At 61.6% G+C, this 57,671-nt stretch carries 50 protein-coding genes and 1 pseudogene (1 of these 51 running past the window's edge); 25 read left to right on the top strand and 26 right to left on the bottom strand.

Translation table 11 applies throughout. The features are described from left to right. Positions 1–226, top strand: partial view of a phosphoserine transaminase gene (gene serC / locus JMA46_RS08900; protein WP_207344986.1) — the 3' portion only. It extends 902 nt beyond the left edge of the window; the window shows 226 of its 1,128 coding nt (coding positions 903–1,128); its start codon lies beyond the left edge, outside the window; the stop codon is at positions 224–226. A gap of 75 nt (positions 227–301) precedes the next feature. On the opposite strand, the gene JMA46_RS08895 is transcribed toward serC, so the two are convergent. Further along, complete coding sequence (locus JMA46_RS08895; RefSeq protein WP_207344985.1) at positions 302–823, bottom strand: DUF3027 domain-containing protein; 522 nt, start codon at positions 821–823, stop codon at positions 302–304. Between the two features lie 11 nt (positions 824–834). After that, positions 835–1,215 carry a cold shock domain-containing protein gene (locus JMA46_RS08890; RefSeq protein WP_207344984.1) on the bottom strand — a complete coding sequence of 127 codons (381 nt, stop codon included), beginning with the start codon at positions 1,213–1,215 and terminating at the stop codon, positions 835–837. 200 nt (positions 1,216–1,415) lie between these two features. Here JMA46_RS08890 and JMA46_RS08885 point away from each other — a divergent pair, with 200 nt between their 5' ends. From JMA46_RS08885 to JMA46_RS08870, 4 genes are read left to right on the top strand one after another with little or no spacing between them, the layout of a single operon-like run. Continuing rightward, positions 1,416–1,655 carry a hypothetical protein gene (locus JMA46_RS08885; protein WP_207344983.1) on the top strand — a complete coding sequence of 80 codons (240 nt, stop codon included), beginning with the start codon at positions 1,416–1,418 and terminating at the stop codon, positions 1,653–1,655. Positions 1,656–1,672: 17 nt separating this feature from the next. Then, entirely contained in the window at positions 1,673–3,496 is a 1,824-nt protein-coding gene (locus JMA46_RS08880) for a helicase-associated domain-containing protein (protein WP_207344982.1), read from the top strand. Beyond that, positions 3,489–5,162, top strand: coding sequence for a DNA repair helicase XPB (locus tag JMA46_RS08875; protein WP_207344981.1), 1,674 nt, complete (start codon positions 3,489–3,491; stop codon positions 5,160–5,162). Before JMA46_RS08880 ends, JMA46_RS08875 begins: the two co-directional genes overlap by 8 nt. Then, on the top strand, positions 5,119–6,030 hold the full coding sequence (locus JMA46_RS08870; RefSeq protein ID WP_207344980.1) for a class I SAM-dependent methyltransferase: 912 nt from the start codon (positions 5,119–5,121) through the stop codon (positions 6,028–6,030). The genes JMA46_RS08875 and JMA46_RS08870 overlap by 44 nt, the downstream gene beginning before the upstream one ends. Positions 6,031–6,037: 7 nt before the next feature. Here JMA46_RS08870 and JMA46_RS08865 read toward each other — a convergent pair whose 3' ends face one another. Beyond that, complete coding sequence (locus JMA46_RS08865; RefSeq protein WP_207344979.1) at positions 6,038–7,516, bottom strand: sulfatase-like hydrolase/transferase; 1,479 nt, start codon at positions 7,514–7,516, stop codon at positions 6,038–6,040. A gap of 126 nt (positions 7,517–7,642) precedes the next feature. Next, entirely contained in the window at positions 7,643–8,554 is a 912-nt protein-coding gene (locus tag JMA46_RS08860) for a TIM barrel protein (protein WP_207344978.1), read from the bottom strand. Between the two features lie 166 nt (positions 8,555–8,720). On the opposite strand from JMA46_RS08860, the gene JMA46_RS08855 reads away from it, so the two are divergent. Next, positions 8,721–10,184 carry a sulfatase-like hydrolase/transferase gene (locus JMA46_RS08855; RefSeq protein ID WP_207344977.1) on the top strand — a complete coding sequence of 488 codons (1,464 nt, stop codon included), beginning with the start codon at positions 8,721–8,723 and terminating at the stop codon, positions 10,182–10,184. A gap of 12 nt (positions 10,185–10,196) precedes the next feature. Here the strand turns inward: JMA46_RS08855 and JMA46_RS08850 are convergent, their stop codons facing one another. Together JMA46_RS08850 and JMA46_RS08845 are read right to left on the bottom strand one after the other, a co-directional pair. Continuing rightward, positions 10,197–11,933 carry an alpha-L-fucosidase gene (locus tag JMA46_RS08850; RefSeq protein WP_207344976.1) on the bottom strand — a complete coding sequence of 579 codons (1,737 nt, stop codon included), beginning with the start codon at positions 11,931–11,933 and terminating at the stop codon, positions 10,197–10,199. Between the two features lie 195 nt (positions 11,934–12,128). Beyond that, on the bottom strand, positions 12,129–15,320 hold the full coding sequence (locus JMA46_RS08845; RefSeq protein WP_207344975.1) for a chondroitinase family polysaccharide lyase: 3,192 nt from the start codon (positions 15,318–15,320) through the stop codon (positions 12,129–12,131). A 277-nt stretch (positions 15,321–15,597) separates the two neighbouring features. Between JMA46_RS08845 and JMA46_RS08840 the strand changes: the two genes are divergently transcribed. Then, on the top strand, positions 15,598–17,973 hold the full coding sequence (locus JMA46_RS08840; RefSeq protein ID WP_207344974.1) for a polysaccharide lyase 8 family protein: 2,376 nt from the start codon (positions 15,598–15,600) through the stop codon (positions 17,971–17,973). Between the two features lie 41 nt (positions 17,974–18,014). Here the strand turns inward: JMA46_RS08840 and JMA46_RS08835 are convergent, their stop codons facing one another. Genes JMA46_RS08835 through JMA46_RS08825 form a run of 3 tightly spaced genes read right to left on the bottom strand, consistent with a single transcriptional unit; the run spans position 18,015 to position 22,091 of the window. Next, complete coding sequence (locus tag JMA46_RS08835; protein ID WP_207344973.1) at positions 18,015–19,934, bottom strand: DUF2264 domain-containing protein; 1,920 nt, start codon at positions 19,932–19,934, stop codon at positions 18,015–18,017. Further along, complete coding sequence (locus JMA46_RS08830; RefSeq protein ID WP_207344972.1) at positions 19,931–20,944, bottom strand: Gfo/Idh/MocA family oxidoreductase; 1,014 nt, start codon at positions 20,942–20,944, stop codon at positions 19,931–19,933. The genes JMA46_RS08835 and JMA46_RS08830 overlap by 4 nt, the downstream gene beginning before the upstream one ends. Before the next feature lie 7 nt (positions 20,945–20,951). Next, positions 20,952–22,091, bottom strand: a complete 1,140-nt coding sequence (locus tag JMA46_RS08825) for a substrate-binding domain-containing protein (RefSeq protein ID WP_207344971.1) — start codon at positions 22,089–22,091, stop codon at positions 20,952–20,954. A 311-nt stretch (positions 22,092–22,402) separates the two neighbouring features. On the opposite strand from JMA46_RS08825, the gene JMA46_RS08820 reads away from it, so the two are divergent. The 8 genes from JMA46_RS08820 to JMA46_RS08785 all read left to right on the top strand — a co-directional run bounded on the left by JMA46_RS08820 (position 22,403) and on the right by JMA46_RS08785 (position 31,123). After that, complete coding sequence (locus JMA46_RS08820; RefSeq protein WP_207344970.1) at positions 22,403–23,716, top strand: ABC transporter substrate-binding protein; 1,314 nt, start codon at positions 22,403–22,405, stop codon at positions 23,714–23,716. Then, positions 23,716–24,681, top strand: a complete 966-nt coding sequence (locus JMA46_RS08815) for a sugar ABC transporter permease (protein ID WP_247647179.1) — start codon at positions 23,716–23,718, stop codon at positions 24,679–24,681. Before JMA46_RS08820 ends, JMA46_RS08815 begins: the two co-directional genes overlap by 1 nt. 9 nt (positions 24,682–24,690) lie before the next feature. After that, positions 24,691–25,614, top strand: coding sequence for a carbohydrate ABC transporter permease (locus JMA46_RS08810; RefSeq protein WP_207344969.1), 924 nt, complete (start codon positions 24,691–24,693; stop codon positions 25,612–25,614). A 7-nt stretch (positions 25,615–25,621) separates the two neighbouring features. Beyond that, on the top strand, positions 25,622–27,064 hold the full coding sequence (locus tag JMA46_RS08805) for a sulfatase (RefSeq protein WP_207344968.1): 1,443 nt from the start codon (positions 25,622–25,624) through the stop codon (positions 27,062–27,064). Then, entirely contained in the window at positions 27,061–28,383 is a 1,323-nt protein-coding gene (locus tag JMA46_RS08800) for a sulfatase-like hydrolase/transferase (protein WP_207344967.1), read from the top strand. The genes JMA46_RS08805 and JMA46_RS08800 overlap by 4 nt, the downstream gene beginning before the upstream one ends. Before the next feature lie 87 nt (positions 28,384–28,470). Continuing rightward, positions 28,471–29,181 carry a response regulator transcription factor gene (locus JMA46_RS08795; protein WP_303388276.1) on the top strand — a complete coding sequence of 237 codons (711 nt, stop codon included), beginning with the start codon at positions 28,471–28,473 and terminating at the stop codon, positions 29,179–29,181. Between the two features lie 5 nt (positions 29,182–29,186). Then, entirely contained in the window at positions 29,187–30,719 is a 1,533-nt protein-coding gene (locus JMA46_RS08790) for a HAMP domain-containing sensor histidine kinase (RefSeq protein ID WP_207344965.1), read from the top strand. Between the two features lie 110 nt (positions 30,720–30,829). Then, the gene (locus JMA46_RS08785) at positions 30,830–31,123 is read left to right on the top strand and encodes a WXG100 family type VII secretion target (RefSeq protein ID WP_207344964.1); all 294 of its coding nucleotides are present in this window, start codon (positions 30,830–30,832) and stop codon (positions 31,121–31,123) included. 13 nt (positions 31,124–31,136) lie between these two features. Here JMA46_RS08785 and JMA46_RS08780 read toward each other — a convergent pair whose 3' ends face one another. Continuing rightward, positions 31,137–32,108: a ribonuclease HI family protein gene (locus JMA46_RS08780; RefSeq protein ID WP_207344963.1), complete on the bottom strand. Its 972-nt coding sequence runs from the start codon at positions 32,106–32,108 to the stop codon at positions 31,137–31,139. A 244-nt stretch (positions 32,109–32,352) separates the two neighbouring features. Then, positions 32,353–33,987 carry a chaperonin GroEL gene (gene groL / locus JMA46_RS08775; protein ID WP_207344962.1) on the bottom strand — a complete coding sequence of 545 codons (1,635 nt, stop codon included), beginning with the start codon at positions 33,985–33,987 and terminating at the stop codon, positions 32,353–32,355. A gap of 414 nt (positions 33,988–34,401) precedes the next feature. Between groL and JMA46_RS17180 the strand changes: the two genes are divergently transcribed. Next, positions 34,402–34,944, top strand: coding sequence for a TM2 domain-containing protein (locus JMA46_RS17180; RefSeq protein ID WP_247647178.1), 543 nt, complete (start codon positions 34,402–34,404; stop codon positions 34,942–34,944). 101 nt (positions 34,945–35,045) lie between these two features. Here JMA46_RS17180 and JMA46_RS17445 read toward each other — a convergent pair whose 3' ends face one another. The 3 genes from JMA46_RS17445 to JMA46_RS08760 form a co-directional block, all read right to left on the bottom strand. Continuing rightward, on the bottom strand, positions 35,046–35,177 hold the full coding sequence (locus JMA46_RS17445; protein WP_282099576.1) for a hypothetical protein: 132 nt from the start codon (positions 35,175–35,177) through the stop codon (positions 35,046–35,048). A 75-nt stretch (positions 35,178–35,252) separates the two neighbouring features. Further along, positions 35,253–35,651 carry a hypothetical protein gene (locus tag JMA46_RS08765; RefSeq protein ID WP_207344961.1) on the bottom strand — a complete coding sequence of 133 codons (399 nt, stop codon included), beginning with the start codon at positions 35,649–35,651 and terminating at the stop codon, positions 35,253–35,255. Positions 35,652–35,693: 42 nt separating this feature from the next. Continuing rightward, positions 35,694–36,002, bottom strand: a complete 309-nt coding sequence (locus JMA46_RS08760; protein WP_207344960.1) for a DUF3263 domain-containing protein — start codon at positions 36,000–36,002, stop codon at positions 35,694–35,696. Positions 36,003–36,294: 292 nt separating this feature from the next. Here JMA46_RS08760 and JMA46_RS08755 point away from each other — a divergent pair, with 292 nt between their 5' ends. Both JMA46_RS08755 and JMA46_RS08750 read left to right on the top strand, forming a co-directional pair. After that, positions 36,295–36,951 (top strand): uracil-DNA glycosylase, encoded by a 657-nt coding sequence (locus tag JMA46_RS08755; RefSeq protein WP_247647184.1) that lies wholly within the window; start codon positions 36,295–36,297, stop codon positions 36,949–36,951. A 110-nt stretch (positions 36,952–37,061) separates the two neighbouring features. Next, positions 37,062–37,883, top strand: a complete 822-nt coding sequence (locus JMA46_RS08750) for a siderophore-interacting protein (RefSeq protein ID WP_348770102.1) — start codon at positions 37,062–37,064, stop codon at positions 37,881–37,883. 54 nt (positions 37,884–37,937) lie between these two features. Here the strand turns inward: JMA46_RS08750 and JMA46_RS08745 are convergent, their stop codons facing one another. Continuing rightward, positions 37,938–39,635 carry a threonine/serine exporter family protein gene (locus tag JMA46_RS08745; protein WP_207344957.1) on the bottom strand — a complete coding sequence of 566 codons (1,698 nt, stop codon included), beginning with the start codon at positions 39,633–39,635 and terminating at the stop codon, positions 37,938–37,940. A 69-nt stretch (positions 39,636–39,704) separates the two neighbouring features. Then, the gene (locus tag JMA46_RS08740) at positions 39,705–40,778 is read right to left on the bottom strand and encodes a peptidoglycan bridge formation glycyltransferase FemA/FemB family protein (protein ID WP_207344956.1); all 1,074 of its coding nucleotides are present in this window, start codon (positions 40,776–40,778) and stop codon (positions 39,705–39,707) included. Between the two features lie 149 nt (positions 40,779–40,927). Between JMA46_RS08740 and JMA46_RS08735 the strand changes: the two genes are divergently transcribed. Then, positions 40,928–42,418, top strand: a complete 1,491-nt coding sequence (locus tag JMA46_RS08735; RefSeq protein ID WP_348770099.1) for an FtsX-like permease family protein — start codon at positions 40,928–40,930, stop codon at positions 42,416–42,418. 3 nt (positions 42,419–42,421) lie between these two features. After that, on the top strand, positions 42,422–43,108 hold the full coding sequence (locus tag JMA46_RS08730) for an ABC transporter ATP-binding protein (RefSeq protein WP_207344955.1): 687 nt from the start codon (positions 42,422–42,424) through the stop codon (positions 43,106–43,108). Between the two features lie 134 nt (positions 43,109–43,242). Here JMA46_RS08730 and JMA46_RS08725 read toward each other — a convergent pair whose 3' ends face one another. The 9 genes from JMA46_RS08725 to bcp form a co-directional block, all read right to left on the bottom strand. Further along, entirely contained in the window at positions 43,243–44,904 is a 1,662-nt protein-coding gene (locus JMA46_RS08725; protein ID WP_207344954.1) for an MDR family MFS transporter, read from the bottom strand. Next, positions 44,901–45,530: a TetR/AcrR family transcriptional regulator gene (locus JMA46_RS08720; RefSeq protein ID WP_207344953.1), complete on the bottom strand. Its 630-nt coding sequence runs from the start codon at positions 45,528–45,530 to the stop codon at positions 44,901–44,903. Before JMA46_RS08720 ends, JMA46_RS08725 begins: the two co-directional genes overlap by 4 nt. 101 nt (positions 45,531–45,631) lie before the next feature. Further along, positions 45,632–46,483: an enoyl-CoA hydratase-related protein gene (locus JMA46_RS08715; RefSeq protein ID WP_207344952.1), complete on the bottom strand. Its 852-nt coding sequence runs from the start codon at positions 46,481–46,483 to the stop codon at positions 45,632–45,634. Further along, entirely contained in the window at positions 46,476–47,792 is a 1,317-nt protein-coding gene (locus tag JMA46_RS08710) for a CaiB/BaiF CoA-transferase family protein (protein ID WP_207345000.1), read from the bottom strand. Before JMA46_RS08710 ends, JMA46_RS08715 begins: the two co-directional genes overlap by 8 nt. Further along, the gene (locus JMA46_RS08705; RefSeq protein ID WP_207344951.1) at positions 47,785–49,320 is read right to left on the bottom strand and encodes an aldehyde dehydrogenase family protein; all 1,536 of its coding nucleotides are present in this window, start codon (positions 49,318–49,320) and stop codon (positions 47,785–47,787) included. The genes JMA46_RS08710 and JMA46_RS08705 overlap by 8 nt, the downstream gene beginning before the upstream one ends. A gap of 37 nt (positions 49,321–49,357) precedes the next feature. Then, positions 49,358–50,107, bottom strand: coding sequence for a response regulator transcription factor (locus JMA46_RS08700; protein ID WP_348770098.1), 750 nt, complete (start codon positions 50,105–50,107; stop codon positions 49,358–49,360). Next, complete coding sequence (locus JMA46_RS08695; RefSeq protein WP_207344950.1) at positions 50,104–50,379, bottom strand: hypothetical protein; 276 nt, start codon at positions 50,377–50,379, stop codon at positions 50,104–50,106. Before JMA46_RS08695 ends, JMA46_RS08700 begins: the two co-directional genes overlap by 4 nt. A 44-nt stretch (positions 50,380–50,423) precedes the next feature. After that, a complete protein-coding gene (locus tag JMA46_RS08690; protein ID WP_207344949.1) occupies positions 50,424–50,996 on the bottom strand; it encodes a hypothetical protein in 573 nt (190 codons plus the stop codon). Between the two features lie 474 nt (positions 50,997–51,470). After that, positions 51,471–51,938, bottom strand: coding sequence for a thioredoxin-dependent thiol peroxidase (gene bcp, locus JMA46_RS08685; protein WP_207344948.1), 468 nt, complete (start codon positions 51,936–51,938; stop codon positions 51,471–51,473). A gap of 290 nt (positions 51,939–52,228) precedes the next feature. Between bcp and uraD the strand changes: the two genes are divergently transcribed. From uraD to JMA46_RS08665, 4 genes are all read left to right on the top strand, one after another. Further along, positions 52,229–52,726, top strand: a complete 498-nt coding sequence (uraD, locus tag JMA46_RS08680) for a 2-oxo-4-hydroxy-4-carboxy-5-ureidoimidazoline decarboxylase (protein WP_207344947.1) — start codon at positions 52,229–52,231, stop codon at positions 52,724–52,726. Continuing rightward, the gene (gene uraH, locus JMA46_RS08675) at positions 52,723–53,064 is read left to right on the top strand and encodes a hydroxyisourate hydrolase (protein WP_207344946.1); all 342 of its coding nucleotides are present in this window, start codon (positions 52,723–52,725) and stop codon (positions 53,062–53,064) included. Before uraD ends, uraH begins: the two co-directional genes overlap by 4 nt. A 3-nt stretch (positions 53,065–53,067) precedes the next feature. Further along, on the top strand, positions 53,068–53,979 hold the full coding sequence (pucL, locus tag JMA46_RS08670) for a factor-independent urate hydroxylase (RefSeq protein WP_207344945.1): 912 nt from the start codon (positions 53,068–53,070) through the stop codon (positions 53,977–53,979). Between the two features lie 141 nt (positions 53,980–54,120). Next, positions 54,121–55,626, top strand: coding sequence for a nucleobase:cation symporter-2 family protein (locus JMA46_RS08665; RefSeq protein WP_207344944.1), 1,506 nt, complete (start codon positions 54,121–54,123; stop codon positions 55,624–55,626). A gap of 383 nt (positions 55,627–56,009) precedes the next feature. On the opposite strand, the gene JMA46_RS08660 is transcribed toward JMA46_RS08665, so the two are convergent. Further along, a complete protein-coding gene (locus JMA46_RS08660; RefSeq protein ID WP_207344943.1) occupies positions 56,010–56,804 on the bottom strand; it encodes an SDR family oxidoreductase in 795 nt (264 codons plus the stop codon). 437 nt (positions 56,805–57,241) lie between these two features. Here JMA46_RS08660 and JMA46_RS08655 point away from each other — a divergent pair. Continuing rightward, a pseudogene (locus tag JMA46_RS08655) lies at positions 57,242–57,671 on the top strand (pyruvate dehydrogenase (acetyl-transferring), homodimeric type); the annotation flags it as partial.

Raw genomic sequence — 57,671 nt, 5'->3', positions numbered from 1 at the left:
GGTGAAGCCCGAGGACCGTTCAAACGTCATTGTCACGATCGACTTTGACGAGTCCGTTGACGCTGGCGTCATTGCCAAAGTCCTGCGTGCCAACGGCATCGTGGACACCGAGCCGTACCGCAAGCTGGGCCGCAATCAATTGCGCATTGCCACGTTCGTGGCCATCGAGCCGGACGACATCACCGCGCTGACCAAGTGCATCGACTACGTGATCGAAAACCTCTAAGCACCATAGGTACCTATATAAGGAGTGGGCCCCGCCGGAATCCGTCGGGGCCCACTTTTTATAGATGTCTTTTATTTATGCTCGTCCGCTGTCGCCGTCATCCTGGTCATCAGTTTCGACAGGGCGTGCCTCGTCAACCTCGTCCGCACCAGCTTCGGCTTCAACCTCAGCGGAACTGGCCGCTGCGGCAACACGCTGAGGCTCTTCGTGTTCCGTGTCTTCGGGCCGCACGCGCTCAGACCAGGGCACCCAGGCCGGGGCCAGCACGGAGTCGTTTGTGGGCAGCATCCCCACCTCATTGACGGTGGCACCCTTGTCCCGTGCCACTCGGGAGAGCGTGGCGAACCACACCCAGCCCTGATATCCGGGCTTCTTTGACTCAAACAGGTGGCTCACACATCGGATGCCCTCACTACGGGCACCGAGATGCTCCCCGATGTCATCCGGACCTGCAATCTCCTGCACAGCGGTGCGGGCAGTGGCCACGTCTGCAGCCAGAAAGGCATCTGGCTTTCCCAGTCGCCAAAGCGGAACGCCGGGGCGCGGCGTTTCGCTGGGAGAGGAGGGTGCGGCGAGTTCGTCGGGAAGTTCGGTCATGATGGGCACCGTTATGCGTCGAAGTTGTCGGCAACCTTGCGCAGCGCTGCGGCAATCTTGCTCGCGTCGCCGTCAGGATACTTGCCGTTGGTCAGGGATCCAATGGAGCTTTCCAGCAAGGAAACCACGTCCTGCACAATCGGGGCCAGGTCACGAGCGGGCATCCGCTTCGCCTTGGCAACGGAAGCGCTGCGATCAAGGATTTTTGCAGCCATGGCTTGGGCGCCCTTGCGTCCATCGGCGACACCAAATTCCATGCGCATGCCGGGCTTGATGTCGCCCGCGTTCGCAGGCAGGGCGTTTGCGCGCAGGAAAACTTCACGGCCGTCGTCGGCAGCGATGATGCCGAAGCCTTTTTCGTTGTCGTACCACTTCACTTTGCCGATAGGCACTTGCTTTACCCCTTAAGAATCATGTTGCGGCGAGCCGTGTCCTGTGCCGATGCGAAACATGTTCGCTCAGGACGGGGCCGTGAAATGAACGGCCGGTGCCTTTAGTCACGGATTGTGCAGCCCTACTCGCTTCTAGGTTACCGTGTTGGGCAAACTGCTGCGGCTTTGTGCCAAACCTGTCCGCTGTTAGCGTTATGTTCATGAGCCAACTTTTTTCTGCACCGCAAACCGTGAACCGTGGATGGCAGATCTTCAACTACACAGCGATGGCCTTGGCCCTTGCTGCGCTTGTCGCCCTGATCGTGGTGTTGCTGAGTAAATGGGCCGGCGGCACCCCGTGGCCCGGCTTCAACTGGATCGCCATGATCGCCCTTCCCGCAGCATTTTTGATGATGGGCGCCAGCATCCTGCGGTCGGTGGCCATCCGACGCCGGCTCTGAGTCTTCCCACTGCGACCATGGGCACATTGGCCGCCTTTGCTGCAGAACTGGCTGCCCGTTCCGACACGGGGCTACTGCGGCTGCTGCTCCTGCGCCCTGATGCCATGACCCCTCCCGTGCCCGACTTCGCCGCCCTGGCCGCGCGGCTTTCCATGCGGGCGAGCATCGAGCTGGCCCTGGACAGGCTCAACGTCCCGCAACTGCAGACCTTGTCCGCGCTTCATACCGGCACCCAATCCGCCCTCCATGACCCATTCCTGACCGGGCTGCATGAGTTGGCTCTTGTTCTTGAGGGCTCTCCCAAGCAAAAGCAGTTGGAGCACGACGCCGGCACCCACCACTTCCTTCCCCTCGCCTCCGTTGCACCGGCCTTGGGCAGCAAGTTCGCTGCAGAGGTGCCGCTGCGTGTCCTGCCTCCACCTTCAGAATCCGTCCCGGTCCCGGCCAGAATGAGGGACAACGCCTCAGCAGGGGCCATCGATTCGCTCCTGCGCGGCATGGCCATACTGCTCGATGTAGTCTCAACCACTGGTGTTGACTCGTTGCGCGGCGGAGCCGTAGGACTGCGCACCTTGCGGATGCTGGCCAAATCCACATTCATGGATGAAGCACAACTGTGCTTTTACCTTGAGTTGGCCGCCGCAGCAGGGCTGCTCACGCTGGACAGCACCGCCCAGCTGTGGCGGGTCACCGAAACCGACGAGAGTGCTGCGGACCGCTCGGGGCGATGGATCGTGCTGGTGCAGGCATGGCTTCACAACGATCGGCAAGCCATGCCCACCGCACAGGCCCCAAGCATCACACGACCTTTGGCTCCGGCTGCGCCGCACCGGCAGGGAGCAACGTGGCGCCACAACGTTGTTTCGGCACTGGCCCTACTGAATAGCCAGGCGGCAGCTGCCACCAGCACAAGCACATCCACCTTCGCTGCTCCGACCGAAGCGAGTCTGCTCTCCCTCTTAATCTGGTTGCATCCACGCCAGAGTGAGCAGATGGCCCTGCAGTTGCCGGGCATCCTGGCCGAGCTTGAACTGATGGGAGTCACGGGTGCAGGTGCGCTCTCCAACGCGGGGTTTGCAGCAGCGAACGCAGATTGGGACGCTGCCGCCGCCTGCGTGGGCGGGCTGCTGCCAGCGCCGATCGAGCATTTTCTCATCCAGGGCGACCTGACAGCAGTTGCCCCAGGTTTCCTGGCACCGACCGTGGCCGCACAACTCAAACTCATGGCAACACCAGAGGGTCATGGCACGGCCGGCATTTACCGTTTCAGTCAGGGCTCGTTGGAGAACGCCGTCCGTGCAGGCCTGGATGAACACGCGATCCTCAACTTTTTACAGCTTCATTGCAGCACAGCTGTGCCACAATCTCTTCGATACTTCATCACAGCGGCAACCAGCGCCGGCGTCACCGAGCCGCCGCAGCCCTCGATAACGCCGCAGCCACGAGCCGGCGCCATAAGTGCCGAATTCGTACGCACCGGAACCGAACGTGCCGAAACCATGCGTCCGGAAACAGCACTCGATGAAGTTCAGGCGCACATTGCCAAACTGCGCAGCCGGCCCATCTGGGCTGATGCGGGTGGTGGGGAATCCGGTCCAGCTCTGGTGATTGAGGCGTTGCGGGGAGCCATGGCGCAGGGTGCACAGGTCAGGCTGCACGCTGTGGACACCACGGGCACTATTGAACGCATAGTACTGCGGCCCGTATCGTTTGAAGCGGGCACGCTCCGCGCAAGATTGCCTGACACGGGGCAGGAGCGCCGTTTCAGCATTCACCGCATTGTGGCTGCGGAGCCGGTGCAGGACAAGCAGCAGGACAAACAGGAGGGGCCCCATGGCTGACGGGCCGCTGATCGTGCAAGGCGATAAAACGATTCTGTTGGAGGTGGCACACCCGGATTCCACTGAGGCGCGGCACGCAATCGCCGCTTTTGCTGACCTGGAACGGGCGCCGGAACACATGCACAGCTACCGGATCACTCCGCTGGGCTTGTGGAATGCGCGCGCTGCCGGCTTGGATGCTGAACAGGTGGTGGACACCTTGCTCCACTACTCACGGTATCCAGTGCCGCATGCGCTGCTGCTGGACATTGCCGAGACCATGGCGCGGTACGGGCGGCTGCGGCTGGAGAAGGATCCACAGCACGGACTGGTGTTGCGCAGCGACGACGAACTGATCTTGGCCGAAGTGGCCCATGGCAAGAAGATCGCCGCACTGCTGGGTGCGCGGATCGATGCGCTGTCCGTGGTGGTGCACGGATCCGCCCGCGGAGAGCTCAAGGCGCTGCTCCTGAAGGCGGGCTGGCCCGCTGAGGACCTGGCTGGCTATGTGGACGGAACCTCGCACCCGATTGCACTGACGGAAAATACCGGATCTGCGCCATGGTCGCTGCGCCAGTACCAACGCATTGCTGTGGAAAACTTCTGGGCGGGCGGATCCGGCGTCGTGGTGCTCCCGTGCGGGGCTGGGAAGACGATCGTTGGTGCAGCCGCCATGGCGGCTTCCGGAACCACCACGCTGATCCTTGTCACCAATACACTCTCAGCGCGGCAGTGGAAGACCGAACTGCTCAAACGGACCACGTTGACGGAGAACGAGATTGGCGAATACTCCGGTGCCGTGAAGGAACTGCGACCCGTCACGATCGCCACGTACCAGGTCCTGACCACCAAGCGACACGGCAGGTACCAGCACCTGGATCTGCTGGATGCCAACGATTGGGGCCTGCTGATCTACGACGAAGTCCACCTGCTGCCGGCACCCATCTTCCGCATGACGGCCGAGCTCCAGGCACGCCGCCGGCTGGGCCTGACCGCCACCTTGGTGCGCGAGGACGGCCGGGAAGGCGAGGTTTTCGCCTTGATCGGGCCCAAACGCTACGACGCGCCGTGGAAGGACATCGAGTCTCAGGGCTACATTGCCCCGGCAGATTGCGTGGAGGTCCGTGTCGATTTGGCCCGCTCGGAGCGCCTTGCCTATGCAACAGCGGACGACGGCGAGAAGTACCGCAGGTGCGCCACGTCCCTGGCCAAGTCCGAGGTGGCCCAACAGCTGGTGGCAGCCCATGCCGGGGAACAAATCCTTGTCATTGGGCAGTACATTGACCAACTTGACGAGCTGGCCTCCCGCTTGGACGTTCCGTTGATCAAGGGCTCAACGCCGGTTAAGGAGCGGGAACGGCTCTTTGGCGCGTTCAGGGAAGGGCGGATTTCCACGCTGGTGGTCTCCAAGGTGGCAAACTTTTCCATCGACCTACCTGAAGCTTCCGTTGCGATCCAAGTCTCCGGTGCGTTTGGTTCGCGCCAAGAGGAAGCACAGCGTCTTGGCCGGCTCATGCGGCCCAAGGCCGACGGGCGGACCGCCCGCTTCTACACCCTGGTGGCCCGTGACACCATCGATGCCGACTTTGCCGCCAAACGCCAGCGCTTTCTCGCTGAACAAGGCTATGCGTACAGGATTCTGGATGCCCATGATGCTCCCCGTGCCCCGCAGGATCTTCAGGAGTAGGATCAAGATCTCAGGGGCCGCACTGGGCTTCCTGCCGTTGCACCTACCAGGAGAAGCCATGGGCATCGAGGAGTCGGTTGCCGCGCACTACACCAGCGGCACTACTGAGCAGCAAATCCTGCGCAGGCTCGCCGCCGCAGCCACCGCCGAGAAGCCCTTTGACCCTGAGCGTTTTGACGTTGCCGCACTCCACGTCATTGACCAACTGCATGTGGGCGGTCCGGCAGCAACGGCCCGGGTGGCCGAGCGGGCTGGCATCGCTGCAGGCCAGCACGTGCTGGACATCGGTTCAGGGCTTGGCGGGGTGGCCCGCTATCTGGCCCACCACTGTGGAGCCACTGTCCACGGGGTGGAACTGACGGAGGAATTTGTGGCCGTGGCAACGTCCCTCACGCGACGCACGGGGCTGGCTTATTCGGTTGAGTTCACTTTGGGCAACGCCCTCTCCCTGCCTTTTGCCGCGGATTCCTTTGACGCTGCCGTGATGTTTCACGTTGGCATGAACATCCAGGACAAGGACATACTCTTTGCCGAGGCTGCCCGGGTCCTACGGCCCGGGTCGGTGCTGGCCGTGTACGACGTCATGCTCATGGGCGGGGATGTCGAGGAGTATCCCCTGCCTTGGGCCAACACCCCCGGGACGTCCTTCCTGCAACCGCCACTTGCCTACAGCGACGCGCTGGCCCAAGCCGGGTTCAGCGTTGACTTTGAGGCTCGCACGCCCCTCGCGGAGTCTGCCATATTTCTGGAAAAGGGCATGGCCGGCAGCGGCTCCCAGGGGGTGCAGAACACCCAGTTCGCCAATCTGCTGCGTGCCTTCCGCGCAGGCCTGTTGGCACCTGTGGAGATCTACGCGCTCCTGCCCTGAGCTGCCGCTAGTTTCCGCCGGTCTCCGACAATGAGCGCCCGCCTGCAATGCTGGCTGCCCATGCATAGTGCAGAGCCAGAAGTTCTGCCGCAATGGAAGGCTCCGTGTCGTGAAGATTGGTGGCCTCGGCCGGGTCGGCGGCCAAGTTGCACAGGTAGTAGCCGCTACCAGGTTCGGCGTGCTCAACGTCCCTGATGGCCTCCGCAACCGGAGAGCCCGGTTCCACCCACTGCAGTTTCCAGTCGCCTTTTCGCACTGACCATTGCCAGCCACAATCCCAGTGCAGTGCCGCGTGTCCGCTGGCTGCGCCGTCGGACGCGTCCGTTGGTGCCAGCAGATCAATCCCATCCGTGTGCGCATAAGCGCCCGCCTCAGCACCGGCGGCTGCGAGCGCCGTGGGCACAATGTCCATGGCGCTGGTGAGCCCGGTGCGGGTTTCCCCTGCTGCGACGCGGCCTGGCCAGCGCAGCAGCAACGGGACCCTGACTCCGCCCTCCCACAGCGTGTATTTGGTGCCGCGCAGTGGCAGGTTCACACCATAATTGCACGTGGATCCGCCGTTGTCCGTCAGGTAGATGACGATCGTATCCTCGGCCAAGCCCAGCTCATCCAGCTGGTCCAAGATGAGCCCGATCTGCGCATCCATCAATTCCAACTGGGCCAAATAGTAGGCCCGGCCGTTTTCCAAGTGGGGACTGATGGCGCCGTCGTACCAGTCAATGTATTCCCCGGCACCCGGGTTCCAGTCATCATAGGAGGGCAGACCGCGCTTCGCAAGCTCCTCGGCCGGAAGCTGCCAGCAAAAATTGTGCACGGCGTTGAAGGCAACGGTTGCCAAAAAGGGCGTCTCTGCATGGTCGGCGACGAACTGCCGGGTGCGTTCGCCGATGGCATCCGTGAGGAAGCCTTCCAGTTCCTGCGGCTCCTCCCCGTTCCACAGCGGCTGGACGGCCATAGGGAAGGCAGCCTCGCCATAGTCCTGCACCGACTCTTCGGAGTGGTGCAGGTAGTTGAGCCGGCCCATGGATTCCCCGGCCAGCCCGTAGAACGACTCGTCATAGCCGTGCTGCGGGGGCGTGCCACGGTCACCGCTGTGCTCGGTGCCGTAGTGGACTTTCCCGAAGTAACCGGTGGCGTAGCCCTCCCCGCGCAGCAATTCCGCAATCGTGGGCACCTGGGGCGGGCAGATTTCCGAATCCGTGAACCAGCGCGCACCCCACCGCTGCTGGTAGCAACCAGCGGCAAGCCCGGCCCGCGACGGAGAGCAAATGGGAGCCGTGACGTAGGCGTTGGAATAGGAGGCACCCTGCTCGGCGAGGCGGTCCAGCGCAGGAGTGCTCACGTCGCCCTGAACACCCAAGATTGAGCGGTCTGCGTAGCCATGGTCATCGGAAATGATGATCATGATGTTCGGCTGGCGGGTGTTCGGCTGGCTGCTGGTCGGCTGACTGGTGTTCGGCTGGCTGGATGTGGCGGGGGTGGTCATGGCGATCCTTCGCGTACTCGGCGTTGGTGTGGGCAGGGTCTGGCCGTGATGGGGGCTGTTGTGGTGATTCGCTGCCGTTATTATCCACAGCGAATCACTACAAAGACCCCCGGGGTTAAAAGTTCGTCAGGCAAGGACCGCTTTGAGCGCTGCAAGGGCTTGGGAAACCGGCGGCAGCTCCGGGTGCCAGGCACGCTCCCACTCCAGCGAAACCCACGGATCGGAAATACCCTGCGCTGCGGCAAGTTCCGCCGCGAGTGCGTTCATGCGCAGCAGCGGAAGTTCACCCTCTCCTGGCAGCGTGAGGACCACGTCGTGGGTGCCCGGTGTTCGCACGCCGTCCTTGTACTGCGCGTAGGCCAGCGATTCGCCCAGCAGCGTGGCGCTCTGTTCCGGCGTTTCGTCATGTCGCCAAGGGTGCATCAGGTCCCAAATGACCTTCACTGGCGCATCGGCGTCAACAAGGGCCAGGATGCGGGCCACATCGGCAGCGCGCGGATGCGAATCGTGGGTTTCAAGTAAAATTGCCACCCCTAGTTTGCGGGCGTGCGCGGCCGCGGCATTCAATCTGCGCGCGGCACGACGATCCGCAGCAGCCATGGCCACGGACGGCTCCTCCCCCACCCCGCACGGTTCAAGCCCGGCCCCCGGGAACACGCGCACTTGCGCACCCTGGCGAGCCTTGCCAGCGGAAAGTCCGGCGGCAAGTTCGACGGCGGCCAGTAGCTCCGCCAGCACCGTATCGTTGGCAGGGTGCGCGGCTTGGGCATCGTTCGTCTGGGCGTCGGCCGCCCCGTCGTGCGCCGTCTCACCGGGGGCACACACACGGACGTAGCTCGCCAGCGCCAGCACTTCGAGCCCGGCGCCTGCCAGTTCGGTGGCCACCTCCGAACATGCTGCGGCGTCCATGCCGGGATAAATAAATTCGCCCTCGGCGACCCGCAGCTCCAGGCCCGTCGCACCTGCTTCGCGGGCAATGTCGATGACCTGCGTCAGGGAAGCGCCGGGGCAGCCTAGAGTGGAAAAAGCCAAGGGCATGGTGGGCCTTTCAACGAGATGGTGGAAGTATCCTGCTCAAGCCTATTCCGGAAAACGCTTTCCATCAATGCCCGCAAGCAAGTCAGCGGTATCCGCCGTACATCTTTATTCCTCTCCCAGTACCGTGGTATTTCTTGTGCATCCCGTCCTCCCCAAAGGAGCAGTAATGGCCAGCACGTCCCCCGTGGCACCAAATATCGTCTTCATCCTCAGCGACGACCAGGGCCCTTGGGCATTGGGTTGTGCCGGCAACGAGGAAATCCACACGCCCGTCCTTGACGCACTTGCGGCGGACGGAACGCGGTTGGACAATTTCTTTTGCGTCTCTCCCGTCTGCTCCCCTGCCCGGGCAAGCTTGATGACCGGGCAGATTCCCTCCCGGCACGGCGTGCACGACTACCTCACAGGGGTTGAAGTGGGCGCCCAGGCACCGGACTACCTGGCCGGTCAGGCCATCTTCACCGACGTCCTCGCCGCTCACGGTTACCGCATGGGGCTGTCCGGAAAGTGGCATCTTGGGGCCAATGACGCGCCGCGGAAGGGATTCGTGCACTGGTACGGTCTCGAAGGCGGCGGAAGCCCCTACCTCGGGGCCACCATGTACCGCAACGGCGCGCGGGAGGAAGTCACTGAGTACCTCACTGACATCATCACCAACGACGCCCACGCATTCCTGGAGCGGGAGGCCGCCCGCGCGGAGCCGTTCTTCCTGGCGGTCAATTACACGGCCCCGCACAAACCGTGGAAGGGCCAGCACCCCAGGGAATTCGAGGATCTGTACGCGGATTGTGCCTTTGATAGCTGCCCACAGGAAGAGCCTCATCCGTGGCAACCCACCGTGAACGGGGTGGCCATCGGCGGGGAACCGGACGTGCGAGCCGCCCTGGTGGGCTACTTTGCCGCGGTCAGCGCCATGGACTCCGCCATTGGCGGCCTCCTGCAGCACCTTGAAAAGCTGGGCATCGCCGAGAACACCCTGGTCATCTTCAGCAGCGACAACGGCTTCAATTGCGGCCACCACGGTGTGTGGGGGAAGGGCAACGGCACGTTCCCGCAAAACATGTACGACTCCTCCGTCAAGGTTCCGGCCATCTTCCATTGGCCAGGGCACATCGCCGCCGGCCAGGTGCGCGAGGAATTGTTCTCCGCCTATGACGTTCCCGCCACCATCTTGGAACTGGCAGGCCTGGAACCGGCCCCGTTCGAGACCGGCCCAGGCACCTCCTTTGCCGCGCTCCTACAGGCTCCGGACGGCACTGCCGAAGCGAACGAACGGGCTGAAAACGCCGTCGTCGTGTATGACGAATACGGTCCCGTGCGCATGATCCGCACCCACACCCACAAGTACGTACACCGCTACCCGCATGGCCCGCACGAGTTGTATGACTTGGCTGCGGATCCCGGGGAACGGCACAACCTGATGAACGACGACGGCGTCCACCCTGCCCTTGTTGGCTTGCGTTCGCGTATGGCTGGCTGGTTCTCGCAGCACGGCGTGCCCGAATTTGATGGCGCCGCGCTGCCTGTTGCCGGCGCCGGCCAGCACAGTCCGCTCCACAGCCCAGCAGGGCTGCCCGACCCGCTCGGGGCGTTCACCGGGCCGAACTGGGACGGGCGTCTAGGTACGTGAATTCGCGAGTCGCTACGCCAATGCGAGCGGTTCGAGTCTCAGCGCGATCATGTTCACGCCGCCGCGGTCCCACTTCGAGTCAACAACCGGCAAATCTTCGATAGTGATCTTCTGCGCTCCTGTTTGGGACACGTGAAGCAGTCCAATCTCACTGCGAACGACCTTCCAGTAGTGCAGGATCGGGTAGGGCTCTTCGCCATCCCTGCGCAGTGTGAACGGTGTTCGGTCAGCTCCCGAACCCAGGGTTCCCGTCAAGCCGTCAGCCCACCATTGCGGGTCGAAGTTGCCGAACGTCTCCTTACTTAGCAGCACCACACGGTACTCGCCGGGGGTTGCCATGGTGAAGTTCCACTGGAGCGATTCATCGGCACCAGTTTCTGCGTTCCAGACATCGAGCCGAAGGGGTGAGCCCGGGACCTGCACAAGGCTCTGATCGAAGCTCGGCAACTCGGCGAAGCTCAGCTCGATGGTTCGCGGAAGTCCATCGATGGGTGCAGCGAGTTCCACAGTGAGAAGCGGCCCCATGCCGTCGGTTTCGTTCAGGGTGAAAGGCAGCAGTGTGTCCGTGCCCAGATCACGCACGGAGTCAGGTTTGCTCGCAATGCCTCGCAGGGACAGCTCCTGCTTGCCATGATCAGCGACGTGCAGATAGAGAGAGGATTTCCCGGCAGTCACATAGCCCCAGTCGAAGCTGGAGGCAAAGGGCGAGGACCCCGCCCCACGGATGGCGGGTTCGGCCCGCTGCATCCACGTGCCGATGCCCGCGAACTGCTGCTTGACTTTTTCTGGAATAGCACCGCTGGCGTCAGGCCCGGCGTTAAGCAGAAGATTTCCGCCGCGACTGACCGTGTACGCCAGAGTCTCACAGAGGCTGGCCACTGGTTTCCAGCCCGCTGCCAGCGTGGAAAAGCCCCAGCTGTCGTTCGTGGTCGCAGCCGTTTCCCAGTCCCCTGCGGGCAGGAGGTTGTTGAAGTAATTGTCATCCATGGAGTTGTAGTCGGCGTCGACCCCGCCACCGAGCCGGCTGTTGATGACGGCCCCTGGCTGTAGTTCCCGCACCATGTCAAAGGCTTCCTTGGCGCACTCGGCAGGGATGCCGCTGGGCATGTCAAACCACAACAGTCCGATTTCTCCGTAGTTGCTGAGGATTTCGCTTAGCTGCGGTGCCGCCTTGCGGCGCCAGTAGCTGTGAAAATCTCCCTTTTCGGTGTCGAAGTCCCAGCTGTTGCAGCTGGGCCCCACCGCATCCGGATCTTCCCAGTCTATGGTTTGGGAGTAGTAGATTCCCAGCATGATGCCGTAGTCGGCACACGCTTGTGCTATTTCAGCCAACGGGTCGCGCTGAAATGGTGTTGCATCGACGATGTTGTACGCGGAAACCTGTGAGTGATACATCGCGAAGCCGTCATGATGCTTCGCTGTGTAGACAAAATACTTGGCCCCTGCTTCTGCCGCCATTCGGACCCATTCGCGGGCATTGAAATCGACCGGGTTGAAGGTCTTGGCCAGCTGGGCATACTCGGCCAAGGGAATTTTGGCCTTGAATTGGATCCATTCAGCAAGCCCTTCGACATGCTTTCCATGCCATAGCCCGCCGAGGATGGCGGATATGCCCCAGTGCACGAAAACCCCGAAATTTGAGTGCGCCCACAGCTCCCGCCGTGCGATATCTTCAGGGGCATGGCGAACCACTGAGGGGCCGTGGACGCCCTCATCGGCGGTTGGTGCAATAAAGGCAGAATTGGACAATTTTGAGGGGATTGTAGACGGCATGCTCACAACATTACCCTCAGCTGGCCACGGCCACGGCTCACTGCCGACTGTCGATTTCATGACGTTCGTCTGGTTCCAATTCTGCTTATTTTTATCTGGTTGTCTCGTTTTTTTGCATGGCTGGGACCGGCAGCAGCCAGCTGCCGGTCCCAGCCTGATACACCGGAGGTGCTATGCCTTGGTCAGGCGCAATTCGGTCGGCAGACCATTGGCGCAATTCACCGTGATCTTGGTTGTGTGGTGTCCGGCATTCGCCTTCACACCATCAGTACCGGACTTCCACCGTCCATCCAGTTCAACCGTGATCTTGCTGCCCTGGCTGGGCGAGCCTCGCCACGGGGTCCCAAACGGTGACTGTGCCGGGTCGGACTTGTCCTTGCCGTTGTAGAAACGCAGGTCCGGGTCCGTCACTGACAGGAGCATCTCGGCGCCGTCGGGCTGGACCAGCACCACCGAGGGTGTGTCAACCGCCTTCACCACACCGTCGGTGAGCTTCTTGCTCGATTCGAACACCGCGTGCGCAGTGATCCCGGTGGCCCGGTCCTGCACCACATGTGCGGTGTCGTCGTGCCGCAACACCTTGTACGGAGCCTTGTCGCGTCGGCCCATGTTGGAGGTGAAGGACGTCATCGACTCGGCCGTCGCACCCACCACCATCGCATACTCGTAGGTCCCGCGCTTTGGCCTGTTTCCATGGTCGAGCACTGCGGTGGCATACGGCAGCGTGCCTTCCGTCTTAGCGCTCTGGTCCGGTGCGGTCTGCACAGCCCTGGACACCTGAAGCTGCTGTCCGCCAGGCACGTAGTAGCCCACGTTTTGTGGGTCCACCAGCCATACCGGAGCATCCAACTTTGCGGCGTTGCTGTACGGCACTGCCGTGATCGCACCGCTGCGCGAATCCTGCGTCGGCGCAGACGTATCCGCCAGATGGCACTGGAACAACGTCGTTTGGGTGCTGTGCTTGCGGTCATGATTCTCAATCCCGCTGCCGAGGGCCACCACCCTGTCATCAAACATGAACACCGACTTGCGGGCGTAGAACGAGCCGTCGTACACGGCGCTTTCGTGCAAGCTCATCAGGAACGCGCCGTTTGCGCCGTTGATCGTGCCGCCGCCGCCCAACCTCTGGTCGGACAGCAGCATCTCCTCACCCAACGGGTTGATTCTCGTGTCCAACAGCTCAAATGGCAGCTGGATGGCAGTGGTGCCGGGGAACCTGTTCCAGTCCCAGCCCGGCTCTACAAAACCAGAGTCGGCATTGTTGACCGGGTCACCGCCGCTCATCACCTGCACATGGCCATAGGTGATGTAGCGGCCATACTCGTTGGAACCCCCATACATCTCCGTGGACCACAGGTAGCGGTTGTGCCCGCGCACCGACACCAACCAATTGTCCCGGCGGTGTGAGACCAACGCGGCATGATTCATCACCTGGCAGCCGCTCGGGTCTTCTTCCGCGACCACACCAGCCGCCGCCAGCTGCTGCGCCAGCGCAATCTGTGGCGAGTAGAGCTTGGTTGGCAGCAGTCGCAGGAACGCCGCACCCATGACCGGGTCCAGCGCATGTTTGCCATCCGGACTGCCCGCAAGTGTCATGATCTGGTAGCCGTCGAGCTTCAGTGACTCAGTCCCCGTTGGGTGGCGGTTGGACAGGCTCATCGGAAAGTTGTCCCTGTTGGAATAGAAGCGCATCGCCAGCAGAGCCTGGTTCCATTGCTCGTGTGACTCCTGAGAGATCGCAAAGCCCGTGCCGGAGAGCACTGCAATCGCCGGAGATCCACCGGTGAGCCCGTCCCTCGCATAAGCCGGATAGTGCCCCATGTGGTGGAAGGTGCTGTTGTCGGGCTTGAATCCGCCCTGGGTCCCTGGTGAGGGTTTAATGGCATTGTTGAACCACTGTTGCAGCAGACTCAGGTTTGCCACCTGGGCCGGCTCGCCGTCGGCGATCAAAACACTGCACAGCAAGCCCATCAGCGTCGTGTTGATGATGTCGAAGATGCCGTTGTAGAACAGGTTGGTGTCTTTGGTCCCCACCCGGAACTTGCCCAGGCCCACCAACCAGTTCAGTGTTTCCCGCACATCGACGAGCCGTCCGCGTGACGCCAGCAGGTCCCGCATCAGCCACACCGAATTGTAGAATCCCCTGTTCTGATAGCCCAGGTGGTGGATGGTCCCCTGAACGCTGCCTTCAGCCCATCCCTGGTCATAATAGAAGTCGAGCAAGCGCATATACAGATCGGCCAGCCGCCCCTGCAGGGCTGCGTCCGCCGTCGAGTCGTACGCCGAGGCAACCGCATACATTTGGTCGGTGAAGGCCTGCAACCCAATCGTGGGGGCGAGGCGGTTTATGTCCGCGGCGATAACCGGCGGGTAGATTGAGGTCTGGTAGCCGCTGATCGGCTTTCCACCGCCAAGCACTCCGGCCTGCGGCACCCCGAGTGAATCGATTTTAGCCACGAGCGTGTCAACGATCACTGAGGTGACAGCCACCTGCTTGCGGACGGTGGCGTTGAACGCCTCCTTGACGGCGGCGAGGTCTGCCAGCTGCGCCGGAGCCGGAGCCGGAGTCGGCAGGGGCTTGGCGGCCTGCTCCGAGAACCACAGCAAGTCCTGCCAATGCTGGTTCGCATCCGTGTGCACGCCCGGGTTGACGAACGGCACCTGGCGGTCGGGGGTTGGGTAGTTCGAACGCATCGGCCGGTTGACGATCAACTGGTCAAGATAGAGTGTGCCGGCACTCGATGGCGCCACGAAACGCAGCGTGTCCATGTCATTGCGCGCCTTCCCCTTCATGTCCTGGTAACGGATCCAGGCGGTCCGCCACCCAGTGAAGTTCAGGTTCATTTCACACCAGGCATCCGTGCGCTTCCCGCGGCCAGCCTGGATACGAAGCGTGCCGGTGGAAGCCGTGGACTGATAAATCCAGAACGCCAACGTGTTCACGTCGTAACCGATGTCTGCACCGTTTCCGCCCGAGCCGCCTGAGGGGGGCACGATCCCCAAGTCAGCCTCCACAACAAGGGTGGACGCTGACTTATAGTCCCATCGCAGGCTGGAATTGCCCGTGTGGTTCACAGCGGAAACAATGCTCAACGGCGACTTGTCAGAAGTGCTGAACTGTGACGGAACCGCTGTCTCCAGCAGGAATACGGGCGGCTTGAGGGCCATCGCATTGGCTTCCAGCTCCGCCAGCGTTGCAGGTGGTTCGGTGGGAAGCGGCGGGGTTGTCGGAGGCGGGGTCTTATGGGCGGCAAGGGTGTCCGCGTTCGCTGGCGACAACGGAACGACGGCGATGGTGACCGCGCCGGCTGCTGCGACAGTGAGCAGTCCGCGACGGCTGATTTCCATAGGTGGGCGGGACATGTGGTTCTTCTTCCTGATAAGTACTCCTGGTAAACGGGTGTGATTCAGTGCACATCCACCGCAGAGAACGAATCAAGGACCAATTGAACTTCCGTCCAAATATGATGCTTTTTCATCCCATCGGCCCATCACAGTGCGCATAAAAGTCCGCAATATTGTCCACATGGACAGTGGTGCGAACTAGTGCTTTATTCCTTTCTTTCAAGCGGGCTTAGCTGCGAAGCAACCCCCGCAACCTGCACCTCGCCAGGCTGTGAATGAGCAAAGGACTTCTGCAATGACGCACGAACCAACCCGGCGGCACATCCTGCAAGGCACCGCCGCACTGACGCTCGCTGGCCTGCTCACAGCCGGTTTCGCCCCTATGGCCCAGGCCGCCGAGACTGCAGCCCCCAACGACCTTGACGCCCTGCGGGAACGCTGGGTGGATCAGATCACGGGCCGCAAGCTGATCGACTTGGCCGACCCCGTCTTCACGGCGGCCGTGGCAGCCCAGGACCGGGCAGTGGCAAAATCCGCCTCGCTGCTCGCCCCCCGGCCCGGCCAGCTGGGCGTCTTCACCGATGCCCCGTTTTCGGCAGAAGCAAAAATTGTCACCACCTACCAGCGGTTGGCCCAGATGGCCACTGCCTGGGCCACCCCCGGATCCAAATACTTGGGCGACGCAACGCTGCTGAGCCAGATCATTGGGGCGCTGGAAGACGGCAACACGAAGGTCTACAACGACGCCCAGCCTGAATACGGCAACTGGTGGTCCTGGGAAATCGGCACTCCCAAGGCCCTCACGGACACCCTCGCCATTCTGGGCAGCAACGTCAGTGCCGAACTGCTTGCCAAGTACTGCGCCGCCATAGATCATTTCATCCCCGATCCCACCATGCAGTACCCCGACTCCCGCGGGAAGATCCTCTCCGAAGGCGCCAACCGGGTGGACATCTGCCAGGCGATCATCGTCCGTTCCATTGTCGGCGCGGACAAGGCACAGCTGGCAGCCGCCATCACGGCACTGAGCCCGGTGTGGCAGTACGTCACTTCCGGCAACGGCTTCTACGCGGACGGTTCCTTTGTCCAGCACACCACCATCCCGTACACCGGCACGTACGGAGTGGTGCTCCTGGGCGGGTTGGCGAAACTCTTTTCACTGCTGGGCGGATCCGACCACGCCGTGAGTGACCCCACACGGAGCATCCTGTTCGACACGGTGGAGGATTCCTTTGCCCCGTTCCTGCACGACGGGTTGATGATGGACTCCGTCCGCGGGCGTGCCATCTCACGGACCCAGGAACGCGGTTTCAACGACGGCACCACCACCATCGAGGCCATCCTGTGGCTGGCACGTGCCGTGGATGCGGCCACCGCCACTCGTTGGCGGGCGTTGTGCAAGGGTGCTGTAACTCGCAACAAGTACAGCAACCCCCTGACAGGCGCATCCATTCCACGGACAGCCCTGTTCAAGGAACTCTCCGCTTCAACCGCCCCCGTTGCTGCAGAACCGCTGGGACACAGCTTCTTCCCGGGCATGGACCGCTCCGTCTACCGGGGCAGGGGTTGGGCCTTTGCACTGGACCTGTCCAGCCAGCGAACCACGTGGTACGAATGCGGCAACGGTGAGAACAACCTTGGCGCCCAGACCGGTTCCGGAATGGCCTACCTCTATGCCGGGGACCAAGGGCACTTCGACGACGACTTCTGGCCCACCGCAAACCTCAGCCGCCTGCCCGGAATCACCGCGGACACCACGCCGCTGCCACCCAAAGTGGAGGGCGAATGGGGTGGCAGAACACCACAAAACGACTGGACCGGCGGTGTGACGCTGGACGAAACAGGTGCCGTGGGCATGCACTTGATCGGCCCGGGCGGAACAGGCTTGCAGGCCCGAAAAGCCTGGTTCTACACGCAGGACATGGTGGTGGCGCTTGGAGCTGACATCCACACGGCAAGCGGCGCCGCCGTCGAAAGCGTCATGGAACACCGCAACTTGGGAGCCAATGGCGGGCAGCCGATTACCGTAGCCGGCAATCTGCACACCGCTGCAACAGGCACCCCGGCGCGTTACAGTCATGCGAAGTGGGCCCACGTGGAAGGGACCGGCGGCTACCTCCTGCTGGGCAAGGAGGAGCTGACGGTCCTGCGCGAACAGCGCACGGGCGCATGGAAGGACATCAACACCGGAGGGACACCCGCCGTCGTCGCCCGGCAGTACGCAACGCTTCTCTTTGAGCACGGCGTGGCACCAGAGGCCGCATGCTATGCCTATGCGCTGCTACCCGGTGCTTCAGCCAAGCAGACGGAAAAGGCCTCCCGCAAGGACGCCCCCAGAGTGCTACGCAACGATGCCGTGGGACAGGGCGTGGAGCTGGGAAAGAAGGCCGTTGCCGCCGTGTTTTGGCAGGCAGGCACAGTGGGATCCATCTCCACGGACAAGGCTGCGTGCGTCCAGTGGGAAGGTAATCCCGGCCAGGGCAAGCTAGCCATTTCCGATCCCACTCAGGCAGCCGAGAGCATCACCGTGACGCTCAAGGGCCTCAAGTACCGGCGCATCACCTCCGGCACGGGGGCCACGTTAAGCTCTGACAGACACGGAAACACGGTGATTGTCGTTTACACCGCCGGGTTGGCAGGCCGCCCTGCCACCTTCAAGCTGCGCCGTTAGAGTCGGCACCGCCAAGCGGCACCGCCAAGTCGCATGAGCCGCTACTTTTTGGGCGGCTCCCAACGGAAGACTCCCTGATTGATCGCGTCGGCGGCCCAGGGAGTTTTCCGCTGCCACGGCAGCACCACTTGCGTTTCTCCATAGCGCAGCTGCACCCCGTCCGGGGCCCACTCCCAATGAAGTAATGAAGCAAATTCGTGCAGACCAGTCAAGGACACGTCCAAACCCACCAGGTAGAGCGCCCGAAGTTCGTTGCATCGCAGCGGCAGCCATTCAAGAATGGGCAGCGCCGAGTGCGTGCCAAGGATGGTAGAACCTCCATGAACCACCCGGGCACCTGCCTCGGCACTGCTATCCAGCAGAAGCAGACTTGACGAAACACCAGGTGCCGAACCGGCCTCGGCGGCCAGCGTCTCCGTCCGGCTGCGAAGAGTCCCGTTTGCGCTACACAGGTAGCCGGACATGGCTGGGGTCAGTCCCACAACACCGGTGAGTTTCGCGGCACGCACTTCAACGCCGTCGATCACGGCGAATGAAGACTGCACTTTGACATCCCGGCCGTTGGCATCCAAGGCAAAGGTGCTGGCACCCCCACCTGGCCGCACACTTCCGCCGAGCAGGCCTCTGTGCCTGCTGTCACCGCCGGGGCTAGGGACGTGGATGTCATTATCGCGGACACCGTCGCCGACTCCCATCCAGGGCACCGTGGCAGTGGAAAACGCCAGTCGACGGTAAAGGGGGGAATCTTTTTGCGGGTGCCCGTCAGTTCCTGCATTGAGCACCCTGACCGTACCAGTTTTCCGGACGCCCACGGCGAGCCACCCGGGGCCCGCCAGCGGTAGGGTAAAGTCGCCCTGTTCCACAGGCAGCGGTTGCTCCGGCTCGGTCCAGGCAGGATGGTCAGGGGGCAGTAGAAGTCCCAAAAAGCCCTTGGCAGCCCATTGCGGTGAACCAGGGGAATTGTAGGACTGCAAAATACTGTTGTTCGTTCCGTACCAGCCAAGGGACAGGACACCGTCCGAGGCCGCCCCGCCGTCGAGAAAGTACTTCAACATCCCGGAAGCGAGCCGGCGCGTCTGGCCGGGCGGAACAACGGTGATGCCTTCGCGCAGTGCCATCCAAAAAGGTGCCGCGACACCCCAACGATAGATCAGGGACCGGCCCTGGATCAGCGGCGCACCGTCGGCACCAAAAAGGTGGCTGTAGCCGTGTACGAACGCAGCCAACCTGTCCCGGTAGACCTGGCGGCGTCCCGTGGAGTCCGCTTCGCCCAGCAGGTCAAGGATGAGAAACGGGTACACGTGAAAAGTCCACGCGTTGTAGTGGTCAAAACGTCTGCCTTCACCATCCGAGTACCAGCCATCGCCGACGTACCAGTCTTCAATTCTGGCCAGCGCAGCCTCGATGCCGGGGGCGTCGTGCGCATACCCGGCAGAAGCCAAAAATGCCTGAATGGTGGCGGCAAACATGACGTGGTTGTTGTCCGCGCCGAAGGATTGTGCGCAGTCACCCAGCCATGCCGCAGTGTTGTCCCGTACCCGCTGCGGCAACGTTTCCCACACCCAAGGGCGGCTGAAATGCAGCCCCAGCACCACTGCCGTGGCCTCCACCGTGGCTTGACCGTGGTTCGTGAGCTGGGGCCAGCGTTCGGGGGATGCTGGATCCGTCCCGGCGTCGAGCGCCCGGGCATACCTTTGGGCGGTTTCAGCCATGGCCCCGCCCAGATTTCCCTGCGCTCCGGCCAGCCTTAGTGCTGCCAGCACGAAAGTCCGGGCAAAGCCTTCCAACAGGTCGACGTCGTCTTGCTCTCGTTCGCTGGGGAAGCGCACCCGGGCACCGCCTGGCGAAGAGTACCGCCACGCTGCAGCGATTTGCTCGTCTGCAACGCCCTCCCAATGTCCCCGCGTCCACCCCGTGAACGGGGCACTCTTCGGATCGGTGTGGGCTTCCCGCCAGTTCACAAGGCGTCCTGAAGGGAGATCCCTCGCGGCGCTGCGCTGCCAACTTTCACCGGAACCCCTGCTGCTGCCGAATCGTAGGCGGCCAGCACCAGCTCCACCACGTGCTTGGCATGGTCGCCATCCACGCTCGGGGCGGCTCCTCCCACCGCTGCGGCAAAGTCCTTCAGCTGGGCAGTGAACGCGTCCTGAATGTCCGTGTCGGAGGAGGCATGGACTTGGACGCAGTTGCCGTCAATCTCCACAAATGTTCCGCTGCGTGGATCCACCGTGACGGTGCCGTGCTCGCACACCACCAGCATTTCATCAATGTGCTTGGGAGTGTCGGAGACGATCGTGATGCGCACCTGCACACCGTTCTCCAGGAGCAGCTCCATGCTTCCATCCGTTTCAACGGCAGCACCGAAACGGTTCAGCGTGGTACCGGAGAGACGTACAGCCGGGGCGCCACCAATCCAGATGGAGCGGTCCAGGCAATGCGCTCCAATGTTAATGAGTGCGCCTCCGCCGGAGACTGCCCGGTCAAAGAACCAGGCCGGCCGGGTGCCCGGACGGTAGTCGGTGCTGCGGTAGTCATGAATCATGAGCACCCTGCCGAGTTGCCCGGCTGATAGAGCTTTTTGCAGCGCAAGCTTTTCCGGCATGAAGTGCTGGATCAAGCCAATCACCATGACCACGTTGGCGCGGGCGCAGGCCTGTTCCATGGCCACGCAGTCAGCCAACGTGGTGGCCATCGGCTTTTCCACCAGCACGTGGATACCGCACGCGGCCGCGGCAAGCACCATTTCCTTGTGCAGGCTGTGCGGGGTATTGATCACCACGGCGTCCACCACTCCAGCTTCCAACATCTGGCGATAGTCGGTGAAGACCGCAGCTCCCCAAGGCTCGGCGACCTTTGCCGCTATGTCCGCCTGCAAGTCACAGACTGCACTGAGTTCGATCCCGTCAAGGATGGCGGCGCCGTCAGCGTGCAACAAAGCCACAGCCCCCGCCCCAATGATTCCCAACCGCATATTCAACTCATTCCTGTTCGTTGTGCGCGGATTGCCTTGTGGCCCCGCAAGATTTTCTAATGACCAGTCGCGGACGCAGGCGTACTTGGTGGATGGGGCAGTCATCACCTTCGGCAAGACGGCGCAGTAGAATTTCGGCGGCCATTTTTCCCATCCTGTGCTTTGCAGGTGCTACGGCGGTCAACGGCACCTCGGCCAGGTCCGCCATCTCGTCGTCATAGGAAACCAGCGCCAGATCCTCGGGTATTCGGATGCCGGCCCGCCTGGCTGCCGCTTCCAGCAGGGTCGCCTCCCTGTCGCCAAAGACCAAGGCAGCGGTGGCACCGGCCAAGCGCAATTTGGTCAAGGCCTCGTCGGGTCCGCCGTCTTCCCAGTGACTTCTCGGGATTCTGGCCAGATGCGGCTCGAAGCCCAAATCTGCCGCCGCCCGCTCATACCCGGCAACAATGGCCGGTTCCGTGGGAGTCTCCGACCGGGTAAGCAGGGAAACACGGGGGTGACCGAGCCCGAAAAGGTGCAGTACGGCGTCGTACGCTCCCCCTTGATGGTCCGAACAAACGTGCTCAGACCTGTCCCCCGGGCCGAGGTCTGTCAGACTGCGCTCCAGTAACACCACGGGGACGTCCAGCGCCATCAAGTCCGTGACCCGTTGGCGCGGGTCTGCAATCTCGTTTAGCGTGGGGACGAGAATCAGTCCGTCAACGCCGGATTCAATGAGGAAATCAATGCTTGTATCTTCGCGCTCAGGCAAGTAGTTGTAGGTGGCAAGCTGCAAGCTGACGTCATGGGCCGATAAAGTCTCCTCTATGCCCTGCAGCACCCGCGGATAATACAGCTGGGTGTCTGGAAGCAGCACCCCCACTGTCAGGCGGGAACGCCGCCGAACCGGTTGCCGGACTGAAACGAAGCTTCCCGCTCCCTGCCGCCGCACCACGAGCCCTTCCTGGACTAGGTCGTCAAAGGCGCGCCGGACAGTGGTCAAGGACAGTCCGGTCTCTGCCGCAAGTTGGGCTTCGGTGGGCAACTTCGCCCCGACCGCCCAAGTACCGGCCAGGATACCCCTGCGGATATCAGCAGCCAGCGACCGGAACTTCAAGTCGCGGGCATCGGTATCCCGGATTTTTCGAGGAGCTGGGTTCTTGCTCACGACTTCCTTTCACAATGCATCCCGGCCAGTCTGCCAAAGCCATAAGATAGGAATAAAGGAGGATTTAGGAAACATTCTTCCAGCAATCTTCAAAACCTCCAAGCGCTCCCACGGGCCCATTGCGGGAAAGGTGTCATGCCTATAAGCACAAAAGTCATTGCAGCCATGGAGCCAGAGGGAAGTGTGACGGGGCGCTTCGCAACTTTCTCAAACTATTGGTGAAATACTCCTTGATTCATCTCTTTTATGACTGGTTGAGTAAGGTCACTTGGCCGTGACCTGCGGCACAAATACTTCAAGAGGTGTCTTTTATGAGTACTAAATCCCGAATCGTACGAACGCTGGCGGTCTTGGCCGGAGCATCCATGGCCCTCACCGCCTGCGGCGGTGGCGGCACGGCAGACTCCAGCTCCGGAGCAAAGGACGGCGGTACAGTGACGTACTGGTCCATGTGGAAGGTCGGAGAAGCACAGCAGAAGGTCCTCGCAAGCGCCATTGCCGACTTCGAAAAGGAGACCGGCAACAAGGTTGACGTGCAGTGGCAGGGCCGTACCAATACGAAAAAGATCATTCCGGCACTGAACACCAACAATGTCCCGGACATCATCGACGGCTCCAACGCCAACCTCGACATCGCGCTGGGCAGCACCGGCCAGGCGCTGCCCATGACGGATGCCTACAACACCGAGATCGACGGCAAGAAGCTTTCTGAGCTCATTCCGGCCAAGTTCGCTGCCGTGAGCAACATCAAGGGCAAGGACGGCCAGCCGTGGATGGTGCCGTACAGCCTCACTTCGGACGGCATTTGGTTCAACGCCGAGAAGAGCCCGGACTTGGTGACGAACCCGCCGGCTTCCTGGGATGACTTCATTAGCCTCCTTGACAAGGAGAAGGCTGCCGGACAGACGCCAATTGCTGCAGACGGTGACATCGCCGGCTACAACGCCTACTGGTTTGTCAGCTCACTGATCCACAGCGAGGGCCCCGGTTCATTCAACAAAATTGCCACGGATAAGACCGGCGCCAGCTGGGACTCCCCCGCAGTGCTGGACGCAGCCAAAAAGGTGCAGCAGCTTGTCGACGGCAAGTACCTCATCGATGGTTACAACGCCAGCAAGTGGCCTGCCCAGCAGCAGGCTTGGGCCACCGGCGGGGCAGATCTGCTCTTCAACGGCTCCTGGATCCCCACGGAGACTGGCACCTATGCCGCACCCGGTTTCAAATACGCATCCTTCGCCTTCCCGTCCGTAGCCAGCCAGCCCAGCATGGCACGCGCTGATTTCACCGGCTTCGCCATTCCCAAGAACGCAAAGAACCCCGCCATCGCCCAGAAGTTGGCTGCATTCTTGATGAACAAGAAGAACCAGGACGACATGGGAACAGTGGCCAAGGTTCTTCCGGTCCGCGCCGATGCCGCCATTTCACCGGAACTCACCGCAGTCAAGAAGAACATTGACGACGCCAAGGAAATCTACTTGGGCAACGACGGTGTCAGCGCTCCGGGCTACTTGGAGAAGAACTTCAACCCGACCGACGATCTGTTGTTCCTGGGCAAGATTGACGCTGGCGAGTTCGTATCCAAGATGAAGGCGGAGACGATCGCTTACTGGAAGGCGCAGGGCTAATGTCAGCCTCGACTCTCAAGCGCACCCGCCGTAACCCTGCTCCGGCTACCAAGTCGGAGCAGGGCCGGGGCGGCAGCAGCATTGAACGCCAGCGCCGCAAGCTTCTGGTGCCGTTCGTCGGACCGGCTTTTCTCTTCTACACCGTGCTGTTCATCGTTCCCTCGATAGCGGCCGTCTGGATCAGCCTCAACGAATGGGCCGGTTCCGGCCCCATGACCTTCGTGGGCTTCAAGAACTACGTCAAAGTCTTCCAAGACCCGTTGTTCGTGAAGTCCTTCGGAAACACACTGCTCCTCTTGTTCGTGGTGGGTGCGGCAATCTTCATCCTGGCCTTTGCCATGACGCTGGTCCTCCGAGACATGGCTGCAAAGAAGATCGCCCGCAACGTCATCTTCTTCCCCCACCTGATCAACGCCCTTGTCTTTGGCATTCTGGCCGGCTTCATCTTCAACCCGGGGGGCATGGTCAACAGCCTGCTCAAGCCGCTGGGCGTCACGGAACCGCCGGCCTGGTTGGCCCAGGACAATATCTTTCCGTTGATCATGGCCACCATGGTATTGACCACCACCGGTTACTTCACCACCATCATCATGGCCGGTGTGGACCGGATCCCACCGTATTTCTACGAGGACTGCGCTCTTGCCGGCGCAACCGCCCTGCAGCGTCTGCGCTATGTCATTTTGCCGCTGACCTGGGACGTATTCGGCACTTGTGCCGTGCTGTGGACCATCTCCTCCGTCAAGATCTTCGAAATCATCTGGGTCTTTGGCGGCAGCAGTGGAGCAGGTCTCCCACCGACCCAAACCTGGTCCGTGGCCGTGTACACGTACGTCACCGCATTCTCCGGCATGTCCACCCCGGCCTATGGTGCCGCCACTGCATCAGCCATCATTTCTTTGGCCTTGGTTACCGTCTTGGTGGTGCTCCTGCGCCGTGCCATGCGCCGTGACGCCATTGAGTTCTAAGGAATCATCATGACCACCCTTACCTCGTCTCCGTCCGAGAACGCCGCTCCGCCGCCGGTCCGCCGGCGAAGGAACCGTCGCGGCGTCAGCCCTGCCCTGCAGGCCGATCACAATCTGTTCCGCAGCATCGGTGTCCTAGTTCTGTGGGTCGTGGTGGTGCTGTTCATCGCCATGCTCGTCTGGACCGTACTGCAGGCCTTCCGCGACACCCATGCAATCTTGGAAAGCCCTTGGGGTCTGCCGACGTCGTTCAACTTCGACAACTTTGCCACGGCCTGGAATGTCAGCGGATTCGCCTTGGCCACGGTTAACAGTGTTCTGACCACGGCAGTGTCCTCGTTCGTGTGCGTCGCCGTTGCCGCACCTGCCGCTTACTACCTCAGCCGGGTGGAGAACCGTCTCACCGATGGCCTGAGCCTGTACTTCATTCTTGGACTCGGCATCCCGGCCCAGGTCATCTTGATCCCGCTGTTTGTCATGCTGGACAAGGTGCACCTGACCGACAGCTTGATCGGCTTGAACTTGGTCTACATCGGTTTGTCGCTGCCGTTCACTGTTTTCCTGTTGACGGCGTTCTTCCGCAGTCTCCCCCTTGAAATGGAGGAAGCCGCTGCACTCGACGGCGCCTCCGCCCTGCGCACCTTTATCCAGGTCACCCTGCCGCTGGCCAAGGGCGGCATCCTCACCGCCTTTGTGCTGCTGGTGGTCGGTAGCTGGAATGAAACCCTGCTGGCGCTGACCTTGCTCCAGAGCACCGAAAAGTACACCCTACCGGTTGCCCTGATCTCGTTCGTTCAGCAGCAGACCTACTCCGGTGCCGACTGGGGTGGACTGTTCGCGGGCCTGTGCATCGTGATCCTGCCCATGCTGGCCATCTACATCTGGCTGGGGCGCCGACTCACGGAGGGCCTGACCTTGGGAATGGGTAAATAGAGTACCCATGCAAACTCATCCCAATTTGTTGTTTGTTGTCGCCGACCAGTTCCGGGCCATGTGCCTGGAGCCGGGCGGCGACGCTGTTTCCACCCCTTTTTTGGATGCCCTGGCGTCCGACGGCGCATCCCTGGCCCACGCTGTAAGCAGCTACCCGGTGTGCAGCCCGCACCGGGCCATGATGATGAGCGGACAGTACCCTGCAGCCAATGGGGTCACGCACAATGTGAACTCCCAGACTGCCGCTTGGGGCGTTGGGCTGCGTCCCGACGCGCCTTCATGGGCTGCCGTACTGAGAGATGCCGGATACAACACCGGATACATTGGCAAGTGGCATTTGGAGGCACCCGTACCTGCCGATGCGATCTACGGCACCGGCCGCTTGGACGACGGACGCTATTGGGATGCCTACTCCCCTCTTGACCGGCGCCACGGCTTTGATTTTTGGTATTCGTACGGATGCTGCGACGAGCACCTTACCCCGCACTATTGGACCGGCAACGCCGAACGGCACGAGCGGGTGGACGTCCAGGGCTGGTCGGCTGCCCATGAAACGGACGTGGCACTGGACTTCCTGCAACGGGCCGCCGGTGCAGCCTCCGGCGGTTCGGGCGGTTCTTCCGGTGGCGCGCCGTTTGCCCTGGCCGTGTCGTGGAACCCACCGCACCAGCCCTTCGACCAGCTTCCCGAAGGCTATGACACCAGCTATGCCGGGTTGTCCCCCGCAGAGCTGCTCAACCGGCCCAACGTGGATTTGGACTCGGATATGGGCCGGAAAGCGGCCACCATCGCACCCCTGTACTTCGCAGCCGTCAGTGCCATCGACGCCCAAGTGGGGCGGCTGTTGACCGCACTCGACGATCTCGGCTTGGCAGAAAATACGCTGGTCATTTTCACGTCCGATCATGGACAGCAGATGGGCAGCCATGGACTGCTGTACAAAAACGTGCCTTTTGAAGAGTCAATGCGCATTCCCTTCATCCTGCGCGGCCCGGGAGAGTTTTCCGCCGAAGCGGCTGCCAACACCGTGCTCTCCAGCGTGGATATCGCCCCTACTCTTTTGGGGCTGCTTGACCTCTCCGCCAGCATCCCTGCACAGATGCAGGGCCAGGACCTGGCAGCCCTGCTCCGCACCGGGGCCAACACCACCAGTGCAACAGCCGAGGGAGCCGGAACAGCGGCGCTGTACTATTACTACCCGCGCGACGCGGACGACGTGGACATCCGCGGCATCAGATCAAGCAGCACGAAGTTCATAGCCCGATTCCAGCGTGAAGGCGGCTTGACGACAGAGCTCTACGATTTGATCGCGGATCCGTACGAGCTGCACACCATCACGGCTCCAACCTTGGTACGTGAGCACGCCAAAACATTGGAAACCGCACTCGCCGCCGCTGGACAACAGTGGTCGGGAGCAGACGCCCTGAAGGCATTGGTGGAGCAAGCATGAATATTCTCTTGATCATGGCAGATCAGTTTTCCGCCCACGCCTTGGAGCGCAGTCGGTCCACCGACGCCCACTTCAACACGCCACATCTTGACCGGTTGGCTGCTGCTTCCACGTATTTCAGCCAGGCCTACACACCCTTCCCGCTGTGTGTTCCCGCCCGCAGCTCAATGGTGACAGGAAAGTATCCGCATCAGCTTGGCGTCATGTCCAACGCCGGGCTTGGCACCAGTGCCGGCGCCGTGCCCATGATTGAACCGGGCCACGGTCCGGAGTCCCTAGGCCACTGGTTCACGTCCGCCGGTTACGACTGCGCCTACGCGGGCAAATGGCATGCCCTGCAGGCCAGTGCCACCGAAGGGGACGGCTTTGCCCCCATCCACCCCTTCGGCGACGACGGCCTGGTGGAGGCATGCACCCAGTGGCTGTCCGGGCGACCGGCAACACGACCGTTCCTGTTGGTGGCCTCCTTTGACGACCCCCACACCATCTGCGAGTTCGCCCGTTCTCAGCCCCTGCCTTACGGCAACGTTCCTACGGTGCCGGTCGGATCAGCACCGCCACTGCCGGCGAATTTCCCCCCGGCACCCTATGCCCCTTCCGCCCTGACCGCCGAAGCAGACGCCTCCCCGCGGGTCTACGGAACTGGTGACTACACCGCCGACGACTGGAGGGCGTACCGCGCTGCCTACGCCGCGCTGGTAGCCCGCGTGGACAAACACATCGGCCGCCTCCTTGACGCCATCGACCTGGCCGAGACCGCCGTCGTTTTTGTCAGCGACCATGGCGACGGGGACGCTTCCCATGGTTGGAATCAGAAAACCGCGCTGTATCAGGAATGCATCCGTGTCCCGCTGCTGGTGCACGTGCCCGGCCAGTCGTCGGCCACCGTGGACACCCCGGTGGACGGTGTTCTGGCGTTGCTGCCAACACTGTGTCAGATGGCCGGAATTGCGACGCCGTCGGGCTTACCCTGCCGTTCCGTGCTGGAGGCACAGCCGGAGACAGTGGTGGTGGCGACCCTGTTCGATTCCGGTACCAAGCCGAGAACCACCGGCCGCGCCTTGATCAAGGGCAGGTACAAGTACACGGTTTACAGCTGGGGAAAGCACCGTGAACAACTCCACGACTTGGACGACGACCCCGGCGAACAGCGGAACCTGGCTGTTGAAGACTCCAGCGCTGCCCTGCTGGAGGAGCTGCGCGGTGAGCTTTACCGTTGGGCTGTGGAACACGGCGACGCCGACTTCCTGAAGAAGCTGGTCCTCCCTGCCTCCGCCCCGGCGCGTGCCCACTCCGACATTTTCGTCATACCGTACTAGCAGCTGGGAACTGACTGGGCGTATGCTGACAGTACATGTTCAAGGAATATTCAGCATATTCCCAGCAAATTGTCGGAGACTGTGATGGTGAAGAAGACCGGACCTGAAGCAAAGTTGCTCGTTGTTGATGACGAGCCCAATATTCGTGAACTCCTTTCCACTTCCCTGCGTTTTGCCGGGTTTGAGGTCATTGCAGCAGCCAACGGCCGTGAAGCCCTGGCCGCAGCCGAGGAGCACAACCCCGACCTGGCCGTCTTGGATGTCATGCTCCCGGACATGGACGGATTTACCGTCACACGCCGCCTGCGTGCGGCCGGACGGCACTTCCCCGTCCTGTTCCTGACCGCACGCGACGACACCGAAGACAAAGTCACCGGCCTGACTGTGGGCGGCGACGACTATGTCACCAAACCGTTCAGCTTGGACGAGGTCGTGGCGCGCATCCGCGCCGTTCTGCGGCGCACCCAGCCCATGGAAGATGACGACGCCGTACTGCGTGTTGCCGATCTTGAACTCGACGACGACGCCCACGAGGTGCGCCGTGCCGGCAAGACCGTGGAGCTCTCCCCCACCGAATTCAAACTGCTGCGCTACTTGATGCTGAACCCCAACCGGGTCCTGTCCAAGGCTCAGATCCTTGACCACGTGTGGGAATACGACTTCAATGGCGATGCCTCCATCGTGGAGTCCTACATCTCCTACCTGCGCCGCAAGGTCGACGTTGATTCTTCGCTGCCAGCCCTCATCCAGACCAAGCGCGGCGTGGGCTACGTGCTGCGAACGGCTGACAAGCGCTAATCGCCTTGCTTAAGTTGTGGAAGAACGCCTCCCTGCGCTCACAGTTGGTGGCCATCATCAGTGCGCTGCTGAGTCTGTCATTGCTGGCATTGGGTTCCACAACCTTTCTGTTGCTGCATTCTTTTCTGGAAGATCAGATGGACACGCAGCTGACCACGTTCAAAAATTCCATCGTTGTGGTGGGAACCGTGGATTCGCAAAACACCGGTCAAACACCCTTCGCCTTTGACTACTATGTGGGTTTCCATTTTGGCGACAGCAGCTTGGCGGACCAAAACCGTTCAGGCAAGGACAAGCCCGTCTATCCGAGCTACACCATGGCACAGGCACAGGCACTGAACGGCAAGAAGTTCACTGTCCCAAGCACTGATGGAGGTGCGCCCTGGCGAGTCACCGTCATTGCCCCGCAAAAGTTCAATTTCGGCTCGGCGGACTTAACCCAGAGCCGTCCTGAATATGTGGGCTACGTTGTCGTGGGGCTGCCGTACGAAACACTCGACATCACCATGGAACGCCTGGCCGTGGTCATCGCCGGAGTGGCAATTCTCACCATCACGATGGGCACCATGATCGCCTACTGGACGGTCACCCGATCCTTCAGACCCCTGGGCCGTGTTGAAAAGACTGCGGCCGCCATCGCTGCCGGTGACCTTTCCCGGCGCGTTGACATTGAAAATCCCGCCACCGAGGTGGGTCGATTGTCGGGCTCTTTGAACACCATGCTGGCACACATTGAGCACGCCTTCGCTGCGCGCACAGCCTCGGAGAAACGAATGCGCCGCTTTGTGGCGGATGCTTCACATGAACTGCGCACACCACTTGTCACCATTCGCGGATTCTCAGAACTTTACCGCCATGGCGCCCTGCAAACGCCTGAAGACGTCGGTACAGCGATGGGCAGAATTGAAAGCGAAGCCAAACGCATGGGCGAACTCGTGGAAGACCTGCTCATGCTGGCCCGCATCGACGAGCAACGGCCCCTGCAACTGAAGCCGGTTGACTTGCTGATCATTGGCCACGACGCCGTCTTGGATGCCCGGGCCACGGCGCCCAGCAGGACGTTCACCGTCGTCGGACTCCATGGAACACAAGGCACACCGGCGCCCACGGTGGGCGATGAGGCGAAGTTGCGTCAGGTGGTGACCAACCTGATGGGCAACGCGCTACGCTACACGCCCGAGGGTTCACCGATTGAGATTGTGGTTGGCACCCATGTTGCTGGTGGGCAAAAGTTCTCCGTCATCAAGATCCGCGACCACGGCCCCGGCATCTCTGATGAGGAAGCACCCCGGGTGTTTGAGCGCTTTTACCGTGCAGATTCCTCCCGTGACAGAAACACTGGCGGCAGTGGGCTTGGCCTGGCCATTGTGTCAGCGATAGTGGCCTCCCACGAAGGAACTGTCCGGCTTGAGCAGACTCCTGGCGGGGGCGCGACCATGGCCATTGAGCTTCCCTTTCAGGACTTGGAGTCCACAGCCGTGTCCGACGCGGGGGATGCAGCAGGCGGCGATTCCTCCACAGGCGGAGCTGAAGCGTAGCTGATCCACCGTTGAACACGACTGACTGTCGGCGTCGCACCACGTCTTCTACGCTGGGAACTGTCAGCAGAAAACAGCGAAGTTCCCGCTTCCCGGAGAGGATACATCCCATGGCACAGTTCAACGTCAACAGCGATGACCTTGCACTCAAGAGCACAGCAGTCAAAGGCTCAGTCGAGCGAATCCGCATGGAGGTGGACGCCATGAAGCGCAACCTCCTGGATCTGCAATCCACCTGGACTGGTGCAGCGTCCACCAACTTTCAGTCGCTGTTGCAGGAATGGCACGCGACAGAGCTGAAAGTTGAGGCTTCACTGGAGAGCATCAACGGCGCCTTGTCCATGGCCGCAACCCACTATGCTCAGGCCGAGGATGCCAATACGAGGATGTTCATGGCTCGGTAGCAGCCTGATGTGCTTATGCCTCCGGCGTGCCTTGGTGGAAACGGACCTGCCACCTTCCGTGGACGAATTTCCAGATGGAGCTGCGCAGCGCGCTGCCTCGCGGTGCATCGCTGCGGTACGTCAAGAGGGCGGTGGAGTCATCAATGCGGTCCAGCGTGAGCACCTCAAGGCTGTGTTCTGCAACTGTCTCGTCGCTGATCATGGCCAGCACCTCTTGGCGTGACCACCGCCTGCCGGACGCCCCGATCTCCTCAAAGTCTGAGTGCAACAGCTCGGCGGCCCGCAGCGGGTCAGCCCGCACTGCGGGGTCAAGCAGTTCACGTTCGAGCTCAACCACGGCTTCGAGTGAATCATCGCGGCTGGCCGAAAGTACCGGGTCGTCGTCTGACATGGAAAACAGTTCCGGCTGCGCAATGTCCACCGGCGTTGACCCTCCAGGTGCTGCTCCTGCCGGGTCGGCGTTGGGCTGGGCGGTGTTGGGCTGGGAAGGGCTGGACTGGGAAGAGCTGGACAAGCCGGAGCAGGGGAAGCCGGGCCCTGCGTTGGGTGTTCGCTTGGCTTGGTAGGCGGTGGCGGCGTCGCGTGCGCGGTCGTCAGCCGCTTCGTTGAGGTCATGGCCGGCGTGGCCCTTGACCCATTCAAACGTGTATTTTCTACCCGCAATGGCTGCGTCAATGTCTTTGAGCAGTTCGAGGTTCAGCACAGGCTTGCCGTCGGCCTTGCGCCAGCCTTTGCGCTTCCATCCGGGCATCCACTTCGTGACGGCATTGATAACATACTGGCTGTCGCACAGGATGTGCAGTGGTTCATCAGCCACGTGCTCCGTGGACTTGAAAAGGTCAAGGACCGCCATAAGTTCGCCCATGTTGTTGGTCCCGTGAGGCCAGCCACCGGCACGCCAGCAGGTCTCGTCCACGTACCAAGCCCAGCCAGCAGGCCCGGGATTTCCCAATGCCGAACCATCGGCAGCTGCAACAATTGTCATGAGCCAATACTTTCATCTATCCCCGACATTCAATGACAGGGTGCTTAAACGCCAAGGACGCCCCCGCCAAAAATGAAGGGAGCGTCCAAAGCATGAAGAGTGCGTGGATGGGCCCACATCTCCGAGGGCCCCAACGCCAAGACGCGTCAGCGGCTTGGCGTTGGGAGTGCGTGGATGGGCCCACATCTCCGAGGGCCCCGAGGTGCGGCTCGCTAGCGAGCTGCACCTCGGGAGGAGGTGGGGACTAGAAGCCGCCCATTCCGCCCATGCCGCCCATATCGTCGCCCCCGCCGCCTGCAGCAGCCTTTTCGGGCTTGTCAGCGACAACTGCTTCGGTGGTGAGGAACAAGCCGGCAATGGATGCCGCGTTCTGCAGTGCGGAACGCGTTACCTTTACCGGGTCGTTGACACCGGCAGCCAGCAGGTCCTCGTAGACGCCGGTTGCAGCGTTCAGGCCGTGGCCGTTGGGCAGGCCGCGGACCTTGTCCACTACGACGCCGGGCTCGAAGCCGGCGTTGAAAGCAATCTGCTTCAACGGGGCATCGATGGCAACCTTGACGATGTTGGCGCCGGTTGCTTCATCACCCGTGAGGTTCAGGCCTTCAAATGCCTTGACGCCAGCCTGGATGAGGGCAACGCCACCGCCGGGGACGATGCCTTCTTCAACGGCAGCCTTTGCGTTGCGCACTGCGTCTTCAATGCGGTGCTTGCGCTCCTTGAGTTCAACTTCAGTTGCGGCACCGGCCTTGATGACTGCCACGCCGCCGGCCAGCTTGGCCAGACGTTCCTGCAGCTTCTCGCGGTCGTAGTCGGAATCGGAGTTTTCGATCTCGGCACGGATCTGTGCAACGCGGCCGGCAATGGCTTCAGCGTCGCCCGCACCGTCAACAATGGTGGTCTCGTCCTTGGTGACAACAACCTTGCGAGCCTGGCCGAACAGGTCGAGGGTGGTGTTTTCCAGCTTCAAGCCAACTTCTTCAGCGATGACCTGGCCACCGGTGAGGACGGCAATGTCAGCCAATTGGGCCTTGCGGCGGTCGCCGAAGCCCGGCGCCTTGACGGCAACGGACTTGAACAGGCCGCGGATCTTGTTCACGATCAACGTGGCAAGTGCTTCGCCTTCGATGTCTTCTGCGATGATCAGCAGCGGCTTGTTGGACGCCATGACCTTTTCCAGAACAGCGACAAGATCCTTGACGATGGAGATCTTGGAGTTGACGATCAGGATGTACGGGTCTTCAAGAACCGTTTCCTGGCGCTCTGTGTCGGTCACGAAGTAAGCGGAGATGTAGCCCTTGTCGAAGCGCATGCCTTCGGTGAGCTCAAGCTCCAGTCCGAAGGTCTGGGACTCCTCAACGGTGATAACACCTTCCTTGCCAACCTTGTCCAGAGCTTCGGCAATGAGTGCACCGATCTCGGGATCACCGGCGGAGATGGACGCAGTTGCGGCGATCTCTTCCTTGGTTTCGATTTCCTTGGCGGAAGCGAGCAGCTGCTCGATGACGGCTGCAACAGCCTTCTCGATGCCGCGCTTCAGTGACAGCGGGTCGGCGCCGGCAGCTACGTTGCGCAGGCCTTCCTTCACGAGTGCCTGGGCCAGTACGGTTGCCGTGGTGGTTCCGTCGCCGGCGATGTCGTCGGTCTTCTTGGCGACTTCCTTGACCAGCTCGGCGCCGATCTTCTCGTAAGGATCGTCAAGTTCGATTTCTTTGGCGATGGAGACACCGTCGTTGGTGATCGTGGGCGCACCCCACTTCTTCTCAAGAACAACGTTGCGACCGCGCGGGCCCAAGGTGACCTTGACGGCGTCGGCGAGGATGTTCAATCCGCGCTCAAGGCCGCGGCGTGCCTCTTCATCAAATGCAATGAGCTTGGCCATGGAGGCTTCAGTCCTTTCGGGACAGTCATTTCGGATACAAGAATCCTCATCACGGTGCCCGCGACGGACGGATCAGCCGCTGGTGATCTCTTTACACCGGCAGCAAACCCTCACCCAATGAGGAAGATTCACTACTCCGACGGAGGATGCCCAACCAAAAATTGGCAGTCACCACCTCAGAGTGCTAACTCAATAATTAGCACTCGCCACCACAGAGTGCAAGCGGAAGGGCCTGTTCTGAGCTTCAGGCGAACGGCATAAGAGACACATTCGACGCCGTCCACGTCCCAACCTTTCCGCCACGTGCACAAACGGCTAGCGTGGGGAGTGTAAATATTCCGATGCGCGCATAAGCAATGTATCCCCTGCCTCCCCGCAGCAGCTTGTGCAACAGCACCAGCACCAGGAGACACCATGAGTGAAAATATCCAGCCCGAACAGACTCCGGATCAGCCTAAACCCTCCTCCGAGGTGCCTGCTGGTTACGACCAGCCAGCCCATCCGAGCGAACACGCCCCCAGCTGGCAGCCGCCAGTTGCCAGCGACACGGCAGCACCCAGCTACCCTCAGCCGAGCCCCCCGCAGGAGTACCAGCAACAGAACGCTCAGCAGGGCTACCAACAGGGTTACCAGCAGCAGGGCTACCAGCAGCAGAACGTTCAGCAGGGTTACCCACAGCAGCAGGGTTACCAGCAGGGCTACCAGCAACAGCAGGGTTACGGCATGGTTCCCGAACAAAAGTCAAAGATCGTGGCCGGCATCCTGGGCATTCTGCTGGGCGCTTGGGGCATACACCGCTTCTACCTGGGCGATACCAAGATGGGTGTCATTCAGATCGTCGTTACCGTAGTCACTTTCGGAATCGGTGGCATCTGGGGCTTCATTGAAGGGATCATGATTCTCGTGGGCGCTGACCCGTTCAAGGTCGATGCCCGTGGCATTCCACTCAAGGACTAGACCCCCGCGCTCTTCCCAAGGCAACACCGAGATGCCACTTGTGGTGCCCAAAACTAGGTTTTGGACACCACAAGTGGCATCTCGCGGTGAGGGCGGGCTATTTAGGCGCCAAGGCCCAGCACCACTGCCAGGGACAGTCCCCGCTCGGTAGTTTCCTCCACCGTTGGAACATTCAGCAACACACTGAGTGCTTCGGCGTTGGCTTTCTGTTTGATGCCACGGTAGAAGACCACTGAAGCCGTTTAGGGCGCTCCGGCCCAGTCAGCAGGCAGCGCAACAGGCCAGCCCTCGCCGGTGACACGTCCCGCCTACAGAGCTGCCAAGCCGGCGATGCCGGTTGCATTGAATACATCTACTGAAACGTTCTTGTCCACTGCTGAAGCTGGCGTGGGCTGCGGCGATTCTTGCGATACACGCACTTCCGCCGTCGCGGATGGGTCCACGGCCGCCACCGCCGACTGCTGTTCGGCTGGCGGCGTCAAGACCGGCGCGCTGCTAGTTGCCACACCAACCAATGGCATCGACGTCGTGTTGAACATCTTGGGCATGATGAAGAACGCCACCAACCCCACGCAGAGTGCCAGCACACCAAAGATCATCAGCGGCATCAATGAGCGCCTGTGCGGTTCCATCAGTGCGCGGTGGACGCCATGGCGGACAGAATTCTCCTCGACAGCGTCAAATTCATCCCGCGGGTAATTACTCATTGTGCAGTACTGTCCTTGTGGGTGCGTTTATGTCTGGGCGCGTCAGTTCCCCAGTCGGCGTGCCGACCGGGCCTGTTGGCGTGACTCACGTAGTCTACGCAGCCTCTTAACCAGCATGGGATCATGAGCCAGCGCGGCTTCCGTGTCGATCAACGCATTGAGCACTTGATAGTAATGGGTGGCGGATAGGTCGAACATGTCACGGATGGCCTGCTCCTTGGCCCCAGCGTATTTCCACCACTGGCGTTCAAGGTCAAGCATTTGCTCGTCACGTTCGCTGAGCCCGTCAGGGGAGTTCGGCACTGCGCCGGGGTCCGCCGGATCCTGCCCGTGCTTAAGCGCGTCGGCCATTAGGGACCCTCCCTCTACATTTCACGCACACTGGATTTCAGGGCAAAATTTCATCCGTGAAATTCGCCCATGGCAGCCATGGTCAACAGCCTGCTTTGTCCATAATAGAGCCAAATGACAAGCATGTCATTTGGGATCCTCAGCACTCAGCCACCCTCATCCGGGCCTGCGATGGTTCAGAATGGAAACCATGGACAGCACCCCAGGCCTCTTCGACCTCCCTTTCCCCGAGCCCTGGGACGCCAGGCAACTGCAGGCCTTGGCGCACTTGCGCACCGCCCCATTGGCTCTGATGGCCCCGGACTGGGCCGCCACACTCGCCCCGCTGAATGACACCTTGCGCAGCCTTGGGGACATGCTGTCTACCGAGTACGACGCCGGCATCGGCTTCCTGCCCCCACCCACCCAGGTGCTGCGTGCGTTGGGCACGCCCATGGCGGACATCAAGGTCTTGATCGTGGGCCAAGACCCGTATCCAACACCGGGACACTCGGTGGGTCTCGCCTTTTCGGTGGACAAGGCAACCCGCCCCCTGCCACGCAGTCTGCACAACATTTTCAAGGAGCTGCAGTCGGATCTCGGCATCGCCCCATCCGCCCATGGCGACTTGAGCGCCTGGGCCAACCAAGGGGTGCTGCTGCTGAACAGAGTGCTGACGGTGGCCCCGGGGGACGCAGGTTCGCACCGCCGTCGTGGGTGGGAAACCGTCACCGAAGCCGTCATCAGCGCCCTGGCGGCCAGACAACAACCCCTTGTCAGTGTGTTGTGGGGCAAGGACGCCCAACGGCTTTCCCCCTTGTTGGCGGGTACTGCCGTGATCGAGTCTGCCCACCCCAGCCCGTTGTCCGCTTCGAGGGGCTTCTTCGGCTCCAAGCCGTTCAGCCGAGTCAACGAGTCGTTGCGCACGCAAGGCAGCGCAGCGATCGACTGGTCCCTTCCAGTGGCCTAGACTAGTTAGGACAACCTAACTGGGTGTGCATGGCGCGCCCACCAAGTCGGGCCCCTGCCCGGCATCAGGAGCTCATTGTGACTTCAGCCAAGACCGAATCCTCCACCGTTGTGGCACCAGCTGTAAAACCACGCACCCAGTTCACGCTGGATGTCCTGCGCACCGAGTGGCTCAGCCCACACATGGTGCGCGTTGTCGCCGGCGGGCCCGATTTGGCTAAGTTCACGGCCAAGGACGCCACTGATATGTACGTGAAAATCCATTTCCTGCTGCCGGACGTGACCTACCAGGAGCCCGTTGATGTGTTTGCGCTGCGCGAGACCATGCCGCGCGAGCACTGGCCAGTGACCCGCACGTACACGGTGCGCTCGGTTGATCTTGAGGCCCAGGAAATGGCAATCGACTTCGTTGTACATGGCGAGGCCGGGTTGGCCGGGCCGTGGGCAGCAGCTGCCGCTCCGGGAGACCGGATCATATTCTCCGGTCCCGGCGGCGCCTACAAACCGAATCCCGACGCAGACTGGCACCTCCTCATTGGCGACGCCTCCGCACTGCCCGCCATTGCCGCCGCCCTTGAGGCTCTCCCGGCAACTGCCCGCGGTCACGTGTATCTTGACCTGGAGACGGCCGCGGACATCCAGCCACTGGACAAGCCCGACGGCGTGGAGCTCACCTGGGTATTCCGCAACGGACTATCCCGTGCTGGGAGCACCATATTGCGGGATGCCGTCGCGAATGGTCCGTGGCCTTCCGGGACTGTTGACGCCTTTGTGCACGGCGAGCGTGAATGCATGAAAGGGCTGCGTGACGTTCTTTTCAAGCAGCGCGGCCTTGAACGCTCACAGGTTTCGATTTCCGGCTACTGGGCATTTGGCCGAACGGAAGACTTCTTCCAGGCTGAGAAGAAGCAGCCCATCGGTAAAATCCTGTAGTGACCGGCGGATGCTGCACCGGGGCGGCTGTAGCCCCGGTGCCGCCACGGCGGCTCAGCGCCTGCGGTTGCTGCGCCGAAGCTTTTGCCCATGGTTTCGGGTGAAAGGACGGGCCATGTTGTCTCCCAGCACCACCCCTGCTGCCACGGCCAGGATGACCACCAGGGCATTGAACAAGCCCACAACTCCTGTGACGGAATCATCCGGTGTCAGCGTCATGACGAACATGGCCCGAAAAATAGACAGCCCCACCAGCAAGAAGATGATGGACGGCACGGCCACCACCAGTTGCGGCGCACCGAGCCGCAGCGCAATGACCCTGGACAGAATGCCGATCACGACGGCGGCAACCGCAGGGGCAAACCGGCCGCCAAAGCCCGCTTCCATGCCATAAAAATAGGCAAGGTAGCCCACCAAGGCCACGGCCAAGGTCGGCAGCAGCAACCTGATCGCGGTTTGTTCTGCGATGCAAATGGCCACCGTGGCGACAGCAACCAGCAGCAGCACCCAATACAGCGGCAGGGCGGCGGCGATGGGTTCTGCCACATTCAGTCGCGCCATCCCCAGCATGGCACTGGCAACCAAGGCCACGGAGATGCCTGCTACTATGGCGCCAAACGTCAAGAACGCTGACAGGAAACGGCCGGAGGCGGAGACCGGGAACCCGTTGATGGCATCCTGCACAGCCGAGACCAGCCGGCCGGAGGGCAGCATCAGCAAGATGCCGCCCGCGACCACAATGGACGGGCTCAGCGGCACATGCAACATGAAGCACAGCAACGCCAGCACGGTGATGATGAAGGAACTGATGGCGGTGACAAAGAAGTCCGGCACCCGCCATTTACCCAGTACACGTGCCACCTGACCCGCCAGCAAAATGGTCAAAAAACTAACAACGGCACCAAGGACCGAGCCTCCAATGACACCAACCACGGCAGCGGCAAACACGGCTTCAGCCATGGCCACCATCCAACGAGGAAACGGCTTGGGCTTCTTCGTGATCACGTCAAGGCGCCGTGACGCTTCATCGCGTGAGACTCCACCACCGGCAATCTCCGTCACCAGTTCGTGGACTTCCACCAGGCCCGCGTAGTTGTTGGTCCAGGAGCGGACGACCCGCAAAAGGGTGATGGGCACCGCCTCTCGTGGCGCGTAGTTGATGACCACCGACTGGTTCGTGATGTCAACTTCAATATTGCGCAGCCCTAGGGCCGCCGTAACGGCGATGATGCTGCTTTCAACTTCCAGGGCACCTGCGCCATACCGGAACATGGTCTCAGCCAGCCGGAGCGCGAAGTCAATGGTTTTCCGTGCCGACTCCTCGGCCTTTCCCACCTGGATCGTGAAGTTGGCGTACGGAGTTCCGGCAAGCCTGTCGACAATGTTCATCGGAGCCGTGGGAGGGGCCTCCCCCTGCACGAGCTTTCTCAGCACGGACCGGGCTGCCTTGTTGGTCCGCGCAGGGGACACCACAGGGATCAGACCGGCGGCAGGTGCAGGCCCCGACCCCGCTGTGCCTGGCCGCGCACCATTGGACAGTGCTGACTTGGACGGCACCGGCTTGTAAGTCGCTGGCTTCGTAGACGCGGCCTTGGAGGGCGCTGGCTTGAAGGGGGCCTTCTTCGCTGCTGCCGGTTTCGCTGGAACCGGCGTGGCCGGAACACGGCTTGCAGGCGCAGGGCCGGTAGGTTTCGTGTCTGTTTGACCGTGGCCGGGCACGTTGTGGTCCCGGCTGTTGGGATGGTTGGTCATTGATGCTCCCTGTGGCCTAGTCCCGGCGCCGGTGGCAGGATCTGCTGCTGGCGTGCGCCGTTGAAGTGTTTAGTAGAACTGCTTTCCGGTCCGGCGTGTGTACAGCTGTCTGAACACGCGCTCCCCCGCTCTCGACCACAATTTATATCGCACCGGGCTGAGTACAAGGTCGTAGCAACCTACAAAATCCGTGACCGTCTTGGTGAAGCTCGTTTTGAACAGGCCCAGCCCGTGGTGCGGATGGGTGGGGTCTTTGAGCCGGTCGGCTGGAGGTGTGCCGCAGAAGTCATACTCCACAGCCCCCAGTTCCTTCATGTCATTGATGGCCACCCACTGAACAAGGTGTGAGTCGCCATACTGTGAACGCTTTTGCAGCGATCCGCCGTCCTTATAGGTGGCTTTGGACCCGTAGTTGATGACGAACGCCCCCACCGAAGCGACCCCGTCCTCGTAGACGAAGTAGAAGTGCCCTTGGCCGCGGCTGGCGAACTCGGTCCAGAACTGGCGGTAGTAATTAAAATCACGAACTTGGTTGGTGGATTTCGCCGCGATGGTGCCCACCATCAGCTCATACATGGTGCGCATGGTCGCGTCGGTGGCTTCCATCCGCACCACCTCAACCTCTTCACGAATAGCCCGGCGGACGGCGTTGCGACCGCGGGAGTGAAGTTTGCGCAGCAGTTCGTTGGCCGCCGGGGAGATATCCAACAAGGCGGTGTGGTCATTGGGCTGCAGGTCTGGAACCTTGAGCAGCCCGGCACCGTGCAAGATCGCATGGGCTTCCTCACCGGCAATGACGTCCGGTTCAATCTTGACGGCGAAGACGTTCAGCTTCGCCCGCTTGACGAAGTCCCGCACCGCCTCGAGCATGGCGGGAATCTCTCCCACGTTGGCGACGTCCGGGCCTTTGATGAAGTACCAGAGCCTGCCGAGCACAGGGAATGACTTTTCCAAGACCAGGTTGTAGCTGGTGTAGTCGGGGCCCTCGAAGGCGATGGACTGAGTGTCCCAGCCGTAATTTCCCTTAACCGCGGCAAACGCTGCTGACTGCAGCAAATTGCCACCGTTGGGGTTGGCAGTGACCAGCGAGTCCCATCGATCGATCTCGGCGGCAGTGGCAAATCGGGCAGTGAATTCTGACAAGTGACCCTCAAATAAGTCGGCAGGTGGTTGCACGTTTCAGTGTACCGGGGAAGAATCTCACAGCCGACTCCCAGAACCTCACCAGCCAACGGCCCAGTCCCGCGCGCACCATAAAATCCGTACGGTCGCCATCAAGGGGGCCACAGCGAATGGAACCGATCATGGGTGTGGTGTCCCGAAGCGTAGGAAATGCGTTTCGCAACAAAATTAGAACGAGCGCCGTCGTGGTCATTTTGGCCGTAGCCATTGCCTTGGCCCTCTCCATGCTGGTGGCCAACCAGGGCGTTGGCAGCAAGGTCGACTCGTTGAAGGCCTCGGTGGGCAACAGCCTGACCATCAACCCGGCAGGTTCGCGCGGCGGCCTCGGCGGCGGACAGCCATTGACGACGGCGGACCTCACCAAAGCCGCCGCCGTCACCCACGTGGACAGTGCCACCGGGACGCTGGCCGTGCGGCTGGGCAATTCCGCAGCCACCTCCAATTCGCAGACCGGCGGCTCCACGGCGGCATCAGGTAATGCTGCCCCGACCGGAGCGGGCGGACGGTTTGGCACCAGCGGCACCACGAGCCTGGTATCCGCCGTGGCTCCAGGCCAGCTGGGCCAGCGCAACAACAGCAACGGCAACAGCACCGGTGGTTCCGGCAGTTCCAGCTCCGGTTCAACGGCAGCCCGCCCGGCGTTTAGCATTCCCATCCAGGCCACGGGCGTCTCCACCTCAACCACGGCCACGGGGACTGCCCTCAACCTCACCTCGGGGAAGGCGCTGAGCGACTTCGCACCCACATCAACGCAGTCTCTGGTGGGAACCACTCTTGCCACCAAGAACAATCTGAAGGTGGGCTCCACCTACACCGTGCAGGACCGGACCATGACGGTCACCGGCATCTTTGACTCCGGAACGGTCTTCGATAACAACGCCGTTTATCTGCCGCTGGCAGCCACCCAGACCTTGACCGGCCAGGACGGCCAGCTGAGCAGCATCTCGGTGATGGTGGACAGTATTGACAACGTTGCAGCCACGCAGACGGCGCTGACAAGCACGCTGGGCGCCACCAATGTGGATGTGACGAGCGGTTCCGCAAATCTGCAGTCGGCCATCACGTCCTTGGGCACGGTGGCGAACATTTCCCTCATTGCCTACATCGCCTCACTCATAGCAGCCGGACTCATTGTGCTGCTGATCATGATCATGGTGGTCCGTGAACGCCGCCGCGAAATTGGCGTGCTGAAGGCCATCGGCGCTTCCAGCGGCACCATCGGCGCACAGTTCACCGTCGAGGCCCTCGTTCTGGTCGTCATGGGTTCGGTGGTGGGTGCCGTCATTGCGGCCTTTGCCAGCAACCCCATCGCCAATGCCCTCGTGTCCGGCAACACCTCAAGCTCCACCGCGGCTGCGGGCCGGGGGCCGGGTGCCGGGGGTGGCGGATTTGGAGGAGGCGGCGGGGGCGGCGGCTTTGAACGCGCGCGTGGCGCCTTCGCCGGTGCCGGTCAGCTCATCGGCACCATCAGCACCTCCGTCGGCTGGCAGACGCTGGCCTTTGGAGTCTTGGGCATCTTGTTGATCGCCGTACTCGGCGCGTTGATTCCAGCCCTTCTAACAGCAAAAGTCCGTCCCATCGAAGTACTGCGGGGAGAATAAGCCATGTTGACCGTCACCGACGTCGTCAAGACGTTCAAATCAGGAGACCAGACCATCAAACCGGTGAACGGAGTCACTTTCAGCCTTGAGCAGGGCACCTTCGCCGCCGTCCTCGGCAAGAGCGGCAGCGGCAAAAGCACGCTGCTTTCACTCCTCGGGGCGCTGGACAAGGCCACCTCGGGCGACGTGGTGGTGGATGGGGTGAATATCTCCACCCTTCCGGACAGGAAGTTGACGGCCTACCGCCGCGACGACATTGGTTTTGTGTTTCAGGCCTACCACCTGATCCCGAACCTGTCCGCGCGGGAAAATGTGATGCTGCCCATGGAATTCGCCGGCGTGCCGCACAAGGAAAGGGCCGCCCGTGCCGCCGAACTGCTCACCCAGGTGGGACTCGGCGCGGAAATGCATTCACGCAAGGCCAACAAGCTCTCCGGCGGTATGCAGCAGCGGGTGGCCATCGCCCGGGCACTGGCCAACAACCCCAAGCTCATCCTGGCCGACGAGCCGACAGGGAACCTCGATGATGAAACCGGCGAACTCATCATCGACCTGCTGCGCAAACTCGCCCACGAGAATAAAACCACCATCCTCGTTGTCACCCACGACCACGCCCTGGCCACTCGCACGGACAGGCGGTTCCGACTTGCCCGCGGCCAGCTCACCGAAGACGGCGTCCAAGCCGCCTAAGGAACACTGAAAGCAAGTACTGTCCCACAACGCAATGATGCCGTTGTGGTGATCGGACCCTGCTATAGCGAGGTCCGAACACCACAACGGCATCAAGAGTTGCGACGGCTATTGCCTGCAGCAGCGCACGTTGCCTACTTGCTGGACAGCACGGCCGGCGAGTTTGCGATTTCGGAAGTGACGGCGTCGTGCGTCATGTCTTCCTCAAACTCTGCCATCTGCCCGGGGGCGACGTCGACGATCGTTTCGCGGTCGATCTTGGTCTCCAAGGCCACTTCCTTCACGAAGCACAGTACGACGGCGGCCAGCAGGGCCAGCGGGACCATGAACAGGAACAGCGGGATCAAGGCCTCATTGTAGGACTCGATGATGAGGAGCTTGATGGGTTCGGGCATGCTGTTCACCAGGTGCGGGGTGAAGGAGCTGGCTCCACCGCCACCGGTACCACCGGGGATCTTTTCAGCAATGAGCTGGTACAGGCGGCTGGCGAACATGGCACCAACCACAGCCGAACCGAGCGTGGCACCAACCTGGCGGAAGTAGTTCTGCCCTGCGGTGGCCGTACCCACAAACTTCAGCGGGAACGAGTTCTGCGCAACGAGCGTCAGGATCTGCATGCTGGCACCGAGGCCAATGCCCATGACGCCCAGGTAGACGCAGATGACGTAGATCGGGGTGCCGGTGGTGATGGTGGAGAGCAGCAGCAGTGCCACGGCCAGGATCGCGCTTCCCACGATCGGGGCGACCTTATAGCGGCCGGTGGTGGAGACCCGGCGGCCAACGATGACCGAGACAATCAACATGCAAGCCATCATGGGGATCATCAGCATGCCGGATTCAGCAGCAGAGAAGCCCGTGGCCATCTGCAGGTAGGTGGGCATGTAGCCAATGGCGCCGAACATGGCGATGCCTGTCAGCAGGCCGGCAATGGTGGTCAGCACAAAGTTGCGGTTCTTGAACAACAACATGGGCATGACCGGCTCGGAGACACGGTTTTCCACGATGACAAACAGCGTTCCAGTCACGACAGCGGCGACGGCCAGCCAGATGATCTGCGGGGAGTTCCAATCGTACTGCGAGCCGCCCCACGTGCCGATCAGAACCAGGGCCGTGGTGGCCAAGGCAATGAGCATCATGCCGAAGTAGTCGATCTTGGGACGCGTTGCAAAGACCTTGCGCGGCACATGCAGCAGGAAGATGGCGGCCGCAATGGCCAGCAGTGCCAGCGGCACGTTCATCCAGAACACCCAGCGCCAGCCCGGGCCCTCGGTGAGCCCGCCGCCGATGAGCGGTCCGGCCACGGAGGAGAACGCGAAGACGCCGCCCATGATGCCCATGTACTTACCGCGTTCGCGGGCCGGGACAACGTCGGCGATGGTGGCCTGCGAGAGGATCATCAAACCGCCGCCGCCAAGGCCCTGCACTACGCGGGCGATGATTAGCACGTTCATGTCATTGGCCAAGGCGCCAATGACCGAGCCGACGAGGAAGATGGAAATGGCGAATACGAGCATGGGCTTGCGGCCCAGCAGGTCACCGAGCTTGCCGTAGACGGGCATCATGATGGTGGAGGCCAGGATGAAGGCCGTGATGACCCAGGCCATGTGTTCGACGCCGGAAAGCTCGCCAACAATGGTGGGCAGGGCGCTGGAAAGCACTGTCTGGTTCAGCGATGCCAACAGCATGGTGACCATGAGGCCGGAGAACAGCAGGACGATGTTGCGCTTTTCGCTGCGCTCGGAGTGCCCGGCGGCGGGAGCCGCCGTGGCTTTGGGTTTTATGTCAGTGGAGCTCATAAGGTTGCTTTAATAGTCTCTCTAAAGATTTCAATGGCCTCTTGCACGGCCGGGCTTTGTTCGTTGGTGGATGCACCTGGATCCTTGGCGAAGGCAAACCGCATGACGGTTCCTGCCAGCATCAACAAGGCCAGTGCCGAGTCCCGACCAGGAGGCAGTCCTGACCAGGATTGTTCCTGTGGCCCATTGGGATAGCGTTCAAGCAGCACTGCCTCCACCAATTCCTCACAGACCCGCAAGTGCGAGACGAGGCTTCTGGCCAGTTCTGGATGCCTTTTCTTCAGGACCGTGCGCCTGTCGGTCCGGGATGCCTCTGGAAACATGGAACGGATGACGGCGACCATCAGGTGAACCGTCCGGCCAAAAAGATCTCCGGTTCCGCCAGCGCGGAAGTCGGCAATGGTCTCTTCGGAAAGAGTGGGTGCCTGAATGCCCAGAATGGCGTCTTCCTTGGTGGGGAAGTAGTTGAAGAACGTGCGTTTGGAAACTCCTGCTGCGTCTGCGATGGCTTCCACGGTGGTTTTAGCCAAGCCGTGTTCGCAGGCAAGGCTGGAGGCCTGGTCGTGAATCAAGGCCCACGTGTCTAGGCGGTTGCGCTCTCGCAAGCTCACTGGAGTTTTCTGCATGACTACAGTTTATGCACTCACGCAAAGATTGCACAAGTGCAATCTTTACATTTGTGCAATGTTTTAGCTCACATGCCGCTTGTCGGCACGAACAGATTCCTTTAGACCACGCCTGGCCGTACCCACGTGAACTGCGGCGTCCGCTTGGCCAGGAACGCCGCGACGCCGATCGCAGCATCTTCTCCGGCCGTCATTTCCCGCTGCCAATACAGGTTCCGCTCATCCAAGGCGGCAGCACCGCCGTCGCCTTGGCCAATGAGGTTGATGAGCTCCTTCTGCGCGCGAACGGAAAGCTGCGAGCGCGCTGCCACATGCTGGGCAAACGCCGCAACGCCGTCCCAAAACGTCGACTGCGGGAGCACTTTCGTGGCCAGGCCCAGCCGCAGCGCTTCCGCTGCATCCACAAAATCCCCGGTGAACAGTAAATATCTGGCCGTTGCCGGACCCACCAGCTGCACCAGCCGCTTGATCCCCGAGAGGGGGTAGACAATGCCGATTTTGGCGGGTGTGACTCCGTAGATGGCAGCTGTGGAAGCGAGCCGGAGGTCGCAGGCACCGGCGATCTGCCAGCCACCGCCCACGCAGTAGCCGTCGATGGCGGCGATGGTCGGTTTAGGGAACTGGGCCAGCGCTTCCTCTGCCACGGTGATGTCTCCCCCGGCACCTTCCCCGGCCCCTTCCTCCGCCCCGTCCTCCGCCTCTTCTTCCGGAGCCCGGTGGCGCAGGATCGCCTGCACCGAGGCGATGTCGGCCCCGGCGGAGAAGTGGCCACCGGCCCCGCGCACCACCACGACCTTCACGGTGTCGTCATCGGCCAACTCGGCAAGCAGTCCCGGAAGAAGTTGCCACATGGGCTGCGTCAGAGCATTGCGCATAGATGGGTTGTCCAAAACTAGATACGCCACCGGTCCGCTGTGCGAGACCGTTACGGTGCCCGCCCCCCGCTCAGCCACGATGTTCCCCTCCCCCGGCGCCACCCAAGGTAGTATCCGCAGTGCCACCCAAGGTGCCGACGGGCGCGGCGGGGCTGCCGGCGTCGTACACCACTCCTGCCTCCACCAAGCCTGCGATCTGTTCGGCGCTGAGCCCCAGCCCGTCCAAAATCGCCAGCGTGTCCTGACCCAGCGCCGGAGGGGCCTTCGCCACCTGCGGAGCTTGGCCGTTGATGGAGACGGGCCCGCGCAACAGCGGCAGGACGGAGCCGTCGCTGCGGTGGACGGTTTGCACCATCGCCAGGTGCTTGACCTGAGGATCCGCGAAGGCTTGCGCGTAGTTGTAGATGGGCCCGGCCGGGATGCCCGCCGTTTTGAGCCGCTCCAGCCACTGTGCAGCGGTATGCCCTGCCAGCAGCCCGTCGATGCGCACGCGCAGTTCCTCCCGGTGTACGGTGCGCAGCCTGCTCGTGGCATAGTCGGGGTGCTCTGCCAGTTCCGGGGTACCGAGCAGTTCACACAGCTGCACCCATTGCTTTTCACTGCCCACGGCCATGATGAGCGGGATGTCGCCAGTCTGGAACACGCCGTACGGGGACAGCACCGGGTGATTGTTGCCGTGCGGCACGGGCACCTCCCCCGTGCTGAGGAACTGCTGACCCTGGAAGGCGGACAGCGAAAGCCCCGTCTCCAACAACGACGCCGAGACCGAGCTCCCAGCCCCGCCCTCCTTCCGCCCGGCCAAGGCTGCTGCAATGCCGAAGGCCGTGTAGACGCCGGTGACGAGGTCCACGATGGGCACACCCACCCTGTACATGTGCTCGGCGTCCAGACCGGTGACGGACATGAGCCCTGACATGCCCTGCGCCACCTGGTCCAAACCGGCCGCACTGCTCAGCGGCCCCGTGGCGCCAAAGCCGGTGACCGAGGCAATGATCAAGCCGGGCTTGGCAACACGCAGCAACTCAGCGTCCAAGCCTGTGGAGGCCAGCACGCCGGGGCGGAAATTTTCAATCAACACATCGCTCGCCACAGCGAGGTCCCACAGCAGCTTCTTACCAGCCGGTGCGTAAAAATCCACTGCCACTGAGCTTTTTCCACGGTTCACTGAGTCGAAATACAGTGAGTGGTCGCCGTCAAAAGGTGCCCAACTGCGGGAGGAATCCCCACCCTTGATGCTCTCCACCTTCGTCACTTCAGCACCCATGTCGCTGAGCAGCGAAGCTGCGTAGGGGCCTGCGAGCGCGCGGGACAGATCCATGACCTTGATGCCGGACAGCGGCAGATCCTGCCGGGAGGGCCCCTGCTCAGGCAGACTCGACTCAGCCACGCGGGCCACCGGCTCCGGGGAGACGCAGCTTGACGTTGATTTGCTTCGTCTGTGTGAAGCCGGCCAGCATGCCCTCAAGGGAGACTTCCCGGCCAATGCCGCTTTGCTTGTAACCTCCATAGGACTGCCCCGGCACCTGCCCGCCGCCCTGGTTGACCTGCACCCAGCCAGCTTCGATGCGGTGCGCGGTGGTCAGCGCCTCGTCCAGGTTGTGGCTGAACACGTAGGCGGCCAGCCCGTAGTTGGTGTCGTTGGCCATGTCCACGACTTCGTCGACGCCGCGCCACGGAATGGCCAGCAGGACCGGGCCAAAGATCTCCTCCCGGGCAATCCTGAACTCATTTTTCGCCCCGGTGAACAGGGTGGGCAGGTGGTAGTAGCCTTCCGTCAACGGGCCCGACGCCGGTTCCTCCCCTCCGATCACCGCCGCCATACCTGCGGTGCTGCGGCCTTCCTGCAGGAATCCGCTGATGGCCGTGTGCTGCTTGGCGTTGATGACGGCGCCGATGTCCGAGGATTCCTCCAGCGGGTCCCCCACCTTCATGGCGCCCAGCTTCGTGCTGAGCGTGCCCACTAGATCGTCAAAAATATCCGCATGGATGTATAGCCTGGACCCGGCCGTGCAGCTTTGCCCCTGCCGGGCGAAGCGAGAGGCGAGCAGCAGGCTTTGGAGGAGTTCGTCGTCGTCCTTCCCTCCCGTCCACGCATCAGGGAACACGATTGAAGGATTCTTTCCGCCCAATTCCAACGATTGGTGTGCCAGCCGCTCCCCCGCCTGCGCGCCGACCTGGCGGCCCACCCGCGTGGAACCGGTGAAGGAAACCTTGTCGACGCCCGGGTGGACGGCCAGGGCGGAACCGATGAGCTCGCCGGTGCCGGTGAGCGCATTCACCACACCGGCTGGCAGGTGCTTGTTGCAGACTTCGGCCAGCAGCAGGATGCTCAGCGGAGCCTCATTGGCGGCTTTCACAATGACGGTGTTGCCCGTTGCCAGCGCAGCGGGAATCTTGAAGGCGGCGATGAGCAGGGGCGAGTTCCACGGCAGGATCGCCGCCACCACGCCGAGCGGTTCAAGGCGGGTGTACTGGAGCTGGTCTTCGCCAGCTGGCAGAGTGGTTCCCTTCACCTCGGCGGCAGTGCCGGCAAAGTAACGGAACATGGCCACGAGCGAGGTGACTTCGGGCCGGGCCTGGGTGCGCAGTGCGTTCCCCGTGTCCAGGGCCGTGAGGTGGGCGAACTCCTCCGTGCGCCGTTCCACTTCATCAGCAATGGCCAGCAGGGCGGATGCACGTGCGGAAAAGTGCAGGTAACGCCAACCACGGAACGCCGCCCGGGCGGCCGCGACAGCAAGGTCCACATCCGCGGGCGTACCAGCAGGGACTCGGGCAATGACCGTTTCACGCCGGGCCGGGTTGTGGACGTCGTGCCAGTTCCCGGAGGTGGAAGAAACCGGCTCACCGTTGACCCACATGGGGTGGTCCCTGACGACCCACTGCGAGCCGGATTGGGCGGGTGATTGTGCTGTCATGACCAAAGCCCCTTTGCTTCAGGAAAAAACACGTACTTCACATGTCGCGGTTGCTGCCGCACAGCTCCACTGTCACACCCGCGCGCCGCGCATGCAAGCATTTACAGCGCCGACGGCCCCGGCTGCCCCGGCCCGGCATGTCCCAGCCCGGCATCCCTGGCCCGCACCATCGCCTGCGCCCGGTCCGCCACACGTAATTTCGCCAGCACAGCGGAGACCACATTGCGCACAGTTTTTGGTTCAGCTCCAGAGCCCCGGCGATGGCCGCATTGTCTTCCCCGCGTGCCACATGCTCCAGCACCTGCCGTTCCCTCGGCGTTAGTTCCGGAAACGGTTGCACCGCCAGCGCCGGGCCCGCTGCGGCAAAGAAGGCCTGCATACGCCGCGCAATCGCAGCCGAATACAGTGCTTCCCCTTCCGCAACAGCCCGCACGGCCCGTTCAATCCCGTCAATGTCAGCACCCTTCAGCAAGTAGCCCAGCGCTCCGGCCCGCATCGAGGCGAAAACGGAATCATCGTCGTCGAACATGGTCAGAATGCAAATTTTCACCCCCGGCACGTCGCGCACCAGCCGTCGTGTGGCCTCGGCGCCGTTGATGTCCGGCAGGTGCAGGTCCATGGGCACCACGTCCGGGCGGTGTTCCAAGACGGCGGCAATTCCACCCAGCCCGTCCTCCGCCTGCGCCAACACCACCATCCCTGCAGTCTCCAACAGGGACTGCAGCCCGCGCCGGAACACCGGATGGTCATCGACTATCACCACGGTCACGGCGTTCACGGCGTTCACGGCTGCTCCAATCCCGGGGTTGGCGACAGCGGCAACCAGGCCCGCACCCGCGTCCCTGCGCCCGTTCCCGTGCCTGCCCCCTCGGCGCAGGTGATGGTGGCACGGCCACCCAGTTCCCGCGCGCGCTGGCGCATGGAGTCAAGCCCCACCCCTGCCCTGGCGGACGACGGCGGCACCCAACTTCCGCTGTCCGTCACCGTGACGCGCAGCCGTTTCTCGCTGCCGTGCTGAGCGCCGTGCGGGCGGCAAGGGCGTGGCTGGTGTTCATCCACCCACCCCCAATGCGCCTGTCGTTGGCTGATGGAGCAACCATAGTTCAGGGCCTGTGCTGCGGGAAGGCCTGCGGCCGGCGGCGCAACACCGAGGCGCCTGCCCCCACAGCAAAGGCGCCGAAGAGCAGGTGAGTGTCAAAAAACGCCATGGCCGGAACAAGAAAGTCGAGAACAAAAAACAGCAGCAGCGCCACTGGCACCCACAGGGACGTGACCCTTGACTTCAGCAGGGCAATGGCCGTGCAGACCATGCCCACGGCATTTCCCAGCAGAAACGGCACCAGCAGGGCCAGCATGCCGGTGCTTGCCACCGTCAATTGCTCAGCTGCAGAAGCTGCCGCTGCCGCCCCGCCGGAGCCAAAGCTGTAAAACGCCAGGAGTGCGCCGTTCATGCACAAGAACGCCACCATGCCCACGGTGATGGCGGCCACCGCAATCCGGCTCACTATGGACGACTTGGGGCTAGCCAACTGCAGCAGGCCCACAAGTCCGGCCAGCAGCAAGGGAACGCCGACAATATTCAGCAGCACGCCCAGCATGCCCACGCCGCCACGTTCGGAGAACGCCTCGATGTAGTTGGCCACAGTAGCCTCGCCCTGTAGGAAAGCGGTGTTCACGAACGACTACGCCGCGTTCAGCACCGCCCCCTAATTCCCCGGAACTGATGCTTGTTGCCATCGCTGATTCTCCTTCGCGATGCTGGTGCATTGATGGGTATTGCACCAGCATCCGTCCAGCACCGTCCGGGGCGGCAGTGTCCGGCGTCCCGGGCGGTCCGGGATTCTGCGGATCATCCCCTGCGTACGTCCACGTTTCGGCAGGCTCCGACGTCGTCAACACGCTAGGCCACCTTGACCGCCTCGACGGAGGTGACATGAATAGCGGCGGCGGCGATCGACACCGGGGTTCCGTACCCCCGACAAATTCACTTATCCCTAATTTTGCGTTCCTGATTCTTCCTTGTCCCGGCCGGTGGAGTGGGTTGTGGGACACGAAAAATGCCGCCACTCATCCACCCGTCCCAAGGGTTCAGCCCCGGAATAGGTGGAGAAGCGGCGGCATCGATCAGGCGGCCGGAGTAGGTGCCTTGGTTACAGGCCCAGCTCGGTGCGCAGACGCGACACGTGGCCATCTGCTGCGACGTTGTATTCAGCGCTGTGCACCGTGCCGTCTGCATTGAGCACGACGGTTGAGCGCAACGTACCGATCATCTTGTTGCCGTTGATGACCTTTTCGCCCCAGGCGCCCCAAGACTCGGCAACTTCGTGCTCGACGTCGGAAAGGAGCGGGAAGTTCAGGTCAAATTCCTCAGCGAAAGCGGTCAGGGCTTCCTGCGGGTCGGTGGAGATGCCAACAACATCCACGCCGCCGGCCTTCAATGCAGCCAAGCTGTCGCGGAAGTCGCATGCCTCGGTGGTGCAGCCGGGGGTGGCTGCCTTGGGGTAGAAGTAGACAACGACCTGACGGCCAGCGAAGTCGGACAGGTTGACGTTCTTGCCATCTGCATCGGGAAGGGTAAAGCCGGGAGCCTGCTGGCCGGGCGTAAGTTGAGTTGACATGTCTCTCCAATAATTTCGTCTGGTGGAATTGAAATATTGCTCTATGAAATAAGTTTAGAGTCGGTACAGCGTGCCGTCAACGTTGGTGCTACAACTGGCCCACCACACCCCGCTCTAATGGCAAAACAAGCCAGGCCTGTAAAAGATTCCGGATTCTGTGATTGACATCTCCGCTGTGATGCTGTTCACTATTCATATGCTGAAATAACAGTTCCACGATACGAAAATAGATTTTCTTCGTATAGCCAACACCGTGGATGCCAGCACCGACTCGCAAGGACTGACAAGCAATGCTGCTTGAACACTTCAACGACGCAGAGACAGCCGAAGCAATGGCTGTTCTTCGCCCATGCATCGACATTGAACGCTGGTGCAGCGAAATCATCGCCGCCCGTCCGTTCGCCGATCTGGACGAGCTCCTCAACTGCGCCCGCACCGTCGCGGATCCTTTTACCGACGACGAAGTGGCCTCCGCCATGGCACACCATCCCCGGATCGGTGAGCGTGCAGCAGGCGCCAGTACTGAAGCGAGCCTGTCCCGCAAGGAACAATCCGCCGTGGACCCCAGCGACAGTGCCGTCGTCACCGCACTGGCCGAGGGCAACCGCGCCTACGAAGCCAAATTTGACCAGGTGTTCCTGATCCGAGCCGCTGGCCGGACACCACAGGAGATCATTGACACCCTTCACCAGCGCATGAAGAATACCGCTGAGGAAGAAAACCTCATAGTCGCCCAGCAACTGCGAGAAATCGCACTGCTGAGGCTCGAAGGAGTGATGAGCGCATGAGCGTCTCCCATATAACCACCCACATTCTGGATACCGCAGCCGGGAAACCTGCTGCTCGTGTCGCCGTCGAGCTTTACGCCCGCGACGGCGAGGCATGGGTCCAGATTGCGTCGGGCACCACTGATGCTGACGGGCGGGTGAAAGACCTTGGCCCCGAGCGATTGCAGAGCGGTAACTACCAACTGCGGTTCGACACGGGCGCCTACTTCGCCGGCATCAAATCGGACACCTTCTTTCCGGAGGTATCCCTGACCTTTGCGGTCGAGGAAAGTCAGGAGCACTACCACGTGCCCCTATTGCTTAGTCCATTCGCCTATTCAACATACAGAGGAAGTTAAATCATGACTGACAACAACATCATCTTGGGCGCCAACCAGTACGGCAAGGCTGAGGTCCGTCTGGTCAAGTTGACACGCGACACCGACCGTCACGAGATCGAAGATCTCAATGTCACGTCCGAGGTTCGCGGAGACTTCAACGCTGCACACATCGATGGCGACAACGCCCACGTTGTCCCCACCGACACGCAGAAGAACACCATCTACTCGTTCGCCCGTGACGGCGTTGGCTCACCGGAAGCTTTCCTGCTTCGCTTGGGCAAGCACTTCACCGACGAATTTGCATGGATCGACGGCGGCCGCTGGGCAGCCGAGCAGTACGGATGGAACCGCATCGTCGCCAATGGCGCCGAGCACGACCACTCGTTCGTCAAGAGCAACCAGGAAGTCCGCACCGCCGTCGTCGTCAAGGACGGCGACAAGACCCAGGTGCTGGCCGGTCTGAAGAACCTCACAGTTCTGAAGTCCACCCAGTCCGGTTTCGATGGTTTCCCGGTTGACAAGTACACCACCTTGGAAGCAACCAACGACCGCATCATGAGCACCGACGTTGCTGCTCGCTGGCGCTTCAACCCCGAGGCTGTCGACGCCGACTTCGACTTCAACAAGTCCTACGAAGACGTCAAGGCTCTCTTGCTGGAAGGCTTCACCGAAGGCTTCTCACACGCTTTGCAGAACACCCTGTTCGAAATGGGCAAGAAGGTTCTCAACGCGCACCCGGAGATCGATGAAATCAAGTTCTCCATGCCTAACAAGCACCACTTCGTTGTTGACCTGTCCCACTTCGGCCAGGACAACCCCAACGAAGTCTTCTTCGCAGCAGACCGTCCTTACGGCCTGATCGAAGGCACCGTGCTTCGCGAAAACGCATCGGATGCAGGCAACGTCTGGGAAGGCGTCGCAGGCTTCTGCTAAGAATTACCGGGCTTCGATGAAGCCCAAGTCATTGCAAGACAAATAGTTGGGCGGGGGACTTCGGTCTCCCGCCCAACTGGCACGGCAGCCCCCAAAGTGAGCTGACGTATAACCCAAGGTAAGCAGACAAGGAGGTCCGCTATGACCAGGAGTTCACGATCCGCCGTAGCAGCCGCAAAACCGGCCCGGCCAGAGGACGAACGTCTAGGAATAGGTGCAAGTTTCGCCTATGGATTCCAACACGTACTAACCATGTACGGCGGAATTATCGCCGTACCACTAATTGTTGGTCAGGCCGCGGGCCTGAACCCGGGCGATATCGGCCTGCTTATTGCAGCCTGTCTGTTCATGGGTGGACTAGCCACCCTTCTTCAGACTATCGGGGTGCCGTTCTTCGGCTCCCAGCTCCCGCTGGTGCAGGGCGTATCGTTCGCCGGCGTGGCAACCATGGTGGCAATTGTCACCTCTGTTGGCCCCAGTGACGATCACCTCGGACTCCGTAACGTTTTCGGTGCGGTCATCGTCTCGTCCCTGCTGGGCCTGATCATCTCCCCGATCTTCTCCAAGGTCATCAAGTTCTTCCCGCCGGTCGTGACCGGCACCGTCATCACCGTGATCGGTTTGTCCTTGATGCCAGTGGCGGCCAACTGGGCCATGGGTGGCAACTCCAAGGCCGACAACTACGGCAGCGTGGCCAACATCGGCCTGGCAGCGCTGACTCTCGTCATTGTGCTGCTGCTGAGCAAGCTCGGAAACAGCACCATCTCACGCTTGTCCATCCTCCTGGCGATCGTCATCGGCACCCTCATCGCCGTTGCTATTGGCATGGCTGACTTCTCCAAGGTGGGCAACGGCGCTATCGTCGCCTTCCCGACCCCGTTCCACTTGGGCGTTCCGACCTTCCAGCTCGCCGCCATCATCTCGATGTTTATCGTGGTTCTGGTCATCATGGTTGAAACTTCTGCTGACATCCTGGCCGTCGCGGAAATCGTGGACACCAAGGTCGACTCCCGCCGTCTTGGCGACGGCTTGCGCGCCGACATGGCCGCCAGCGTTATCGCACCCGTCTTCGGATCCTTCACGCAGAGCGCCTTCGCCCAGAACGTGGGCCTGGTCGCCGTCACCGGCATTAAGAGCCGCTTCGTCGTTGCTGCCGGCGGTGTCATCCTCGTAGTCTTGGGTATTCTGCCGGTTATGGGTCGCGTGGTCGCTGCAGTGCCGCTGCCCGTCCTTGGCGGCGCTGGCATCGTCCTGTTCGGCACGGTTGCCGCCAGTGGTATCCGCTCACTGTCCGTTGTCAGCTACAAGAACAACATGAACCTGATCATCGTTGCCACGTCCATCGGTGCTGGCATCATCCCGATCGCTGCACCGACGTTCTACGATCAGTTCCCCACCTGGTTCGCCACGATCTTCCACTCCGGCATCAGCTCCGCCGCCGTCGTGGCAATCCTGCTCAACCTGTTGTTCAACCACTTCAAGTTCGGCAATCCAGATAATCCCTCAGTATTTGCCGCAGGCACCGAACGGCTTGTGCCTGCCGAAGTGGTGGACTGCCTGGAACACGGCGACCGTTGGGAAGATGGCAAGCTCATCGACGCCGACGGCAAGGAAGTCGCGATCCGTCCTGTGGAAGCCGAGCACTAAGCTTCCTGCTTGAGACCTCCGTCTGCAAAGCTGCCGCCGCCCCCATCATCGGGGACGGCGGCAGCGCCGTTTAACTTGGATCTTTCACGACGGATGTTGCAATAAGTAAAACGTGCAGGATGTTGACCGAGCGGGGGAGTTGAGTTTCCAGGGAGTTGGCGGTGTGGGATGGTGCGGGTGGGAGTACCAACCGGCCCCAACCGCTGTAATCCAAGACCAACGCTCCTGCACCTTTCGGCGTATATTTTCCGACGCTCCCTCAGTTCATGCGGGAGCGTTGAGTAATACACACCTGAAGCTGCAGGAGCGTCGGGGAGGGACAGGCTTGCTACGATTCAGTCGTGGCTTACCCAGGCGCGGACTAGAGGCGAACTAGGGGCAAACTAGCCGCGGCCTACAAACGGCATTCCGGCCGCCGTGACCACGAGTTGGCCAATGTTGGCGCTGGCCGGCATGCCAGCCATGTACAGGACGGTCTTGGCAGCTTCTGCCACAGGGAACGTCGGTTCCACCAGCAGGCTGCCGTTGGCTTGCAGGGCACCGCTGTTGACGCCAAGGTCGGCCATGATGGCGGTGGCAGTGTTGCCAATGTCAATCTGGCCACAGCTAATGCCAAATGCGCGCCCGTCCAGTTCAATGGACTTGGTCAGACCGCTGATGGCATGTTTGCTCACGGTGTATGCCGCAGACTTCGGGCGGGGCGAGTGCGCCGAAATGGAGCCGTTATTGATGATCCGCCCACCCTGGGGTTCCTGCGCCTTCATGGTGCGCATGGCTTCGGCAGCGCAGATCATGGATCCCGTCAGATTGACGGCCAGGGTAGCGTTCCAATCGGCCAATGAGATCTCATCAACCGAACCAAAGGGGCCAAACATCCCAGCATTGTTGAACAATACGTCAACGCGACCAAAATGTTCCACAGCCTGGCGGAACAGGTTTTCCACCTGCGTCGGATCGCAAACGTCCGTCGGTACGCACAACGCCCGTGTATTGCCCTGTGCAGCCTCGATGAGCTCTGCCTCACGCCTACCCGCCAAAACTACCGTGTAGCCCGCTGAAAGGGCCTCCTGGACCACGGCTCGACCTATGCCGGAGCCGGCACCGGTGACAAGCAGGACCTTGGATGCCTCCAACTCCCCCGCACCGGGTTCTGGTGATTCTGTTGTTTCACGGTTCATCTCGGCTCCTTGATGGTGGCTGTCTCAGGGGAATGACCTTGGACCGATCCTAGGCGGCTGGGCTAACGACCAGCCAACGGAACGCGGGCGGACGCAGCCGCGTCATTCAACTGTCATTTCATTCGACGCTCATTTTGAATATTTCACTAGGTGAGATCCAATTTTCGTCATACGAACGAGATTATATGAGCCACCTCACAGGTAGTCAAACCCTAACGCGCGCATGACTAAAGGGTGGATAGGTGTTGCATCCCTTGGATGCACACAGTATTCTCAACATACAATATTTTGTTTTCATATGGTGATAATCATCTGATGGGGCCCTTATCGGGATGCCTCACGCCCACGCCTCGTTCGACGGAGAACGCGTGGCGGGCGGGACGACGCCGCCTCGCCAACGCGGAGGTGCGTGACTGCAACGTGGAAAGAGGTATCAAGTGCTACAGCGAGACGAGAACTCCCATATCCTTAGCGGGTTGACTAACCAGCTTCCTGATCGTGATCCGGATGAGACTGCCGAGTGGCTTGAGTCTTTGGATGCGTTGATTCAGGATCGTGGCACGGAGCGTGCCCAGTTCATTATGCGTAGTTTGCTCCAGCGTGCGGGGGCGCGCAGTGTTGGGGTGCCGATGGTGACGACTACTGATTATGTGAACACGATTCCGGCTGATCAGGAGCCTGAGTATCCTGGCAAGGAGGGCATCGAGCGGAAGTATCGTGCGTGGTTGCGGTGGAACGCAGCTATTTTGGTGCATCGTGCGCAGGCTCCTGATATTGGTGTGGGTGGGCATATTTCCACTTATGCTGGTGCGTCGACGTTGTACGAGGTTGGTTTTAATCATTTCTTCCGGGGTAAGGATCATCCCG

The organism is Arthrobacter sp. E3, assembly GCF_017353415.1.
In the GTDB taxonomy this organism is placed as follows: Bacteria; Actinomycetota; Actinomycetes; order Actinomycetales; family Micrococcaceae; genus Specibacter.
The sequence above is the reverse complement of the archived record's forward strand: the minus strand, read 5'-3'. Positions and strand labels throughout refer to the sequence as shown.

Coding starts and splice junctions, on each gene's coding strand:
- uraD (WP_207344947.1), top strand. CDS start 52,229: ATGCTGCTTGAACACTTCAACGACGCAGAGACAGCCGAAGCAATGGCT.
- JMA46_RS08705 (WP_207344951.1), bottom strand. CDS start 49,320: ATGACAGCACAATCACCCGCCCAATCCGGCTCGCAGTGGGTCGTCAGG.
- JMA46_RS08865 (WP_207344979.1), bottom strand. CDS start 7,516: ATGACCACCCCCGCCACATCCAGCCAGCCGAACACCAGTCAGCCGACC.
- JMA46_RS08815 (WP_247647179.1), top strand. CDS start 23,716: ATGTCAGCCTCGACTCTCAAGCGCACCCGCCGTAACCCTGCTCCGGCT.
- JMA46_RS08800 (WP_207344967.1), top strand. CDS start 27,061: ATGAATATTCTCTTGATCATGGCAGATCAGTTTTCCGCCCACGCCTTG.
- JMA46_RS08735 (WP_348770099.1), top strand. CDS start 40,928: ATGGAACCGATCATGGGTGTGGTGTCCCGAAGCGTAGGAAATGCGTTT.
- pucL (WP_207344945.1), top strand. CDS start 53,068: ATGACTGACAACAACATCATCTTGGGCGCCAACCAGTACGGCAAGGCT.
- JMA46_RS08830 (WP_207344972.1), bottom strand. CDS start 20,944: ATGCGGTTGGGAATCATTGGGGCGGGGGCTGTGGCTTTGTTGCACGCT.
- JMA46_RS08720 (WP_207344953.1), bottom strand. CDS start 45,530: ATGCAGAAAACTCCAGTGAGCTTGCGAGAGCGCAACCGCCTAGACACG.
- JMA46_RS08745 (WP_207344957.1), bottom strand. CDS start 39,635: ATGACCAACCATCCCAACAGCCGGGACCACAACGTGCCCGGCCACGGT.
- JMA46_RS08765 (WP_207344961.1), bottom strand. CDS start 35,651: ATGAGTAATTACCCGCGGGATGAATTTGACGCTGTCGAGGAGAATTCT.
- JMA46_RS08895 (WP_207344985.1), bottom strand. CDS start 823: ATGACCGAACTTCCCGACGAACTCGCCGCACCCTCCTCTCCCAGCGAA.
- JMA46_RS08785 (WP_207344964.1), top strand. CDS start 30,830: ATGGCACAGTTCAACGTCAACAGCGATGACCTTGCACTCAAGAGCACA.
- JMA46_RS08665 (WP_207344944.1), top strand. CDS start 54,121: ATGACCAGGAGTTCACGATCCGCCGTAGCAGCCGCAAAACCGGCCCGG.
- JMA46_RS08870 (WP_207344980.1), top strand. CDS start 5,119: ATGCCCATGATGCTCCCCGTGCCCCGCAGGATCTTCAGGAGTAGGATC.
- bcp (WP_207344948.1), bottom strand. CDS start 51,938: ATGTCAACTCAACTTACGCCCGGCCAGCAGGCTCCCGGCTTTACCCTT.
- JMA46_RS08725 (WP_207344954.1), bottom strand. CDS start 44,904: ATGAGCTCCACTGACATAAAACCCAAAGCCACGGCGGCTCCCGCCGCC.
- JMA46_RS08875 (WP_207344981.1), top strand. CDS start 3,489: ATGGCTGACGGGCCGCTGATCGTGCAAGGCGATAAAACGATTCTGTTG.
- JMA46_RS08855 (WP_207344977.1), top strand. CDS start 8,721: ATGGCCAGCACGTCCCCCGTGGCACCAAATATCGTCTTCATCCTCAGC.
- JMA46_RS08840 (WP_207344974.1), top strand. CDS start 15,598: ATGACGCACGAACCAACCCGGCGGCACATCCTGCAAGGCACCGCCGCA.
- JMA46_RS08885 (WP_207344983.1), top strand. CDS start 1,416: ATGAGCCAACTTTTTTCTGCACCGCAAACCGTGAACCGTGGATGGCAG.
- JMA46_RS08810 (WP_207344969.1), top strand. CDS start 24,691: ATGACCACCCTTACCTCGTCTCCGTCCGAGAACGCCGCTCCGCCGCCG.
- JMA46_RS08880 (WP_207344982.1), top strand. CDS start 1,673: ATGGGCACATTGGCCGCCTTTGCTGCAGAACTGGCTGCCCGTTCCGAC.
- uraH (WP_207344946.1), top strand. CDS start 52,723: ATGAGCGTCTCCCATATAACCACCCACATTCTGGATACCGCAGCCGGG.
- JMA46_RS08760 (WP_207344960.1), bottom strand. CDS start 36,002: ATGGCCGACGCGCTTAAGCACGGGCAGGATCCGGCGGACCCCGGCGCA.
- JMA46_RS08820 (WP_207344970.1), top strand. CDS start 22,403: ATGAGTACTAAATCCCGAATCGTACGAACGCTGGCGGTCTTGGCCGGA.
- JMA46_RS08730 (WP_207344955.1), top strand. CDS start 42,422: ATGTTGACCGTCACCGACGTCGTCAAGACGTTCAAATCAGGAGACCAG.
- JMA46_RS08860 (WP_207344978.1), bottom strand. CDS start 8,554: ATGCCCTTGGCTTTTTCCACTCTAGGCTGCCCCGGCGCTTCCCTGACG.
- JMA46_RS08660 (WP_207344943.1), bottom strand. CDS start 56,804: ATGAACCGTGAAACAACAGAATCACCAGAACCCGGTGCGGGGGAGTTG.
- JMA46_RS08755 (WP_247647184.1), top strand. CDS start 36,295: ATGGCCCCGGACTGGGCCGCCACACTCGCCCCGCTGAATGACACCTTG.
- JMA46_RS08780 (WP_207344963.1), bottom strand. CDS start 32,108: ATGACAATTGTTGCAGCTGCCGATGGTTCGGCATTGGGAAATCCCGGG.
- JMA46_RS17180 (WP_247647178.1), top strand. CDS start 34,402: ATGAGTGAAAATATCCAGCCCGAACAGACTCCGGATCAGCCTAAACCC.
- JMA46_RS08805 (WP_207344968.1), top strand. CDS start 25,622: ATGCAAACTCATCCCAATTTGTTGTTTGTTGTCGCCGACCAGTTCCGG.
- JMA46_RS08845 (WP_207344975.1), bottom strand. CDS start 15,320: ATGTCCCGCCCACCTATGGAAATCAGCCGTCGCGGACTGCTCACTGTC.
- groL (WP_207344962.1), bottom strand. CDS start 33,987: ATGGCCAAGCTCATTGCATTTGATGAAGAGGCACGCCGCGGCCTTGAG.